General features: G+C 38.3%; 47 protein-coding genes and 4 tRNA genes. 17 read left to right on the top strand and 34 right to left on the bottom strand.

The features are described from left to right. Window positions 1–205 precede the first annotated feature (205 nt). From topA to D0T85_RS18030, 4 genes are all read right to left on the bottom strand, one after another. On the bottom strand, window positions 206–2,551 hold the full coding sequence (gene topA / locus D0T85_RS18015) for a type I DNA topoisomerase (protein WP_163214921.1): 2,346 nt from the start codon (window positions 2,549–2,551) through the stop codon (window positions 206–208). Between the two features lie 381 nt (window positions 2,552–2,932). After that, window positions 2,933–4,585: a TonB-dependent receptor gene (locus tag D0T85_RS18020; protein WP_239060761.1), complete on the bottom strand. Its 1,653-nt coding sequence runs from the start codon at window positions 4,583–4,585 to the stop codon at window positions 2,933–2,935. A gap of 140 nt (window positions 4,586–4,725) precedes the next feature. Next, window positions 4,726–7,731: a tetratricopeptide repeat protein gene (locus tag D0T85_RS18025; protein WP_163214922.1), complete on the bottom strand. Its 3,006-nt coding sequence runs from the start codon at window positions 7,729–7,731 to the stop codon at window positions 4,726–4,728. A gap of 505 nt (window positions 7,732–8,236) precedes the next feature. Continuing rightward, a complete protein-coding gene (locus tag D0T85_RS18030; RefSeq protein ID WP_163214923.1) occupies window positions 8,237–8,761 on the bottom strand; it encodes an NUDIX domain-containing protein in 525 nt (174 codons plus the stop codon). 123 nt (window positions 8,762–8,884) lie between these two features. Between D0T85_RS18030 and D0T85_RS18035 the strand changes: the two genes are divergently transcribed. Continuing rightward, the gene (locus tag D0T85_RS18035; RefSeq protein ID WP_163214924.1) at window positions 8,885–9,787 is read left to right on the top strand and encodes a hypothetical protein; all 903 of its coding nucleotides are present in this window, start codon (window positions 8,885–8,887) and stop codon (window positions 9,785–9,787) included. A 43-nt stretch (window positions 9,788–9,830) separates the two neighbouring features. On the opposite strand, the gene D0T85_RS18040 is transcribed toward D0T85_RS18035, so the two are convergent. The 5 genes from D0T85_RS18040 to D0T85_RS18060 all read right to left on the bottom strand — a co-directional run bounded on the left by D0T85_RS18040 (window position 9,831) and on the right by D0T85_RS18060 (window position 12,414). Continuing rightward, window positions 9,831–9,904, bottom strand: a tRNA-Ile gene (locus tag D0T85_RS18040). 69 nt (window positions 9,905–9,973) lie between these two features. Beyond that, window positions 9,974–10,285, bottom strand: a complete 312-nt coding sequence (locus tag D0T85_RS18045) for a DUF4491 family protein (RefSeq protein WP_163214925.1) — start codon at window positions 10,283–10,285, stop codon at window positions 9,974–9,976. 3 nt (window positions 10,286–10,288) lie between these two features. Beyond that, complete coding sequence (locus D0T85_RS18050) at window positions 10,289–10,753, bottom strand: Lrp/AsnC family transcriptional regulator (RefSeq protein ID WP_163214926.1); 465 nt, start codon at window positions 10,751–10,753, stop codon at window positions 10,289–10,291. 178 nt (window positions 10,754–10,931) lie between these two features. Continuing rightward, complete coding sequence (locus D0T85_RS18055; RefSeq protein WP_163214927.1) at window positions 10,932–11,804, bottom strand: FKBP-type peptidyl-prolyl cis-trans isomerase; 873 nt, start codon at window positions 11,802–11,804, stop codon at window positions 10,932–10,934. 25 nt (window positions 11,805–11,829) lie between these two features. Next, the gene (locus D0T85_RS18060) at window positions 11,830–12,414 is read right to left on the bottom strand and encodes an FKBP-type peptidyl-prolyl cis-trans isomerase (protein ID WP_163214928.1); all 585 of its coding nucleotides are present in this window, start codon (window positions 12,412–12,414) and stop codon (window positions 11,830–11,832) included. A 412-nt stretch (window positions 12,415–12,826) separates the two neighbouring features. On the opposite strand from D0T85_RS18060, the gene D0T85_RS18065 reads away from it, so the two are divergent. After that, window positions 12,827–13,525, top strand: a complete 699-nt coding sequence (locus tag D0T85_RS18065) for an NAD-dependent deacylase (RefSeq protein WP_163214929.1) — start codon at window positions 12,827–12,829, stop codon at window positions 13,523–13,525. On the opposite strand, the gene D0T85_RS18070 is transcribed toward D0T85_RS18065, so the two are convergent. The 12 genes from D0T85_RS18070 to rpsO form a co-directional block, all read right to left on the bottom strand. Beyond that, window positions 13,502–14,254, bottom strand: a complete 753-nt coding sequence (locus tag D0T85_RS18070) for a glycosyltransferase family 2 protein (RefSeq protein ID WP_163214930.1) — start codon at window positions 14,252–14,254, stop codon at window positions 13,502–13,504. The genes D0T85_RS18065 and D0T85_RS18070 overlap by 24 nt on opposite strands. Continuing rightward, the gene (locus tag D0T85_RS18075) at window positions 14,247–15,509 is read right to left on the bottom strand and encodes a glycosyltransferase family 4 protein (protein ID WP_163214931.1); all 1,263 of its coding nucleotides are present in this window, start codon (window positions 15,507–15,509) and stop codon (window positions 14,247–14,249) included. The genes D0T85_RS18070 and D0T85_RS18075 overlap by 8 nt, the downstream gene beginning before the upstream one ends. 12 nt (window positions 15,510–15,521) lie before the next feature. Further along, the gene (locus tag D0T85_RS18080) at window positions 15,522–16,538 is read right to left on the bottom strand and encodes a hemolysin activation protein (protein WP_163214932.1); all 1,017 of its coding nucleotides are present in this window, start codon (window positions 16,536–16,538) and stop codon (window positions 15,522–15,524) included. Between the two features lie 12 nt (window positions 16,539–16,550). Next, window positions 16,551–17,345 (bottom strand): phosphorylcholine transferase LicD, encoded by a 795-nt coding sequence (locus D0T85_RS18085; protein ID WP_203558522.1) that lies wholly within the window; start codon window positions 17,343–17,345, stop codon window positions 16,551–16,553. Beyond that, window positions 17,333–18,469 carry an NAD/NADP octopine/nopaline dehydrogenase family protein gene (locus D0T85_RS18090; RefSeq protein WP_163214933.1) on the bottom strand — a complete coding sequence of 379 codons (1,137 nt, stop codon included), beginning with the start codon at window positions 18,467–18,469 and terminating at the stop codon, window positions 17,333–17,335. The genes D0T85_RS18085 and D0T85_RS18090 overlap by 13 nt, the downstream gene beginning before the upstream one ends. Window position 18,470: 1 nt before the next feature. Further along, window positions 18,471–20,282 carry an aminotransferase class I/II-fold pyridoxal phosphate-dependent enzyme gene (locus D0T85_RS18095; RefSeq protein WP_163214934.1) on the bottom strand — a complete coding sequence of 604 codons (1,812 nt, stop codon included), beginning with the start codon at window positions 20,280–20,282 and terminating at the stop codon, window positions 18,471–18,473. 50 nt (window positions 20,283–20,332) lie between these two features. Further along, window positions 20,333–21,166, bottom strand: coding sequence for a glycosyl transferase (locus D0T85_RS18100; protein ID WP_163214935.1), 834 nt, complete (start codon window positions 21,164–21,166; stop codon window positions 20,333–20,335). Beyond that, window positions 21,163–22,602 (bottom strand): lipopolysaccharide biosynthesis protein, encoded by a 1,440-nt coding sequence (locus tag D0T85_RS18105; RefSeq protein WP_163214936.1) that lies wholly within the window; start codon window positions 22,600–22,602, stop codon window positions 21,163–21,165. The genes D0T85_RS18100 and D0T85_RS18105 overlap by 4 nt, the downstream gene beginning before the upstream one ends. Beyond that, window positions 22,602–23,237, bottom strand: coding sequence for a hypothetical protein (locus tag D0T85_RS18110; RefSeq protein ID WP_163214937.1), 636 nt, complete (start codon window positions 23,235–23,237; stop codon window positions 22,602–22,604). The genes D0T85_RS18105 and D0T85_RS18110 overlap by 1 nt, the downstream gene beginning before the upstream one ends. A 43-nt stretch (window positions 23,238–23,280) precedes the next feature. Next, the gene (locus D0T85_RS23245; protein WP_163214967.1) at window positions 23,281–23,601 is read right to left on the bottom strand and encodes an RloB domain-containing protein; all 321 of its coding nucleotides are present in this window, start codon (window positions 23,599–23,601) and stop codon (window positions 23,281–23,283) included. After that, on the bottom strand, window positions 23,592–23,807 hold the full coding sequence (locus tag D0T85_RS18120; RefSeq protein WP_163214938.1) for a hypothetical protein: 216 nt from the start codon (window positions 23,805–23,807) through the stop codon (window positions 23,592–23,594). Before D0T85_RS18120 ends, D0T85_RS23245 begins: the two co-directional genes overlap by 10 nt. Window positions 23,808–24,109: 302 nt before the next feature. Then, the gene (gene rpsO, locus D0T85_RS18125) at window positions 24,110–24,379 is read right to left on the bottom strand and encodes a 30S ribosomal protein S15 (RefSeq protein ID WP_163214939.1); all 270 of its coding nucleotides are present in this window, start codon (window positions 24,377–24,379) and stop codon (window positions 24,110–24,112) included. A 139-nt stretch (window positions 24,380–24,518) separates the two neighbouring features. Here rpsO and D0T85_RS18130 point away from each other — a divergent pair, with 139 nt between their 5' ends. Further along, window positions 24,519–25,007 (top strand): hypothetical protein, encoded by a 489-nt coding sequence (locus tag D0T85_RS18130; RefSeq protein ID WP_163214940.1) that lies wholly within the window; start codon window positions 24,519–24,521, stop codon window positions 25,005–25,007. A gap of 5 nt (window positions 25,008–25,012) precedes the next feature. Here D0T85_RS18130 and D0T85_RS18135 read toward each other — a convergent pair whose 3' ends face one another. Together D0T85_RS18135 and D0T85_RS18140 are read right to left on the bottom strand one after the other, a co-directional pair. Then, window positions 25,013–25,822: a Fic family protein gene (locus D0T85_RS18135; RefSeq protein WP_163214941.1), complete on the bottom strand. Its 810-nt coding sequence runs from the start codon at window positions 25,820–25,822 to the stop codon at window positions 25,013–25,015. A gap of 69 nt (window positions 25,823–25,891) precedes the next feature. Continuing rightward, a tRNA-Leu gene (locus D0T85_RS18140) sits at window positions 25,892–25,975 on the bottom strand. A 146-nt stretch (window positions 25,976–26,121) separates the two neighbouring features. Between D0T85_RS18140 and D0T85_RS18145 the strand changes: the two genes are divergently transcribed. After that, a complete protein-coding gene (locus tag D0T85_RS18145) occupies window positions 26,122–27,204 on the top strand; it encodes a mannose-1-phosphate guanylyltransferase (protein WP_163214942.1) in 1,083 nt (360 codons plus the stop codon). 95 nt (window positions 27,205–27,299) lie between these two features. Here D0T85_RS18145 and D0T85_RS18150 read toward each other — a convergent pair whose 3' ends face one another. The 5 genes from D0T85_RS18150 to rpoN all read right to left on the bottom strand — a co-directional run bounded on the left by D0T85_RS18150 (window position 27,300) and on the right by rpoN (window position 32,288). Further along, window positions 27,300–29,150: a 4-hydroxy-3-methylbut-2-en-1-yl diphosphate synthase gene (locus D0T85_RS18150; RefSeq protein WP_163214943.1), complete on the bottom strand. Its 1,851-nt coding sequence runs from the start codon at window positions 29,148–29,150 to the stop codon at window positions 27,300–27,302. Beyond that, entirely contained in the window at window positions 29,150–29,656 is a 507-nt protein-coding gene (gene purE / locus D0T85_RS18155; protein WP_163214944.1) for a 5-(carboxyamino)imidazole ribonucleotide mutase, read from the bottom strand. Before purE ends, D0T85_RS18150 begins: the two co-directional genes overlap by 1 nt. A 101-nt stretch (window positions 29,657–29,757) precedes the next feature. Next, window positions 29,758–30,132: a glycine cleavage system protein GcvH gene (gene gcvH / locus D0T85_RS18160; protein ID WP_163214945.1), complete on the bottom strand. Its 375-nt coding sequence runs from the start codon at window positions 30,130–30,132 to the stop codon at window positions 29,758–29,760. Between the two features lie 36 nt (window positions 30,133–30,168). Beyond that, entirely contained in the window at window positions 30,169–30,834 is a 666-nt protein-coding gene (locus tag D0T85_RS18165) for a phosphatase PAP2 family protein (RefSeq protein ID WP_370460004.1), read from the bottom strand. Further along, complete coding sequence (gene rpoN, locus D0T85_RS18170; RefSeq protein WP_163214947.1) at window positions 30,834–32,288, bottom strand: RNA polymerase factor sigma-54; 1,455 nt, start codon at window positions 32,286–32,288, stop codon at window positions 30,834–30,836. Before rpoN ends, D0T85_RS18165 begins: the two co-directional genes overlap by 1 nt. Before the next feature lie 113 nt (window positions 32,289–32,401). Between rpoN and D0T85_RS18175 the strand changes: the two genes are divergently transcribed. After that, window positions 32,402–33,640, top strand: a complete 1,239-nt coding sequence (locus D0T85_RS18175; RefSeq protein WP_163214948.1) for a glycoside hydrolase family 88 protein — start codon at window positions 32,402–32,404, stop codon at window positions 33,638–33,640. A 72-nt stretch (window positions 33,641–33,712) separates the two neighbouring features. Here the strand turns inward: D0T85_RS18175 and D0T85_RS18180 are convergent, their stop codons facing one another. Further along, window positions 33,713–35,950, bottom strand: a complete 2,238-nt coding sequence (locus D0T85_RS18180; protein ID WP_163214949.1) for a hypothetical protein — start codon at window positions 35,948–35,950, stop codon at window positions 33,713–33,715. Between the two features lie 97 nt (window positions 35,951–36,047). Next, window positions 36,048–36,164: transfer RNA gene (locus tag D0T85_RS18185), tRNA-OTHER, on the bottom strand. A 484-nt stretch (window positions 36,165–36,648) separates the two neighbouring features. Here D0T85_RS18185 and D0T85_RS18190 point away from each other — a divergent pair. The 7 genes from D0T85_RS18190 to D0T85_RS18220 all read left to right on the top strand — a co-directional run bounded on the left by D0T85_RS18190 (window position 36,649) and on the right by D0T85_RS18220 (window position 44,900). Then, the gene (locus D0T85_RS18190; protein WP_163214950.1) at window positions 36,649–36,891 is read left to right on the top strand and encodes a hypothetical protein; all 243 of its coding nucleotides are present in this window, start codon (window positions 36,649–36,651) and stop codon (window positions 36,889–36,891) included. Then, entirely contained in the window at window positions 36,846–38,138 is a 1,293-nt protein-coding gene (locus D0T85_RS18195; RefSeq protein ID WP_163214951.1) for a hypothetical protein, read from the top strand. Before D0T85_RS18190 ends, D0T85_RS18195 begins: the two co-directional genes overlap by 46 nt. Window positions 38,139–38,143: 5 nt before the next feature. Then, on the top strand, window positions 38,144–38,974 hold the full coding sequence (locus D0T85_RS18200; RefSeq protein WP_163214952.1) for a hypothetical protein: 831 nt from the start codon (window positions 38,144–38,146) through the stop codon (window positions 38,972–38,974). A gap of 84 nt (window positions 38,975–39,058) precedes the next feature. After that, window positions 39,059–40,297, top strand: coding sequence for an energy transducer TonB (locus D0T85_RS18205; protein WP_163214953.1), 1,239 nt, complete (start codon window positions 39,059–39,061; stop codon window positions 40,295–40,297). After that, window positions 40,294–42,192: a hypothetical protein gene (locus D0T85_RS18210; protein WP_163214954.1), complete on the top strand. Its 1,899-nt coding sequence runs from the start codon at window positions 40,294–40,296 to the stop codon at window positions 42,190–42,192. Before D0T85_RS18205 ends, D0T85_RS18210 begins: the two co-directional genes overlap by 4 nt. Beyond that, window positions 42,170–43,270 carry a clostripain-related cysteine peptidase gene (locus D0T85_RS18215; protein WP_163214955.1) on the top strand — a complete coding sequence of 367 codons (1,101 nt, stop codon included), beginning with the start codon at window positions 42,170–42,172 and terminating at the stop codon, window positions 43,268–43,270. The genes D0T85_RS18210 and D0T85_RS18215 overlap by 23 nt, the downstream gene beginning before the upstream one ends. Then, entirely contained in the window at window positions 43,248–44,900 is a 1,653-nt protein-coding gene (locus D0T85_RS18220; protein WP_163214956.1) for an O-antigen ligase family protein, read from the top strand. The genes D0T85_RS18215 and D0T85_RS18220 overlap by 23 nt, the downstream gene beginning before the upstream one ends. A gap of 280 nt (window positions 44,901–45,180) precedes the next feature. Here the strand turns inward: D0T85_RS18220 and D0T85_RS18225 are convergent. Further along, window positions 45,181–45,297, bottom strand: a tRNA-OTHER gene (locus D0T85_RS18225). 433 nt (window positions 45,298–45,730) lie between these two features. Here D0T85_RS18225 and D0T85_RS18230 point away from each other — a divergent pair. The 3 genes from D0T85_RS18230 to D0T85_RS18240 are packed head-to-tail and all read left to right on the top strand — an operon-like array spanning window position 45,731 to window position 48,742. Continuing rightward, entirely contained in the window at window positions 45,731–48,058 is a 2,328-nt protein-coding gene (locus D0T85_RS18230; protein WP_163214957.1) for a family 20 glycosylhydrolase, read from the top strand. A gap of 50 nt (window positions 48,059–48,108) precedes the next feature. Then, on the top strand, window positions 48,109–48,444 hold the full coding sequence (locus D0T85_RS18235) for a type II toxin-antitoxin system RelE/ParE family toxin (protein ID WP_163214958.1): 336 nt from the start codon (window positions 48,109–48,111) through the stop codon (window positions 48,442–48,444). Then, the gene (locus D0T85_RS18240) at window positions 48,428–48,742 is read left to right on the top strand and encodes a helix-turn-helix domain-containing protein (protein ID WP_163214959.1); all 315 of its coding nucleotides are present in this window, start codon (window positions 48,428–48,430) and stop codon (window positions 48,740–48,742) included. Before D0T85_RS18235 ends, D0T85_RS18240 begins: the two co-directional genes overlap by 17 nt. Window positions 48,743–48,757: 15 nt before the next feature. Here the strand turns inward: D0T85_RS18240 and D0T85_RS18245 are convergent, their stop codons facing one another. Genes D0T85_RS18245 through D0T85_RS18255 form a run of 3 tightly spaced genes read right to left on the bottom strand, consistent with a single transcriptional unit; the run spans window position 48,758 to window position 52,485 of the window. Beyond that, window positions 48,758–50,248: an MBOAT family protein gene (locus tag D0T85_RS18245; protein ID WP_163214960.1), complete on the bottom strand. Its 1,491-nt coding sequence runs from the start codon at window positions 50,246–50,248 to the stop codon at window positions 48,758–48,760. Then, entirely contained in the window at window positions 50,235–51,131 is an 897-nt protein-coding gene (locus D0T85_RS18250) for an SGNH/GDSL hydrolase family protein (protein WP_203558523.1), read from the bottom strand. The genes D0T85_RS18245 and D0T85_RS18250 overlap by 14 nt, the downstream gene beginning before the upstream one ends. Then, window positions 51,118–52,485, bottom strand: coding sequence for an SGNH/GDSL hydrolase family protein (locus D0T85_RS18255; RefSeq protein ID WP_163214962.1), 1,368 nt, complete (start codon window positions 52,483–52,485; stop codon window positions 51,118–51,120). Before D0T85_RS18255 ends, D0T85_RS18250 begins: the two co-directional genes overlap by 14 nt. A 286-nt stretch (window positions 52,486–52,771) precedes the next feature. Here D0T85_RS18255 and D0T85_RS18260 point away from each other — a divergent pair, with 286 nt between their 5' ends. Both D0T85_RS18260 and D0T85_RS18265 read left to right on the top strand, forming a co-directional pair. After that, entirely contained in the window at window positions 52,772–54,763 is a 1,992-nt protein-coding gene (locus tag D0T85_RS18260) for a urocanate hydratase (protein WP_163214963.1), read from the top strand. Window positions 54,764–54,851: 88 nt separating this feature from the next. Further along, window positions 54,852–55,250, top strand: a complete 399-nt coding sequence (locus D0T85_RS18265) for an endonuclease domain-containing protein (protein ID WP_163214964.1) — start codon at window positions 54,852–54,854, stop codon at window positions 55,248–55,250. Window positions 55,251–55,352 lie beyond the last annotated feature (102 nt).

The following is a 55,352-nucleotide window of genomic DNA, read 5'->3' on the forward strand; positions in this document are numbered from 1 at the left end:
CAAGAAAATAAAAATCTGTAGGACACAGCCGCCACCAGAATGACCCTCAGATGTCAGTGATGCAGGAAATATGATGGTGATGAGTGAAAGTTGGGTTAAGATAAAAACGTTGTAACCCTTGGGGTAGACGATAAACATTAAACTAAAAAGAGGATGTATTTGGAAAAACCATGATACATCCTCTTTTTTTTGTTTGGGTTACAGCTTATTTCTTCTTCGAAGTAAACTTCCTCTTTTTAGTAGTTCCTTTATCTTCCTGAAGCTTTATAATATCCATACAGGTTTGCAGATTCAGATCCTTAGGTTCTACATTCTTAGGAATTTTATAGTTGCTTCCTTTGTATGCAATATAAGGGCCATATCTACCATTAAGGATTTCCAGTTCGGGCTCTTCGTCGAATTTCTTTATTATCTTTTCAGCATCGGCTTTGCGTTTTGCCAGAATTAGTTCTACAGCCTGATCGTAAGTCACCTCCATAGGATCGAACTCTTTGGGTAAAGAGATATATTTAGAGTTGTGATATATGTAAGGACCAAATCGGCCAACTCCAATGGAAACAACTTTTCCTTCGTACTCTTCGAGCTTACGGGGCAGTTTGAATAATTCCAAGGCTTCTTCCAAAGTTACGGTTTCCAATGAAAACCCTTTTCTTAGTTGAGCAAACTTTGGTTTTTCTTCATCATCGCTGGTACCTATCTGAACTACAGGACCAAAACGACCGATTTTAACCGATACCGGTTTACCGCTCTTTGGATCGGTGCCCAGAACACGTTCGCCTGCTTTGTGTTCGCTTTTGGCTGCCAATGTTGCTTCAACAGAGGGGTGGAACTTTTTATAGAAATCGTCCATAATAGTTGTCCACTCTTTATCGCCATCGGCTACATCATCAAACTCTTTCTCTACCGAAGCGGTAAAGTTGTAATCGAGTATTTTGGGGAAGTATTCGGTAAGGAAATCGTTTACTACAATACCTATATCGGTAGGGAATAATTTAGATTTCTCAGCTCCTGTTATTTCTGTACGTGTTACATCTTCAATCTTACTGTTTTTAAGCGTAAGTACATCATACGAACGTTCTACACCTTCCTTGTCGGTTTTCTCTACATATTCACGTTGTTGAATGGTCGAGATGGTAGGTGCGTAAGTTGATGGACGACCAATGCCCAGTTCTTCTAATTTGCGAACCAAACTGGCTTCGGTATATCTTGCCGGACGCTGATTGAAGCGCTCCATTGCAACAATATCTTTAGCTTCGAGTACCTGACCTTTTTTCAAAGGAGGAAGCAAACGGCCTTCGTCTTCCTGATTTTCGGTTTCATCGTCGTAAGATTCTTTGTACACCCGAAGAAAACCGTCGAACTTAATAACTTCGCCGTTGGCAACAAAATTATCGCTTACGTTGCTTATAGATATGTTGGCTGTTGTTTTTTCCAGTTCGGCATCGGTCATCTGCGAAGCAATGGTACGTTTCCAAATGAGGTCGTACAGTTTCTTTTCCTGTGCTGTTCCTTCAATAACCTGATCGGACATAGCAGTAGGGCGGATGGCTTCGTGAGCTTCTTGTGCACCTTTTGTTTTGGTTGCATACTGACGGGTTTTGATGTATTTATCGCCCATCATGTTCGAAATAGCTTCTTTGCTGCCTGCAATAGCGTATTCCGAAAGATTAACCGAGTCGGTACGCATATAGGTGATCTTTCCCGATTCGTAAAGTTTCTGGGCAATCATCATGGTTTGTGCCACGGTAAATCCCAGTTTACGGGCTGCTTCTTGCTGAAGTGTAGAAGTGGTAAACGGTGCAGCCGGACTTTTCTTTGTTGGGCGGGTAGTAATATCCTCGATGGTGAAAGATGCTGCTTTGCATGCTTCAAGGAATTGCTGTGCTTCTTTTTTTGTTTTGATCCGGCGGGCAAGTTCAGCCTTCATCTCAACCATTTTGCCATCGGCTTCGGGTACAAGGAAGGTTGCCGTTACACGGTATGAGGCTTCGCTTTGGAAGTTTTGTATTTCTCTTTCTCTTTCAACAATCAACCTCACTGCCACAGATTGTACACGGCCTGCTGATAATGCCGGCTTAACCTTTCTCCATAGAACCGGAGATAGCTCGAAACCTACAATACGGTCGAGTACACGACGGGCTTGTTGAGCGTTAACGAGGTTAATATCAATATCGCGTGGGTTTTCAATGGCTTTAAGAATAGCAGGTTTTGTGATTTCATGAAATACAATACGCTTAGTCTTCTCTGGGCTTAATCCCAGAACTTCGTACAAATGCCATGATATGGCTTCTCCCTCGCGGTCTTCATCGGAAGCCAGCCAAACCATATCGGCGTCTTTTGCTGCGGTCTTCAACTCGGCTACAACTTTCTTCTTTTCTGCGGGTATTTCGTAATTGGGCTTGAAGTTGTCTTCAACATCAATACTGAAGTCTTTCTTCTTCAAGTCGCGGATGTGTCCGTAGCTCGAAAGTACTTTATATTCTTTCCCGAGGAATTTCTCAATCGTTTTTGCTTTTGCAGGAGACTCTACAATAACAAGGTTTTTTTGCATATTATTGTTATACCTTTAAATAGAATTCGCCGCAAAAGTAGGAAAAAACATTTTTCTTTGCTTTATAATAAGGTGATAATCTGCTCTTTTTTATAAAAAAAAGGGTTTTTAACAAGAAATATTGTATTAAAACGAAAATGAAGATCAAATAAGAGGCCAACGGCCTCTGCACAATAGCGTAGGGCAAAGCCCTACGTAAACGAATATGTAGATATAATGACCCCAACGGGGTCAACGCAGCTAATGATTCCTACGTTGACCCCGTTGGGGTCACTGTTTTGTCATTTCGTTTACGTAGGGCTTTGCCCTACGCTATTGTATTGAGGCCGTTGGCCTCATAGTGAACTGTTTCTTTTGTCTGAAATATCAAAACCTGAAACATCAAAACCTGAAACTCATTCCTCCCAGGAAACTCATTCCCTGATCTATGTAATTCAGGTAATAAGCATGTTTGGTATTAAACACGTTGGTTGCACGTGCATATATACCTATGTTTTCAAAAATCTCGTAGGTTGCACCAATGTTAAGGTTGTTTACGGCTTTCAATCTTTCCATGTCGGTAGCTTTTGCCCGTTGGGTATAGCTATAATCGAGGCCGATATTGAGTGCTTTGAATGGTTTAAAGTCTAACTGAATACCAAAATCGAATGCAGGTTTAAGCAGATAAGCTAACTCATTATCGGCATCCCAGTTATAATATTTGGCATTTAAACCCAGGATAAACATGTCTTTATAATTGTAGCTCAGATCGCCCCCTACAAAAACATTGCTGGTATTTGTGTAATTGTAGAACATTGCAGGATCTGTTCTGGTTGGCTCAACAAATTCGAGCTCGCAGAATAAATCGTTCTTTATTTTCTGGTATCCGGCATAAAAGTTAAACCATACTCCCGCAAAAGGACTGGCCTTGAATCCTGCCGAAGCATTTATCTGCTCATAACTGTCTTTTAACTGAGTGGTATGAAGCTCGCCGTGGGGGTTGTACATTTCCAGTCTGCGGAAATCGTTCATCATTCTGCCACCAGTAGCTTTGGCATACACAATGTAGCTGTCGGAGAATATGTAGTTGATTACCACATCGGGCGAAAAGCTAAACTTGTCTCCAAAGCCGAAAGCAAAATCGGCATTGGCTCCTACATGCAGTTTCCAGTTATTATTTTTTAATTCGTAATACGGATTAAGCAATATGGAAGTACTGTTTTTATAATCCTGATTCAGGAAACGATTGTTCATTTCCACTCCCAAGCTGATGGTTTGCTCGTCGGTGATTAATCCGGTAACATCGGCTTTTGTGCGGATAAGGCTTTCTTTCAAAGCATCGCCATTGTTTATAAAATTGTACGCGCGCGAGTAAAGCATTAAATTGGTTTCTGCATTGAACAGAACCGGCAGATTATCGTCGGTCGACTTAAAACCAAGGTGTCCGGCACCAGAAGTAAACTTCTTTTGGCGGGTGGGCGAATTGGGGTGATTGTTGAAGTTGCTCAATCCAAAATCTCCGGCAATATCCATATCAACCGTTTTGAACTGATGGGTATATGCTACTTGTGCTTTGGTACGGTAATAGTGGCTTTTCCATTTATTATCGCTATCGTACATTCTTAGCTTACCGCTTCTGCCGTCCATGTCGAAAAGGATATTCAGTTTGTCGTTGCCCGAAGGGGTGAAGAGGTAATTGGCATGTGCATCCAGATTACCATAAGCACCATATCCCAGGCGTACATATCCTCTCATGGGATTTTCTTGTTCCTCTTTGGCTGCATATACACCCATCGTTTCGGCGGGGAATGAAGTAGCAAGCGACAATTTATTATCGTATACCACCGTCCGGGGCGAAACTTTGATTTCTTCTACTTTAGGAACAACATTTACTTTCTGGGCATCCATTATATCCGGATTGTATTGCTGCTCTACTACCACTGTACGATTCAGTAATGTATCGGCAGGAGTTTGAGCATTTGCTTGAGAAACAATACCTGTTAACAGGATGCCTATATAGAGTAATGAGTAATGAGTTATGAGTTTTGAGTTCATATTTTTATAAGTTTTGAGTAATGAGTAATGAGTGGTGAGTAATGAGTGGTGAGTGATGAGTTTTGAGTAATGAGTTTTGAGTGGTGAGTTATGAATTGAGTTAACTCACTACTCATAACTCACTACTCATTACTCACTACTCATAACTTCTCTAATCTGGTTTCAATCATACTCTTAATACCATCATCTTCCTGATAGTTTTGTTGCAAACTAAGTAAGTACTGGCGGGCATCCAGTTGGCGGCCCATGGCTACATATACATCAGATAGCAGTATAAAGCCTCTGGCTAACCAATAGGTATGCGGGGTGCTTTGCTGAATAAAGTTGAGTAACTCTTTCTCGGCCACATCATAGTTTTTCTGATTGTACAACAGTTCGGCAACCAGGTATTTTGCTTCGGCCCCAAACAGGTTGCGGGTATCTTTAGCAAGTGCTTTCAAATCGGTTGTTGCAGCTTGAGTTGCATTTTGTCTTAAATACGCCTTGGCCCTGTAGTAGGTAGCCTCGGTTACTAACTCGGGCGACAGCTTAGACTCGCCAAGCAAATCGGTTGCTGCATGTATAATTTCCGTATCATCCCGCAAGAAGAAAGCACTTCGCAAGATACCGGTTTCGGCCAGTACCCGCCGGTCGGCATTCGATGCTTTCTCTTTCAGCATTCTGTAGGTTGCCAGTGCCTCCTTGTAGCTCTGTTGGTTAAACTGTACTTCGGCACGCATGGCAAGCCCCTCTTCCGAGAATGGGTTATCCGGATATTCGAGCAATTTGGCCGAATGTAACAATACCAGTTCCGGGTTTTTCTGCTCTTTGGCTATTACGGTTAAATAGTAATGGGCATTGAGGGTAAAGGCACCCTGCGGATAACTCTGAATATACCTGTTAAAGCTTTCTTTAGCTTGATTTATCTGGCCACGTGCATATACCTTTTCGGCAGCTACATACGTAAGCGAGTCTTGTTCGTTTACATCGAAATGTACATTGCCTGGAAGGCTTTGCGCCAGTGATGCAAACTCGTCTACCCGGTTGAGGTCGATATAAATCGATTTCAAATCATGAAAAGCTAAACGAGCCTCTTCGCTGCCGGGATATTTCTGTATCACGTATTTGTAGGCATTGATGGCCTGATCGTATTGCTCGTTTTGGTAATGCAACAATCCAATCTCGGTTGCGGCTTTACGGGTAACAGGGCTTTCGGGATATTTGGTTAGTAACTCATTGAAAGCGTTAATGGCCTGTGTGTTGTTATTCATCAACACATAAGAACGTCCTTTTTCGTACAGAGCATTTACGGCGTAAGGCGATGCCGGATACTTGCCGGCCAGCCTGTTTAACAGCGTAATTTTACCTGCATAATCTTTTTCTAACCCGGCAACAAGTGCCAGTTGGTAGAACGAGTAATCGCCGGTCGACGTATTCAAACCCTCTGCCTGCGAATAGTATTGCTTGGCATCGCTAAAGTTACGTGTTTGCAGGTAACAGTCGGCAATGCGGTTGTAAGCATCGGCAAGTATGGTCTTGTCCTCACTTTTGTATGCTCTTACAAATTGTTGCAGATAGTTACGTGCGTTGCTATAATCTTTGCGATGGAAAGCTATGTAGCCAAGGTTGTATTGCGCCAGTGCATACATCTCGGTATTGGGCTGCCGGTTGAGGTGCAGATACTCGGTAAAATCGCGCGTTGCCTCGGGTAAACTATTCAGGCGGTAATAAGCTTCGCCCCGCCAGTAATGGGCTTCGGCATTGGTTTGCTGGTTGTATCGTCCAATTTCAGTGGAGCGGGTAAAGTAGCCGGCCGCCTTCAGGAAGTTGGCATTTGCAAAACTTTGGGTTCCTAGTTGGAAAAGAATTTTCTGCTTGGCTTCCATTATCTGGTTGTTGGGGCGAGAAATTCTTTCGATAGATGTTAATGCAGCCTCGTAGCTACGGGTGTTGAGATATACATCGACCAGGTAACTGCTTATCTGTTCGGTATGGGTCGAGTTAGGGAACTGATTGAGGAAACGCTCGAAAACCGTTACCGACTCGCCAAAAGCCGAGAAAGATGTTTCGTGAATAGCCAATGCATAATTGTAAAGGGCTTGTTCTTTGATGTTTATATCATCATCGGATGCGGCAGCCTGTTCAAAAGCCATGCGTGCTTTATTTTTATCGGCCAGTTGAAGATAAGAAAGCCCAAGATGAAGATTGGCATTTTGGGTAAGGTTATCGTTTACTTTGGTTACTTCGCCAAGTGCAGCAGCTGCTTTGCTGAACACCTTGGTTTGATATTGTGAAAGCCCCATCATGTACAAAGCCCCCCGTTGAGGTGTATTAATTCGGCTGGTATAGCTTTCAAATTCTTTCACAGCAGCAGGGTAATCTTTTGAGTGATAGTAAACTTCGCCCAGAATGCGGTGCATCTCGGCTGTTTTCTCACTGTCCACTACCATTGTTGCTAAATGCTTTTGAGCAACAGCTTTGGCCTTATCGTATTGTTTTTGTTGCAGATAGATGTCGGCCACATAATACGGTGCAAGTGTTTTGTATTTCGGGTTGTTTTCCAGTTGTACAAATCCGGTTAATGCTTCATCGTACCTTTTCTGGGTGTACCGGATGTACGAAATATAATATGCACAGTCGTCCTGATATTTGCTACCTACCCTGCGAAGCGTATCGAACCAGATTACTGCCTGCGTGGGGTTGTCGGTTGCCAGATACGAGATCGCCATGCGGTATGTCATATCATTGAGCTCTTCATCAGAAAGCAACTCCAATGATGTTAGTTGGAAAACCTCCAGTGCCTTTTTGTAGTTCTCATTGAAAAAGTACACCGATGCCATTAATGCTTTGATACGGTTGGTGTAAGGGGTATCAGGATGCTTGGCAAGATAACGTTTTAATATCTCAAGCCTGTTGGCATCCTCTAGTTCGTAAGCTGCACATGCCAGTATGTAATCGGCCTCGTACAGATAGTTGGATTGCGGTTCCTGTTTTATGTATTCTTTGGCTAGTGGTACCGCTGCCAGATAGTTTTCTAGCCGAAATAATTCCTGCGCTTCTTTTAATAGTTTTTGTGGTGCAGTAAACTCTCTGGTGGTTTGAGCCAACAGTGTAAATGGCAACCAGCAGACAGAGAGAAAAATGAGTCGAAGAATATAAGTTCTCATAGGAATATATAGTTTTTACAAAAGTAAAGGTTTTAATGGATTAATTGTTTGCAAACCGATGCAAATATAAGGCATAAAATATAAAACAGGCCTTGATTTAACATTTGTCTACAAAGATACGACTCCAATTGCTATATAGCTTGAGGAGTGAATGCTATATAGCTCTGAGGGTCAATGCTATATAGCTTCATGGGGCGATGCTATATAGACCAAGACTGCTTGTCTATATAGCGCGAAGGCACGAAAGGATGAAAGCGCGAAAGGACGAAGGTGTTTTTTTCATGCCTTCGTGCTTTCATCCTTTCGTGCCTTCGCGCCTTTATATCATCATCAACAGCAGCAGTTTCTTTTTCTTCTGCTTTTTCTTATGTTATGGTATATTATATTATTTTCTATTATATTGTTGCAACGAAATCCAACGGACGTTGAATTTTAGCTTTCTGTGTTTGTACAAAATTTTATCAGCAACAGCTTTTTATGATGTTCTGTTCTTTTTACTATGGTATTACAATTTTCTTTGCAAGAACCTATTCAATCCCTCCCTGATGGAAGTCAAGCCAAATTCGGCTGGGTTAATTTGATTTAAAGGAATGAAGAAGCATTCGGCTACATCATCCATTGCTTTGATATGGCTTGTATCGTCTATCTTGCACAAGAAAAACATATCCAGTGTATGTACCTCGAAACCGGAATATACATATAGGTTAGGCAAAGAGAACTGATAGATTGCTTCTTTTACAACAAGTCCGGTTTCTTCCTTTACCTCTCTGATAATGCTTTCTTCGCCGGTTTCGAACATATCAACAAAACCACCGGGTAAATCAAGTGTTCCTTTGGCTGGGTCTTTGGCTCTGCGACAAACCAATAATTCGTTTTTGGCATTCAGTATAAAAGCCACCGTTGCTGCCGATGGATTGAAGTAATAAACAAACCCGCAATCGTTACATTGCTTTGCCTTTTCGTTACGTATTACAAATGCCGATGATCCGCATTTGGGACAATAATTGAATTGTTCAAAAGGATGATTCATGTGAGTTATGAGTTGAGAGTTATTATTCAATGTGGGGCAAAAGTAGTAAAATTCGCCCTTATCATGGTTCCGGAATAAGAACTTTGTTTTTTTGTGATATATTTGTGAACTAGAATATTCTGCATGGAAAAAGAAATTATAAAAGATATTATCACCGACAAGGGTGAATCTGTTTTTGATGTTCGTATCATTCGTAATGAAGGTGCCGGATTACTAACTACCAATAGTGGCGACAGCTATCTGATTCTTGACAGCCTCGATTATTGGTACGATCTGATACAAGATGGATATCCTGCTAAGCAAAAGTGTAAATGTAAAAATGATCACTTCAGTGTGAAGTTTGCTTATACTTACAGGGAACATTATAACGATATCCGACACATTAACGTATTTACAACCTGTACACAATGTGGCAAAAAGAAGGAAGTGTGTAGCATTGATATTGATTATTCGCCTACTAGCCAGCTTATGGATACCCCACTCACATTTTGTCCAAAGCCGAAAATCAAGTATAAACTTACACAAATAACAGGCTACTGGAATAATAATGAGGTGGATAATCTACTTCGTTTTGCATCTGATGAACTTCATCTTAATATATATGCCTGGTTTTTCAATTACAACAGACAGTTACGCTATTTTGAGAAATTGACACCAGAACGTGCCATGCAGCAGGTAAAACAGCATTTTTTAAATTTGTTCATTACACCCATGGAGTTGGATATGGATCGTTGTATATTAACAACGAACAACAAAGGTGTTTTCTTGAAAAATGATCTCTGGCGCAAAGATGAAATCATTGAGATATCACACCTAAACATGTATGACATCGGAACATTGTATTACATGGAATTTGCTAATGAATACTTGGATAAAGGAGAGGTAAAAGGCAAATCGGAAGAGTTCCAGAATATTACTTCACGCCTCATGGAATGGCTGAAAGAGAATTATATAACTCAAAGGGGAAAAAACTGCTTTGATGGTGAAGAAGGTTATGCGAAATACATTAAAAAACAATCTGTATAAAAGCGAAAAAGACGATAAACCATTGATTTATCGTCTTTTTCAGTGGGCCATCTAGGGCTTGAACCTAGGACCTCCAGATTATGAGTCTGTTGCTCTAACCAACTGAGCTAAAAGCCCGTGTATCCTTTATTTCTTGGATGCGGATACAAAAGTATAGGTTTTCCTCGAAATATGCAAGTGAATAATTTAAAATTTATATCTTCTTTTTGGATTCTTTGGAAACCAGCCTTTCTTAACCCGCTCTTCTTGTTCAAAAACTTCTTTAATAGTCCAGAATGAGGAGAAAGCAAAAACCCCACATAATGAGGATATTAGTATGTTTTCTACCCATAAAGAAGCAGCAACTCCAATTATTCCAAGGATAAGGAATATCCACCAGCATTTAGTTCCCCAATAATATTCGGCCTTCACAACCACAGGGTGGAAAAAGCCAATAATGAGAAATGTGGAAACTCCTATAACTAATCCGGACAAATGATATTGATTCAAAAAATCCATTTACTACATTTCTAAGCGGATTGGAATTTCTTTTTTAATGCTTTGCTCTAACGAAATAAGTGTTTCTGTTGCAGTAACACCTGGTATTTCTTGCATTTTATTGTTCAGCAAATCCATCAGATGTTCATTGTCGCGGGCATACACTTTGGTTAACATGGTGTATGGACCGGTAGTAAAATGACATTCTACAACTTCGGGTATATTTTGCAATTTGGCAACTACTTCTTTATACATTGAGCCTTTCTCTAAAGTTATGCCAATGTAAGTACATGTTCTGAAACCCAAGGTTTTAGGGTTTACATTATAGCCCGATCCAACAATCACCCCCATATCGATTAGCCGTTGCACACGTTGATGAATGGCTGCACGCGAAACTCCACATTCGGCAGCTACATCTTTAAAAGGGATACGAGCATTCTGGGTTATGATCTCCAGAATCTGTCTGTCAAGATTGTCTATCTTTTCCATATTTAATGATTTCTAGTTTAACTTATCAAATAGTAAGCAAATATAGGACTTTATTTTAATTTATCTATATATCATCCTTGAATTTTGGAATAATATTAAAAAAGAGGCATCGAATAGTTTCGTCGATGCCTCTTTCATATTATTCTAAACTTTTAGTTTTCAGTAAAGAGTAAAAAGTTTATTTCTTTGTTTCTATTTCCAGAAGTTCCATTTCAAATATCAAAGTAGAGAAAGGTTTGATTTGTCCTTTGTCTTGTGTGCCATAGGCAAGGTCGTAAGGAATATAGATTTCCCATTTTGATCCTACAGGCATAAGCGAAAGAGCTTCGGTCCATCCTTGAATAATACCACGTCCAACTAATGTTTTGAATGGTTCGTTACGGCTGTACGAGCTATCAAACTCTGTTCCGTCAACCAAAGTACCACGGTAGTTAACCACTACGCGGTCGGTTTTTTCAGGAATAGAACCAGTACCTTCGGTAATTACTTTATATTGCAAACCGCTTTCGGTAGTAATTACACCTTCTTTATCTTTGTTTGCAGCAAGGAAATCTTCACCGGCTTTTTTGTTTTCGCCGTATTTTTCTTCAATAGCTTTTTCTGCTATTTTCTGCATGTTTGTTTCCATGTAGCTTTGGGCTTCCATCAATTGCATTTTCATGTCTTTGCCGGTAACACCTGCTACAAAACCTGCAATCATATCGTCTCTTGTGAGTGTTTTTGTTGAGTCACCACTAAAAAGTTGTTGGTTAAACCCTTCAACCCAGTTTTTGCTAACATTTTGTCCTAACGACAATCCTGTTGCATAAGCAATGTCCTTATCGGTAATACCTTGGCTACCTGCAATGAAACCTCTCATGAAATCGTCCATATAAGTGGTATCCATTTTTACCTGACCTACCAACCAGTTCATTAAACCGTCGGTACGAGCCATACCAATAGAATAAGACAATGAGTCAACGTCAGTTTTAAGCTGAGCTTTAGGAGCTTGTGCGCATGATACAAAACTCATGGCAGCGGCAATGATCATTAAAATACTTACTTTCTTCATTTTGCTTTAATTACATTAATTAAATTTATAATACTTCTAATAATTCTACATCAAAAATCAGTGTGCTGTGTGGTGGGATCATTTCGCCTGCTCCCTGTGCACCGTATCCAAGTTCGGAAGGAATATACAATCTCCATTTTGCTCCTTCGCCCATAAGTTGAAGTGCTTCAACCCATCCTGGTATTACCTGGTTTACACCAAACACAGCTGGTTCGCCACGTTTAATCGAGCTATCGAATAATGTTCCGTCAATCAGTGTGCCTTCGTAATGGCACCTTACTCTGTCGGTAGCTTTGGGTTGCTTGCCATTGCCTTCGGCTAAAACTTCATATTGCAGTCCGCTTGGCAAAGTTTTAACTTCGGGTTTCTCTTTGTTCTTATCAAAGAATTCTTTTTCTCTTTGAATGTTTTCTTCCGACATTTTTTTCTCTAATTCGGCAAAAAACTGGTTAACAATATCCCGGGCTTCTGTATGACTAATTGCAGTTGGGCTGCCATTTAAAACGTCGCTTATTGCCTGTGAAAAATCGTCGACGGAGATGCTTTTTGCTCCCATTCCCAATAAATTCTGACCAATTCCCAAGCCAATAGCGTAACTAAATTTATCCATTATATTTAAGTTTGGTAATATACCTGTAATCACTTACAGCTTTGCGTTTTACATTTAATTGGCAAAAGTAAACCTTTTCTTTGAAAGCTAGCCTCTTTCGTTGATTAAAATTTCTTATAATACCGGATTATGATTCTGTTTTTAGTATTTCACCGCAGAGTTCACGGGGTTACACCGAGTTTTAAACTTCATCAGATTGGGAATGAATTAAAAACACAGAGACACAGAAACACGGAGCTTTTCCTTGTGCTGAACACGGAGGCTTCGCTTTTGTCATACAAGAACTCTGTGTTCAGCACAAGGAAAAGCTCCGTGTTTCTGTGACTCTGTGTTTTAATTTTAGTTCATTTCAGCCTCTAACTGAACATATTTTTATTAAATTTGTAGGTGAGGTATAAAAGTTGCAAAAAAAATGAAGAAGCTTATTATTTTATCAGGTGCGGGGATGAGTGCGGAAAGCGGCATAAGTACATTCCGTGATGCCGGTGGTTTGTGGGACAAATATCCGGTTGAGCAAGTTGCCACCCCCGAGGGTTTCAAGGCAAATCCTGCCCTGGTGCTCGATTTCTACAATCAACGCCGCAAGCAATTATTAAAAGTTAAGCCAAACCGTGGGCATGAACTAGTTGCCGAATTAGAACATAAATTTGATGTAACAGTAATTACTCAGAATGTTGATAATTTGCACGAACGTGCAGGCAGTTCAAAGGTTATTCATTTACATGGTGAACTTACCAAAGTGTGCTCAAGCAATAATCCTGATGATCCCAGATACATAAAAGAGCTGAAACCGGAAGAGTATATTGTAAAAATGGGCGATCTTGCCGACGATGGTTCTCAGCTCCGCCCCTATATTGTATGGTTTGGCGAAGCTGTTCCTAAAATAGAAGTAGCAGCAGATTATGTAATGCAAGCCGATATCTTCCTTATTATAGGCACATCTATGAATGTGTATCCTGCTGCGGGTTTGCTTAATTATGTTCCCCAATCGGCCAAGGTGTATTTAATAGATCCCAATGATGTGAATGTAGCAACCGGCCGTTCTATCGAAGTGATAAAAAAAGGAGCTTCTGCCGGCATGGAAGAGTTACTGACCCGGCTTGAAGAGTAACCGGAGTACAAACCAGCTATGATGCATAATGGTGGAAAACCATCCATAATGTTTCACCATTATGCGGAATCGTTCTTTCAGCGAGGCCTTGCGGTTTTGGGTTGTTGTTCCCTCTTCCAGATAGTCGATAATAGTTAGATGAGTATTGTGAAGTACCTTCGCTTTCTTCATCATACGGATACACCAATCAAAGTCGGACGAGAACCGGTATTGCAAGTCATAAGGTTCGGCAAGCGTTCGTTTGGCAAAAAAGGCTTGGTGACAAACAAGCATGCCTTGCTTAAAGCTTTTCCAATTAAGTGCCTCGGGTGCTTCAAGTCTTCTCATTCGTAGGAAGCGGCGGTTCGCATCAACTAACGCTGTTTGTCCGTATAACACATCGGGCAAGTCCTTACTTTTTATAGTGTGAACCATTTTAAATAAGGTATCGTCTTCTTTCAAGCTATCTCCTGCATTTAAGAAACAAATATAATCACCGGTTGCACATTTCAATCCTTTATTCATAGCATCATATATCCCTTTGTCTGGTTCGGTAATAAGGGTACTAATGTACGATTGGTATTTGTTAAGTATTGCCAGAGTACCATCGGTAGATGCACCATCAACAACAATATATTCGATATGATGATAAGTTTGGGTGATGACACTTTGGATGGTGTCTTCCAATGCTTTCCCGGCATTGTAGGTAACCGTAACGATTGAGAATGTAGGTGTGAGGTGCTTATGCATGGGTACCGATTACTTTGTTGTATATTTCGATGTATTTTTTGGCGATGGTTCTCTCAGAATAGTTATTTATAACTTTTCTAACGGCCTCTTCGGATAATTGTTTGTAATCGCTTTCCTCCAATACCCAATGAATACCGTTAGCCAGATCGTCGGCCGATTTGTATTCAGCAATATATCCGTTGTGCAGATGATCTATCATTTCGGGTATTCCACCAACCTGAAATCCCACACAAGGTATGCCACAAGCCATAGCTTCCATAATGGTGTTAGGCAGATTGTCTTCTAGCGAAGGGGTTACATATAGATCTACAGAATTATATATACTAATTAGTTCGTGCTCGCTTTTTACATATTCCATAGGATAAATTTTGAATGGTATCCTTTCTTGTAAATCGCTAGAGTGATGTCCAAATACAACAATACCTAACGATTGACATAACTCGGGGTATTTGCTTGCAAGTATTTTGCATGAGTCAACAAAGTAATCAACTCCTTTCCGCTTGTCTCGTATCTTAACGGAGCCAAAAAGTATTAGCTTAGCATGCTGAGGTAGGTTGCACAACTTACGCGCTTCAAGCTTATTGCTAGGTTTAAATAGATTTGTGTTAATAGGATTAGGTATACTAAGAACCTGCTGATTTATGGTTAATGAGCTTTCCGAAGCTTTGGCTGCTATCCACTTGCTGCATCCGATGAAGGTGATGGAGTTGTGGGCTAGTATTTTCTTTTTCTTATTGAAGACTTTTGTGGATAGATCTTTCTTTCTTGTTCCATTTAAATAAAAACAATCTCGACATTCTGTTTTATAATTGTCACATTCTCTAGCATGATGACAAATGCCAGTAAATGGCCACATATCATGCATTGTCCAAACAACAGGTTTGCCAGATTTAAGTATTTTTTTTATGCTTTTGAGTGATAGCATTCCCTGATTTATCCAATGTAGATGAATAATATCTGCTTGCTTAAATTCAGGTAAGGAAGTGATATCCATACCAACATTTGCTATATCAACAGCAAAAAGGTTTTTCTTGCTGAATCTGTTTGCAATCCATATTACTATGCGTTCCCAAACAAAATTCCATACAGCAATCCAGTTATGTTCTGTTTTTACTACACTTATTTTTGTAGTCTGTTTATCTCTAACCAGCAATTTGGCTTTTATTCCATGGCTGATCAGGGCATCCATTAAACGACTGGCTGCAATGGCGGCCCCGCCTGTTCGTTCGGAGGTGTTTATTAGGAGTACTCTCATAACTTGAAATTACTATAGACGTTTATCTTTCTTACAAATTTTATTAATGCGATGTCTTATTGCTTCGCTTATTCTTGAGAAGTTTCCATGTTTTAAATTCAATATAAGTTCCTCTATAGAACGGGATATTTTAATGAAAGGATGGCCCCATGCCATTATGCGATAAACTGTTTTTTTGTATTCTATATTTTCAATTATATAATGAGGATGTTGTAAAGGAAATGCTATATCATAGCGCTTCATTGTAAAAATGCGTCGAAATCCTTTAGGAAGTACATTAGCAGAACTGGAGAAATGCGTTGAGTCCATAGTAGCTCCTAAGTTATTTATCATATTGCGTGTAGGTACAATGGCCAATCCGGAGTTTAATAACATTGAAGCATAAAATATCGTTTCATAATAAGCTTTTCTGCTTTCTCTGTGACGCTGACAAGTGTAAATAAAATCTTGTTTATATTTTCGTTCTTTGATTAAGGATTCTAACTGTTTTCTATTAAAATCATCATCTAAGAAAGAATAATATTCATCCCATTGTTCAATCACTCTTCGCCAACTAGCCCAACCCCAAATAGATAGGTTGGATGTGAAAAAATAATCATATGGAATATTTGGTGTTATCTCTTCATGGTTAAAACCAGAAATCACAAATATTCGTGGGTCATTTTCATATTTATCAAGTAATTCCTTGCAAAAATGAAAGAAAGACACAGACGGCACATCATCATCCTCTAAAACAATGCATTTATCAGTGATAGAAAAAGCCCATTTCTGTGATATGTATTCCGAAGGATCACATCCGTAATTTTTTTCCTGATATTTATGATGTACTTCGCATTCCCAATCAATCTGTTTTACAATTTCTCGACATGCATTAATCTTGAGAAGATCATAATCACCACGGGGACCGTCCTGATATAAGAACAATCGAGTAGGACGAGCTTCTTTTACAACCTCAAAAACTTCATATAACTGTTTGGGTCGATTAAAAAAGAGGATTAGTACAGATACATCAACAAGCGCTGGTTTCATAGCTGTTTCATTTTATTGTGTAAATCGAATGTCATTGAAATGAGGAGTTATCTTGTTTAAATCAGGTAATGTCATATAATCACCATAAATGCGTTTTAAATAATTATGAGTGCTATGAGGAGCAGGAAATAATTTCCCTTCAAATTCAATTTCTGATAGTGGAAATATGTCTTCCTTATACCGTGGGGCAAAATAGGCCGTTCCAAAAGAGTGCCTTATTTGTTTAACTGGCCATAGTTTTGAGATAAATCGAAGTAATGGAAAGCTAAAACGATTATTAAAACAATAAATTCTATTAGTACGTTGCACTAATATATTATCTGGGATATGACTTTTCTTTAATTGCTTGTATATTTGTCCATGCATGTGGCCCCCAATCCATGCCAAACTCTTTGGGATGTATTCCATTGGAAAAATGTCAATGTATATGCCCTGGTATTTAAATATCCGGTCATACTTATTAGTCTCAGATAAGAATGAGTTTTTATCCCTCAACTTACCATAAATAAATATATAATTTTCATCTGTATCATGTGTTTGTAGTATATATTGTTCGGGAAGTTCATTTGGAAGTACTTTTACTAACCGAAGATAATCTTTTCTCATCATTTCTATGTCAAGGTCATCATCCCATGGAATGAATCCTTTGTGTCGTACAGCCCCTAATAGTGTGCCCGAACTTAACCAGTATGGAATGTCATACTTTTTACATACGTTATCAACAACAACTAATAGATCCAACATTCGTAGTTGTTGCTTTCTTAATATAGATCCATCCGGATTAAATCGTTTTCTTAGTTCTTGCATGATTGATCTTGAGAATTTACTAATTGCATCATTTCTCTAAAAACATCTGAAGATATATAACCTGTCCCCATAAGTTCTTTCTTCAAAAGATCCCCATTATCATTTAGGTAGATCTTATCCATAACTTGTTGCCCCCAAAGTAGAATCTGATTTATGTATGGCGTTTTGATACCTAATATTTCGGCTACTGATTTTAGTATTAGTATACCAAAGGGAAAATCTTCAGTAAAATACCGGTTGTTTATATCTAAAATAAATCCTTCTGAAGCATGTTTCATAGGGGCCTTAATATTACTGAAAGCAGGTATAGACCTTATCTTTTGCGTGAGTGTACTAGCATTGGTACTATTATAATGCTCTAATATTGTTGGAATTTTATCTTTATTGATGGGAAGTTTCTCTAGAATCGAATTGAATTCTTTATCACATGCAATGAGTAATTCAGAGGACTTATCATTCCAGTCTGAATAGAATCCAGGAATGCTGTTGTAGATAGTATTTTTACTATTAAGGCCAAATAGAGCATATAATCTTGCTGGATGCAATAAAGGGTTACTGTTTGTAAAACTAACTTCAAGGAAAGTTTCTGCCAATACAGTAGGTGTATCAAACATTTTTTCGACTTCTGTAATCAGTGTCTCAGGATGATCAATATTTAAAGTTGCTAAACATAACTGTTTTTTATAGCCTAAAAGATTGGCAGAGGCACCATACTGGTCAATTCTACAGATAAAAGGGGTACGTTGAAAACCAAATAGGGAAGTTTCTTTCTTCAAAACTTTATGGGCAATAAAAAAAAATCCGGTACTGGCAACAACGCTTCCAATGATCATTGAAGAGTTTAACCAAGGTTTTATTTTAATTAAAGTAGTTTCAATTGCATATCCAGGCAAACAAAATAAAATGACATCACTGTTTTCTACTACATCTTGCGGGTTAGAGGATATGCAATGAATTTGTCCCAGAAATTGCTTTTCAAAGCAATCATTTATTGATATTAAATTCGACCATTTTTCTGGTTTGCTTGTTAACAAATTAACTTTGTAATTAACTTTACTACCAAGATATCCTGCAATAACATGACCTAAAGCACCACCACCACATATACATATTTGTTTGCTCATATTATTCCCCTATTTCTTTTAGTGCCTTAACTATTAAATCATTATCAGCTTGATTTCGAATAGCTATTCGTATATAACTCCTGTTATTAAAGCCTGCTTTTTTGCTACAATCCTTAATCAAAATATTATATTTCTTTAATAGGATAAGAGATAACTCACTAGAAGAAAAACGGGCTATTATTTCACATAAAAAGAAATTTGCTTGTGAAGGTATTACTCTCAGATAGCTGATCTCTTTTAAATTAGTAAAAAAACGCTCTCGTTCATTGATGAATGTTTTACAAGCATTTTTGTAGTCGGTATCATATTTATTATATATTTGCATGTAAAATTCGGCGAAAGAGTTTATGTTCCAAATAGATAATGATTTCCGGATCATAGTAATCAGTGGAATACATGCACTTGCCATCAGGCCTAACCTTAGGCCAGGTACTCCATAAGACTTTGAAATACTTTTAATTACGACCAAGTTCTGATATTTTTCTAAAATGTCATTAGTTATCAATGTGTTCTGGTAGCTTTCGGCGGAAAAATCAACAAACGATTCATCAATGATTAAAAGAATGTTTTGCTTCTGAGCCCAATTTGCAAGAATGAATAGGTCTGGTTTTTCTATAAAATTTCCTGAAGGATTATCTGGATTAATGAGTAACATGACAGAAAGCTTCTTGTTGTCAAAATAGTTTATAAGATCTTGTGCCGAATAAGTGAAACCATTATTCGATGGCAAGTATTCTATGATTCTTTCGGGGCTTATACGATTGGGGTACTCTTCGAATGTTGGGTATGTAATCCCAATGTTACCTTCAACTGTTGCCATTAAATCTTTAATCAATTCTGCCGCACCATTTCCTATGGTTATGTATTCGGGTTTGATACCCAAATTTCTTGCCATTAACAAACTGTTCACAGATATCCCTGATGGATATTCACTTAAAAGGATATCAAAATTTGATTTGATTTCCTCTTTCATCCGCTTAGGTGGGAAATAGGGATTTACCAAATAACAAAAGTCTTTCAAAAAAGGAAATCGCCAATATCCACCAAATCTTTTATGATATAATTCCAGACTGTTATTTTCTGCAAAAATAGTCTCTGCAATGTCAAGATCTAATATGTCATCAATTTCATACCAAGATTCTTTGTCTAATATAAGAGCTTTCAGCTCACAGTTATCCAAAAGAGTAATTACTCGCAGAACCTGTTCGTAATATTCATTATTACCTAAAGCTTTACTGTATGCTTCCAAAAAAGGCACATAACTATTATTGCTAAATGCTTTACTGAATTTGTAGATATTTACAGTTTTATAATAGGTATCTGCATCTTTGTAGCTGAATGCTTTATCCGGAATGAAATTTACAATATCATTCGTTTCATTTATCTGAACCATTGTTCCATTCATCCATGGTTTATACTTTGCTACCACAACTAAATTTGGAAATGTATCAGCTAACACTCTGTGAAAGATAGATGCATCAAAAATAAGGTCTGATTCAATCAATAATGTATCATCTTCTTGCAATTGTTTTTTCGCCAAATAAAGAGAGTATATATTATTTGTCTTATCATATATTGGATTTTCTATATATTGAATGGGTGTATCATGAATGGTAAACCCTACATGTTCTTTTAATTTTTCGCCTTTATATCCTATAACAATAATAATCCGGCGAAGTTTTAATTCTGATAATTGCTGTAGCAAGCGATCAATCAAATAAACATCATTGACTTTGATCATACATTTTGTATTCTCTTTGGTCAATTCGCCAAGGCGTTTCCCCATTCCTGCTGCTAAAATAATTGCTTGCATATTTTATATATTATACAATGTAATAAACAAAGATATGATTTTTTATGCAACTACCTTTGCTGCTTTTGAATCATCTCACATTTTATATTTCCAATATAGGCTGCTGCTTCAGAATATGAACTTTGGAAAGAACCCAAAATATGACTTGTTCTTGAAAGCAGATATAATTCAACAACCGCATGTTGTATGCCCAATGGATTATTGCGTTCAACTTTCTTGGTAGAAGTTATAACTCTTTCACCAAATATTTGCTGCAATAGGGATTTATCTTCTTGGGAATCAGTGGCCAGATAGAAAGTTGTTTCAGGGTTCTTTTCTATTTCCTCATTCATGCGTTGAATAAATTGTTCTGTTGGGCTTTGGTCGATGCTTATAGCATTGTCTGTACGACGTATATGTATACCTATAGTTGCAGGGGTGAATTTTTCTGCTATTTCTTCTATTTGCAACAACAATTCGGGTTGAGGTACGAATAATTTGTATGATTCTGTGTTGGGTGTTGAATGAAAATGCACCCAACTGGCTATATAACAGTTCTTCTTACCCACTGTCCATTGTTTAAAGTCAAATCCTTCTCGTTTTAATCGAGTTGAATCTTTTTCATAAATGCGGGCATCATACTTTAGGGTCTGAAAGATTTTTGGTAGATGAAAGTTTCTTCTACGTGGGCGGTCGCGTAAAATTAAATCAACAATGGTTGCTTCTTTTAATGTAACTCCTGGTAGATTAAGAGGCTGAAACAACTGATCGAAGCGGCATTTTAATGCCCAATCGCGATACCAAATAATGTGTAACCTGGACTGAGTATCCTGTGCTAAAGCAATAGCCGCAAGTACTGCTCTCATTCTATTTGCCAGTCCGCCCACAGGTACAAAAGTTATCATATTGTTCTTTGCTTTAAAAATGTTAGACTTTCCCTAAATACTTTTGCACGGGTTATCCATAAAATAATAACATACAGAATTGCAGTAAGAAGTATTTTTCCAACAAAACGTATATACAAATTATTAATCTCTTTTAATAAGAAATATGAAATTAAAATAGAGGTTATTGTAATTACCAAAAATGGGAGAATATCTTTTAAAGCATTCAACAGAGATATTTTTATTTCCTTCCATAAAAAATAATGCCATACAAGCACCCAGCAAATATTTATGATAACATAGCCTATAAACATTGCCCGCATCCCGAATGAATGAGTTATCAACATTGAAACCAGTAAGGAAAGACATAATGTAATGTTACACCACATATATACATTGGATTTTCCCCGGCTTATAAGTAAATTAGAATAAAGACGGATAATTGGAATAAATGCCCCACTTATACAAAGCAGTTGAAGTATTTCCACAGCAGGTAGCCATTTTTCTGTAATGGTTATAACAATCAATTCATAGGAAACAAATGATATTCCAAGCATAACTGGGAAAGCTATAAATGAAGTGAACCGTAACAATTTACGAAACACATTTTGCTGTCGTAATACGTCATCGTTTATTTTAGCAAGAACAGGTTGCGATACATTATGTAGAGTATCGCTCACCAAAGAATACCCCATATAATTCCATTTGTTGGCTTGTGTATAATTACCAACATCTGCTTTTGTGTAAAATTTGCCCAATAAGATAGAGAACAAATTATTGTTTAGATGAATAAATAAATTTGTTATCAGAAGTTTACTACTGAAACCAATCATTTGTTTCAGTGGAGTAAAATCCAATTTAAAGGTGGGCCGCCATGGCGAAAAATACCAATAGCAAGAAACGACACAAGTTATATATACAATATTTTGAGTTGCAATGCCCCAATATGAGAATCCATTATATGCTAACACAATACCAATAATCCCTGAAATGGCAAGACTTACCATTAACGATATTGATTTCTGCTTTATCATCAAATTACGAAAAAAATAAGAGTTTTGTACAACTCCAAAACTTGATATTAAGAATCCAAGAAAACTATAACGAGCCAAAGAGGTCAGTTCCGGAATCTTATAAAAAACGGCTATAAGCGGCGAAATAAGGAAAAGAACAATATATAAAAGGCTACCTATTATAATATTAAACCAGAAAACAGCATTATAATCATTGTGACTTACTTCTTTTTTATTTGCTATAGCTGCCGTTAAACCGCTTTCTTGAATAGTACTGCTCAACAGTGAAAAAATAGCTAACATACCTACCATGCCATAATCGTTGGCATTCAAGATACGTGCCAGAAAAACTCCAAAGACCAGATTAAGCAACTGTAACACACCATTACTAATCCCTCCCCAAAACAGGCCTTTAGCTGTTTTTTCTTTTAATGTACCTGACATTAGTTATTTAATAATTCAATTATTATTATGTTATTTCTTACGTTAAAAGTGTAATTTCGTCGCGAGTTGTCAAAATAAGTTTTAAGTTCATCAACAGTAGGATAGTCATTCTCACCCACAAAACAGTGTGCATCATCTATTAACATTACATGTTTTTGTGGGGAAGAAACAACAGCATCTATTTCTGCAAAGATTGGACATTCAAGTTCCCCTTTAGCTGTTAGGCCTCCTGAGTAATGTCCATCCAGCCAGAAAATTGCAGCAGTATCTAATTTAGAAACAACTTCCTTCAACATCAGGGCCGAATCACCATGATATAAATGAATTTGCGAATAACGTTTAAATCGTTTAACTGCCTTTTTATAATAATAATTGGATAACTCAATACTATAAATCTCAGAAAAATAAGGCATTTGCACAAACACCATTTCTCCTGTATATGTGCCCGTCTCTACCAGTATTTTAGAATTGTTTTTTTGCTGGTACTCCCTTATCATCATTCTTTTTGCAGCATGAACTGGTGGAATAGGCTTACCTGCTTTCACCCATTTATTAAAATCCCTTTTAGTTTCAATCTCTTTTAATGATGTTAAAAGAAAATCAGGAATAAATTTTCTTAATCGTATTTTATTCATTTCATATCAAGTTATTTGTTTCCATATTTTACAATTCGGTCATTTACTCCAACCTCAAAACAGCCTTATACACTTTTGTATACGACTGCCCTTCTTTATATCTTTCAGCCCTAACAAGAGCTTTTTCTAGGTTTTCACTCATATTTAAGCGTTCCACCCAAGATGAATTTTTAAGATACTTCTCAGATTTGTCATAATCAGAAATATGTTTCTTCAAATGCTTAACAGTGTCATTACTATTTGTGTGTGCTGGACAAGTGTCTTCGTAATGAAGAATAAACCAATACTCAATACATTGCAAACTATCGCATATAAGTACTCTATTATCGTTGAGATATTTCTCCTTTAGTTTCTTTAAACGCAGGTTCTCAGCCTCATTCCTTTTTGATACACATTACTCTTACCCGAAGCATTTGCTCCATAAAGAATCCCTAGCTTTAGAAGTTTTACATCAGGTTCAATTTTTACAACATGAAATTCTTCTAAAGCTGAATCATTGTCTGCCTCAAAACGTAATGTGGTTTCTTTCTTAAATGAGAAAAAATTCTTAAATGTGATTTCGGCTATCATAATGTTGTAATATGTACCGCAAATATACAAATAAACTTTTGCTTTTCGTTCAGGTAAGTGTTGAAGGATTTAAAAACAACAACACTGGTTACCACTACCGCCTCACTGGTTACCACGGATATCTGTAGTGGTAACCACCAGCAGTACCAATGGTAACCACTGGCACCTGTAGTGGTAACCACTTTTTGAGTTCATCAGTATGTGTTCTTGCTATTAATGTAGACTGTCAGATACAACAAAGGCTGTCCAAAACTAATTGGACAGCCTTTCGTCTTAATTTTTTTCTTTAAGGAAGCAATTTCTTACTTTCTCAAGCCAAGTTCCTTAACAATTGCACGATATCTTTCGATATCATTGTTTTTAAGATAGTTAAGCAATCCACGACGCTTACCTACCAACATTGTTAAAGCTCTTTCAGTGCTATAATCTTTTCTGTTGAGCTTCATGTGCTCAGTCAGGTGAGAAATACGGTATGAAAACAAAGCTATCTGCGCCTCAGGTGAGCCAGTATCAGAGTTAGACTTTCCGTACTTTTCAAAGATTTCTTTTTTCTTAGCTGCATCTAAATACATAATTCTTAGATCTTTAAATATATAAAATGTTCTTAGAGGCGGCAAAGATAGATAATAATTATGAATTATGAATTATGAATCGTGAATTTATTTGGTTAATTGTTATATTTGCATAACTTGAGTTATTTATGATTCAGCTATGCAATTTGAACCTACATATAATTATAGTCAAACTGACCTGCGTAAAGAAGAAAATCTACTCTTATGGAAATTTGGCGAGTTAATAAAAAGTCTTATTACCATAGCTAGTAATGCCGATAAGCAAAAATACATCATTGGAATGGGTGCTGCGGCAGATGAAATGGCTTTAGACTTCGATTTTTATTTTACACACTCCTACAAACAATACTTAGATAATGAATTGTTAAATGAAGATGTTCTCAATGAACTAATGTTGCTTGATGATCTTTTTGAACAGTATAGTGGGGATAAAAATCCCGACTTCTGGGACGACTCATTATTAGACACCAATAATGATTGGAATATTGTAAGAAAGAAAGCCCGGAAAATATTAGAAATGATGGGTTGGGACAATTTAGATATTGAATGCGAACACACTAATATTTATAAAGGTAAACGCATTGTTGGACAACAAACAAGGACTCAATTGGTTAAAAAGAAAGTTTGACGGATTTAAAACATAAAGCTAAATCCTCTCTTCTGTGAAGTATTGAAATGTTCAATCTCCAATGCGAGAGATTTCTTTAATTGACCAGCCATAAACGACAAGAAAGGGAGGTTGTTATCCTCATCCTGCGACTGGCGCAAGGCAATGATATATTCATCCCTATCTTCCTTAAATATCTTGGTTGGAAAAAGATGGTAGCAGAATTGGATATAATTCATCAGCAAGCGGGCAGTTCTTCCGTTGCCATCTACCCACGGATGAATAGTTACTAGATTTAAATGGGCATTGAAGCTAAGTTCATATTGATCCCGGATGATAGATGCTATGCTGATACGCTCTTGCAGTTGACCGCATAGTTCAGTAACCTTAGCAGGTACTTTTTGATAATTCATATAAGAATGTCCGCCAACGCCTGCTGTAACGCCACATAAACGGTATTCGCCTTTAGAAGAATCGAAAGAACCACCCATTACGCTGTGTGCACTGCCGGTAGTACGCATCAGTGTAGCATTCAGCTTTTGCAAGAATGCAGGAGTGATCGAAACAGAATGCGAAGCTTCTTCCTTAGCAAGGTCATACGCTTGCTTCAGGTCCTCATTCATCAAGTGGTGAACAAGTGGTTTGCCACCAGCTACCACTCCTTCATCAAACAAGAGTTGGGTTTCTATCTCTGTCAGTGTAGAGCCTTCAATGGCTGTGGAATGGGTAATAAGAGAATAGAGGTAGTACTTTTCGTAATCCACCGCTTCGCTGATTCCAAGTTCTTGAAACTTTTGGTGTAGTGCTTCTATTTCTTGCCAAACATTCTGTTCCATTGATTGCTGTTTAATAGGTTGGGTTATAAACAAAAAAAGAGCACTGATTATCAGCGCTCTTTTTTGTTGTACCCAGACCCGGGGTCGAACCGGGATGGAAGTGAATCCACTGGTGTTTGAGACCAGCGCGTCTACCGATTCCGCCATCTGGGCTTAATTGCGGTGCAAAGATATGTGTTTTTTTTAAAACCACAATACTTTAACCGAAAAAAAGTAAAAAAAGATAATAAGATAGAAAGGTGTTTCCTTATTCTTTAAATTAGTACTATTTTAGCGAAAACTTTAAAACAATCACTGATATGATGAATAAAGATAATTACTGTGTTATTATGGGAGGGGGAATAGGAAGCCGGTTTTGGCCGTTCAGCCGAAAATCGCTTCCGAAACAATTCCTTGACTTTTTTGGTACCGGACGCTCCCTGTTGCAGCAAACATTCGATCGCTTCAATAAAATAATACCCACAGAAAATATTCTGGTAGTAACCAACGAAATGTATGCCGACCTGGTAAAATACCAATTACCCGAACTTGAACCTGAACAAATATTGTTAGAACCAACCAGAAGAAATACCGCACCTTGTATAGCATGGGCATCATATCACATAAGAGCACTCAACCCGAATGCTAATATTGTAGTAGCGCCTTCCGATCATTTAATCTTAAAAGAAGATGAATTTCTGAATGCAATAAGTAATGGGCTTGAGTTTGTTGCTCAATACGACAGACTACTGACGCTTGGTATCAAGCCAAACCGTCCTGAAACAGGATACGGATATATCCAGATAGCAGAACAAACAGGAGAAAACTTCTATAAGGTAAAAACATTCACTGAAAAACCAGAGCTGGAATTGGCTAAGGTATTTATGGAAAGTGGAGAATTCTATTGGAATTCGGGTCTTTTTATCTGGAATGTACAAAGCATTATCCGGGCAGGAGAGAAATTACTTCCCGAACTTAGTGAGAAACTAAATGCCGGAAGCGATATTTATGGCACACCTGCCGAAAAAGAATTTATTAATGAACGATTCCCTGCATGCCCTAACGTATCCATTGATATAGGTGTTATGGAAAAGGCCGACAATGTATATGTTTCGCTGGGGGATTTTGGCTGGTCCGACTTAGGTACTTGGGGTTCTCTCTATGATTTATCTCCCAAAGACGAAAATAATAATGTTGTGCTTAAAGGAGAATCAATCATTTATAACAGCAAAAACAATATTGTGGCTTTGCCTAAAGGTAAACTTGCTGTAATAGAGGGGCTTGATGGCTATCTTGTAGCCGAATCGGAAAACGTACTGCTTATATGTAAAAAAGATGAGGAACAAACAATCCGAAAATACGTAAACGATGCCCAGATAATGTTTGGCGATGATTATGTATAATACATCCTCTTATTAGCTGATTCGCCACAGAATTCACAGAGTTTTAAATACGATGCCGCATACCTCTGTGAACTCTGTGGTGAAATCTGTAGTTATTATTGATTTGCCGGAAAATAATCGCCATTAGCTTTAATCAAAGCTATCAACTTATCAACAGCTTCTTCCTCTGGTATATTCTTTTCAATACACTCTTTTCCTTTGTAAAGGCTGACTTTTCCTCTGCCGGCACCTACATATCCGTAATCGGCATCGGCCATTTCGCCGGGACCATTTACAATACATCCCATTATACCAATCTTCAAACCTTTAAGATGCGAAGTTGCTGCCTTAACACGGGCTATAGTGCTTTGTAAGTTAAAAAGTGTACGACCGCATCCGGGACAAGATATATATTCGGTTTTACTGGTTCGTATACGTCCTGCCTGTAATATGCCAAATGCAACAGAATCAACGATTTCTGGTTGTATGTTGCCTTGATTAAGCAGGAAAATACCATCGTAAAAGCCGTCCATAATCAGTGCCCCCATATCGGCAGCCGATTTTATCTGCAAATTCTCAGCCTCATTCTCAGAGTAATGTTGGAAAAACACTATGGGGTTTTCTAGTCCTTCAGTCATCAGGTTATGAACCAAAGCACGATGCTCTCCCACACGATTGGGAAGGATGGTTTGTGATATAACCACTATTTCCGGGTGATTGCGGAGAATGCTTGTGATTTTTTCGGATAAAAGAGGGTAGGGGGTAAACAGGAATTTTATGGTTGCCTGCGAACTTTCTATCAATTCTAAATGCTCCAAATTAAATGCCGGCCAGGTATTGGGTTCACCTTTCCACTCGTCACCATCAAAAACATACTGAATTCCTTCTTGCCTTTCGGTGTGTGGTATATGTATGCCGGTATAAATATAATCGGGTTTGAATTGCGGATGTATTTCTTTCTCTTCTCCCATTCGTGCTGATATCACAACCGGAAGATTATCACCACCAATATTGCCAACAGCCTTTGTTCGTCTTCTTTCTGGTGAAAGATAATTAAAGTTATCGGCCTGAATACCTGGGATATAAAGATGGTTTTGTCGTTGTTTGATGTAATTTACCAGCTTTCGGGCAACCGGAATCTCAGCTTCGGGCTCTTCGCTCAATGATACGCGGATTGTATCGCCCAAACCATCGGCAAGTAAAGCACCGATGCCTAGAGCAGACTTTATTCGTCCATCCTCGCCATCACCAGCTTCTGTTACGCCCAGGTGGAGCGGGAAATTCATATTTTCCTTATCCATTGCTGCTGCCAACAAGCGGACAGTGCGCACCATTACAACCGTATTAGATGCTTTTATGGAAATAACTACATTCATGAAGTGCTGCTCAACACATATACGCAAAAACTCCATACACGATTCTACCATACCTTCGGGTGTGTCGCCATAGCGCGACATAATACGGTCGGATAAAGAACCATGATTTACGCCTATCCGTATAGCGGTGTAGTTTTCTTTGCAGATAGCAAGAAAAGGAATAAAGCGTTCTCTGATTTTCAACAATTCTAAGCTATATTCCTCATCTGTGTACTCCAGCTTTTTAAAAGTACGGGCAGGGTCTACATAATTTCCCGGATTAATGCGTACCTTTTCGGCATATTGTGCTGCAACATCGGCTACTTTAGGGTTAAAATGTACATCGGCAACCAAGGGAACCATATAACCATCTCTACGTAAATTGATGTTTATATCCTTTAGGTTTTCGGCCTCTTTTATGCCCTGTGTTGTAAGACGAACATACTCACCTCCGGCATCCACAATGCGTTTAGCTTGTTCTACAGACGCTTCTGTATCCATTGTTGAAGTATTGGTCATAGACTGGATCCGAATAGGGTGATTTCCGCCCATTGGAACACCACCTATTTGCACCACAGATGTTTCGCGACGAGAGTAATTAAATAAATCCATCAATTTGTTTTAAACGTATATTCAACTTTCTTTAGATCTTCATTAGCACTAACGATCTTCTTTTTAAGATTTTGTTTATAAGCAATGAATTTGGCTTCTAATTCTTTGTTTTCCAGAGAGAGCATTTGTACTGCAAGAATAGCAGCATTCAGGGCACCATTTATACCTACTGTTGCTACAGGAATTCCCGGAGGCATTTGAACAATGGCTAATAACGCATCCATTCCTTCGAGCGATGCTTTGATGGGTACACCAATAACTGGTAATGGAGTAGAGGCCGCAATAACACCGGGCAAATGAGCAGCCATACCAGCTGCGGCAATAATTACTTTAATTCCACGCGAATGCGCATTCTTCGAGAAGTGTTCAACTTCTTCGGGGGTACGGTGTGCCGATAGGGCATTCATTTCGAAAGGAACTTCAAGTTCATTCAGAAGTTGTGCAGCCTTTTCCATAACAGGAAGATCGGAGGTGCTGCCCATAATAATACTTACAATTGGAGACATAATTATTGAGTTGAGAGTTGAGAGTTGAGAGTTGAGAGTCAGATGATTCACCTTAATTATACGGAGGTAACTTTCAACTCTCAACTTTCAACTCTCAACTATTATAATATTGCTTTATAGCCATCCGCATCTAAAAGATCGCCCAGATCGGCTACATCATTTGGTTTGAGTTTTATTAACCATCCTTTTCCATAAGGATCATTGTTTACTAATTCGGGGTTCGACTCAAGTTCTTCGTTCTGTTCCAGTACTTCGCCGGCAATAGGAAGAAATAAATCGGATACAGTTTTAACAACCTCAATGGTTCCAAAAACTTCGCCTGCGTTTAATGTTTCGCCAACGCTGGGTATATCCACAAATACAATATCGCCCAATTGCTCTTGTGCATAATCTGTTATACCTACATAAGCAATGTCACCGTCAATGCGTACCCATTCATGTTCGCTTGTGTACTTAAGTCCTTCTGGGATGTTCATGATAATTAAATTTAGAGAGTTAATACTATTTTTTGGTTAGAATAAATATCTGAAGAATATGTTACTTGTTGTTGGGTATAAAACAACAATGGTACAAATCAGCCCGATTGTAAAGCCGGCTAACACCTCGTTTAAGGAGTGCTTGCCTAGTATCATTTGAGATGTGCCAACTAAACCGGCAAGTATAATAAATATACAAAGTAACCAAACCGGATTGTAACCAAATACATTTGCCAAAGTAACCAGGCCACCAATAATGGCTCCCATGCCACCGGCATGTGCACTGATTTTCCATCTCAGGTTTGCAATGAGGAATACAATCATAATTAAGATGGAAGATAATATAATACCATTCATATACCAGGGTATATTTAAACGGCGCATCATCAATGAACAGAAAATAAAGGAGATAATTGTTAATAAATAAGGCACATAACGCCTGCCTCTGCGACCTAAGTTGCTAGTAGGTGCACCACTTATTTTCAGGAATAAGAAAATCAGTAAAATCGGCAGTAGTATAGTAAAGCTAACAACCATACCCAGTACAACCAATTTATACCCAATTGGCATTATTCTTAAGTACGTAAACAAGAACAATGCAATAAATGCAATGACTGGAATAAAGAAAGGTACAGATACAACAGATATTACTTTCGAACTAACTGTTAGTATCCGTTCTGTTATTGATTTATTTTCGCTCATCATTTTCTTAACCGGGCTACTGGTATATTTAATTGCTGACGATATTTGGCTACTGTGCGCCGGGCTATAGGATAGCCTTTTACTTTAAGCATCTCGGCCAGTTCATCATCGGTATATGGTTTTTTCTTATCTTCTCCTTCAATACATTCCTTGAGAATGTTCTTAATTTCGCGTACAGACATCTCTTCACCATCCTCGGTTACATATCCATCGCTAAAAAAGAACTTCAGCGAATATACGCCATAGTTAGTTTGTACATATTTACTGTTGCTCACGCGAGAAATTGTAGATATATCCAAACCATTACGCTCGGCCACATCTTTTAGTATCATAGGGCGGAGCAACGATTCGTCTCCCTCAAGGAAAAAGGGGCGTTGAATATCCACAATGGCTTCCATGGTGGTCATCAATGTATTTTGGCGTTGTTTAACTGCATCAATAAAACCTTGAGCTGCATCCATTTTCTGTTTCAGAAACATCATTGCATCTCGCGACTCTTTACTCTGATTGCTTTTATTGCGGGTATGTTCTTCCAACATGGTTGTAAAATCACGATTCATGCGGAGTTCAGGAACATTTTTGTTATTAAGACTGATGGTAATTGTATCGTCTAATGTTTCTACAATAAAGTCCGGAATAATCTGCTGCATGTTTTTGCCAATGGCTTCACCCAGTGAACTTCCGGGACGTGGATTCAGTTTTGTTATTTCGGCTAAAACTTCTTCAAATACTTCATCGGTCAAACCCAGCTTCTGCTTTATTTTGTCCCAATGTTTCCGGGTAAACTCCTCGTAACATTTTTCAAGAACATCTATTCCTATCTGCTTTAGCGGGGTATCTTCTTTTCTGTTTAGCTGAATTAATAAACACTCCTGCAAACTACGCGCACCCAATCCGGGTGGGTCGAACTCTTGTATTGTTTTAAGAGCACTTTCCAGTTCTTCTTCGGTAGCCGATATGCCAGCATAAATAGCCAGTTCGTCGCTGATGCTTTCGAGCGATTTACGTAAAAGTCCATCATCATCAAGAGAGCCAATCAGGTACTCGGTTAACTCACGTTGATGGTCGGTGAGGTCTTGCTCGCCTAACTGATTCTTTAATATTTCGTAGAAAGAGGTACTATCGGAAAAAGGAATCTCTTCCGTTTTTTCATCTTTAGACCGATTGTTATCTTGTAGTTTATAATCGGGTATATCATCTTCTGTCAGATAATCATTCAGTGCATCGTAATCGGTATCGCCGGTTGTTTCTTCCAGTTCTGTTGATTCTATGGTATCTGCACTTTCCTCTTTGCCTTCCTCCAATGCCGGGTTCTCCAATAGTTCGGCATGTATACGGTCTTCGAGTTCTAACGCGGGTAATTCCAGTAATTTTACTACCAGTATTTGCTGCGGTGACAAGGTTTGAACCTGCTGCTGTGCCTGAGTTTGTATTTGACGAGAGCCTTGAGCCATATCTAATATTTACGACATCTATAAAATTTGTTGGTACAAAAGTAACGATTAAATTGAAATTAGTGAATTAGATTGGATATATTTGCACTGCAATATCTTTATTAAAATATATTATGAAAAAGATTATCAGAGTTAATCTACAAATCTTATGTCTCTTTATTAGTATTATATCATTTAGTGCCTGTGTTGAAAGTAAGAGTAAATTCATTCGCGAAAATATAGAGTATGCAACTGCGCAAACACATTTAATGCTGAAAAATGTGGGTGAGCCAACCGGAAAGAATTACCCACGTTCTATGGATGATAGTGGTAAACTGACTACCACAGATATGTACGATTGGACTCCCGGTTTCTTTCCTGGTTCTTTGTGGTACCTTTATGAGTTAACCGAAGACTCTGTTTGGCTTGCCGAAGCAGAGAAATGGACTGCCTCGCTTGAACCTCTTAAAACTTTTACAGGTAACCACGATTTGGGTTTCATGATATATTGCAGCTATGGCAACGCACTACGCCTGGCACCTAAAGCCGGATACCGGGATATTATTATTCAAAGCGCCGAATCGCTTTCAACCCGTTTTGACGAACGTACACAAACAATAAAATCGTGGAATTCTTTTCAGTCGTGGGATGGAGAAACAAGCGGGCAATTTCCGGTTATTGTTGATAATATGATGAACTTGGAGATGTTGTTTGCCGCTTCACGCCTTTCGGGAAACAAAAAATATTATAATATTGCTGTTGCTCATGCCAATACCACTATTATGAACCATTTCAGAGACAATTATAGTACGTATCATGTGGTGGATTTCGATTCTATTTCGGGCAAAGCTTTGTTTAGGGGCACAGCACAGGGATACGCTGATAACTCTACATGGGCCCGGGGGCAGGCATGGATTATTTATGGCTTTACAATGATGTATCGCGAAACAAAAGATCCGGATTATTTGCGCATAGCCATCAATGCAGCTAATTACTACCTGCGCCATTTGCCCGAAGATTTGATTCCGTTGTGGGATTTTAATGTATGCGAAGTGGGTTATACTCCGGATAAAAAGTCTTATGCTTCTAAATATGAGAAAAGAATAAAGGATGCCTCTGCTGCATGTATCACCAGTTCGGCCTTATTCGAACTGGGAATACTTGCCCAAGAATCAAAATATACCGATTATGCAGTAAGTATGTTGTACCGATTATCTAATATGCAGTACAAAGCTCCAATCGGATCAAATGCAAATTTCCTTATTATGCACTGTGTGGGTAGTATCCCTCATCAATCGGAGATAGATAAACCCCTTGTGTATGCAGATTATTATTTTCTGGAAGCTTTAGCGAGATATAAGAGAAGTAAGTAGTAAGAAGTAAGTAGTAAGTAGTAAGAATCTATGCAGCATTGCTACTTACTACTTACTTCTTAATTCTTAATTCTACTCAATAAGCAACTTAGTTACAGCTGCCGTATCCATTGCCCATTGCAGGGTATAAACTTCGTCGGCTTCTTTGTTTTCGACAATGGTAAGGTTCTGGGCTTCTGCTTTAATAGAAAGCAGGTTACCGATTGTTGTTTTACTTTTCAGCTTGGCCAGTAATGCTTCTACGTTTTCGAACTTCATATTTCCTACTACCTGACCACCGAAAGGCATTTCTAACCAGATTATTTCGCGGGCTGTAACATCTAATACACCAAACACAAGTCCTTTGGCTGCACTTTGTGTTACCCGTACCTGGTGCTGCACACACGATGGATCGTAAGCAACCCCGGTTTTCTCGGAAATTCTCATCGGGTTGGCCGAGTTCATCCAACCAACAACCAGGTTGGGTGATATTGCCCCATTGCTATATGCGTTACACGTAAATACCACGTAACGGGCATTCTCTTTGGTCAACGCCTGTATATCCAGTTCAATATATTCGGCAGTACCTACTTTGTTAGGTATGCTTCGGATGTCTCCGCTATGTTTGGCACCAAGCGTAACCAGATTACAGAAAGCACAAATCTCCGTTTTTGACTGATAAACTATCATACAACTCAAATCCATATCGAGATGTTGAGCCGGCAAATCTTTTCCCCACTGCATAAACAAACGAACAGCATTTCCTTCTAAATGGAAACGGGTACCCATCAATGCACTCGAGGTGTCTTGCACTGTATCACTTCTATCGCCTATAGACAAAGGAATATTGAACAGCATAGGATCTATGTACATTGTTTTACTATCTGTTTCAATTTTACCGAAACGGTTAGAAACAGCTGTCACACATAGGTCTTCTACCTTCGAAACCATCTCTTTCAGCTGATCTGTTGTGTATATGTTAACCAGATTATTGGGACCGATGCTTTTGGCATTTCCACCAAGCGGCTTAACTATACGAACTGCTTTGGGATCGAAATAAGTCTCCGCATACATATTCAGTGTAAACAGTAAACGGGCAGGAACCTGATCCATTACCTCCTCGAAAGCAGCAAGTGTTTGATCTGTACCAAACCAAAGCATATTGGCAAACAACGATCGGGCAAATAAACCTGGTCTTTGTTTCAGCAGGTTAAATGTTTTCACTACATCCGATTTCAATCGTGCAACTTCTACCTCTCCCTGATATACGGTATAAACTTTATTATAGAATACATCAAGCAATTCTTTCAGATATTCAAATCCCGGCTTCTGAGCATATTCGGCTAAACGAAGCGCTCTGATAAAGCGTACCCACATTCCGCGTTTGGGATGCATGGCTTCGCAAGCCTTTTCCATATCCATATCTAAATTGTTCAGCCATGTAGCAACCATTCTGCACTGTGTACGGTTGTATTTCAGTTTAAGAACCGTTTTTCTATCTATCCCGGCTTTCTTTGAATTATCCAGATGGGCTATGATATGTACATCGTTATTCTGAGCCCTTTTAATAAGCGTTTTAGGTTCTATAATTTGCAGAAATCCGGTTTTCTTATACCACAGGTAACGCAATACATCTGTAGGAGTGGTTATAAACTGTTGAGCTTTAACAAACTCCTTCTTTTCAACAAAAGTATCCAGAATCAAGACCTGGGTTTCTTTCATTGTTATCTCCACATTGGGGAAAGGGAGTTCCTGCGCCAGAATTTTCAAGCTGTCGGCTTGTGTAGCATCTAAAGCAGTTCGCGATTCTAACAGGTTTTGATAATAGGTTGCCAAATCATCTTCAGTCCAAAGCGTTAAGAGTTTCAACTTACTTCCTTGTCCGTAATTCTCTATCTCCGACAATTGGAAAGGTGTACCACAAAACGGGCATCCGTTGTACCTTTCTAACGGGAATGTATTTTCCGGAATTATATGTCCACAAGCCAAACGGGATCCACTTTTACTATTAAAGATATTCGCTATCAGTGTTACTAAATGATCCCACTGGGTTTCTCCGGTTGGTGTGTCCCAACCTTTAACCAACGGTGCCCAGTTAAGGTTAAGTCCCAACACTTCTTTCATTAGATTAAAAATAGCAATCATTTGGTTGGGTGCAAGTGTATTTAATGCCTGTAACAGGTCTTCGGATACAGTGTAACCTATTTTTTTTAAATTAGCAACCAGTATAAGGGTTGTTTGTTTCAGATTATCTTTTGTTACTACCATTTTATCTTTCGATATAAAAATAGCATTCTGCCGGATCGACACTTTCAACAAATCGTTTTTCATACAATCATACTTTTAAAATGAATAAATATGGTAATTAAGAGACTATTAACATTTCCAGAGTTTAGAAGTAAGCCTCTTTTGACCATTATTTACAAAGTGAGGCAGGCCGGAATCGAACCGGCGACCCAGAACCCTAGAAGTAAATCCCGGTTGACCTAAATAAAAAGATAATTGCGGAATTACACACTTGCTCTACCAACTGAGCTACTGCCTCATAAAAAACAGGTAAAACCTGTTTTCGTTATATCAAATATCGCTTTGTCTTATTGACTCTGCAAAGATAGTAGGGTGGGTATGCAGTTTATTTGCGTAGCAAAAAAATATTATTAAACCTGTCAACCTGTTCTAGGGATAAGAAGAAAGAGTCTACGGAAGAAACTAGACTTTCTTATCGAAAAATATTCATATCAATAGAGCATAGAGCATTTGGTTATAATTCCGTTCCAATTCGGCAAATCCAATTCGAACCAAAATAACGGTCATTGCGACTAACAACTACCAACAGTACTCAATGTGAGTGTTTTAAAATATTTTATTAAAAATATTTGTTTTTATTCATAAATAATGCTTTATTTGCATTTGCATAATTTTAACAGACGCTGATTCTATTCGTTTATTATTAATGAATTACAGCCTCTTCCGTCTTCTATTATTAATGCCAAATCTGAGAGGCTATAGGCATAGTTATATCTAATTCTATGAAGCACAGCACTTTTTGGACTCTATCATTATTTGCATTGCTATTGCTTTATGCATGTGAAAGAGATGATTATGATGACAACGAAATTCCCGATTCGCATCTAATATTGGAGGCCCGGAATTATTTCGAAGATTACGCCTCTATGGAAATGGAAGAGGAACCTACTGGATTACATCCTGGCAATATTGCTCCCGAATGGGGAAGAGCCAGAGCCTTTACTCAACTGGTACCTTTGCAGTGAATGTTCCTTTAATTACCGAAGCCACTTATGAAGGCTCATTTTACACGACAACCGATACAACTTCTTCGGAGCATCACGAAACCTATTCTACTGTAATGTTGCAAAAGTTAATTGTAGTAAAAGACTTGGAAGCAAACGTCTATAGCTGCTATATCGCAACAATTATTCCTGCAGAGGAAAATGCAACAAAAAACAGTACTAAAATAGATAAAATGTTTTATGGTGGTGATCCAAATAGTGATTTTAGTGGAACAATTGTATATTCAACTGTTACTACTAATTACACTATTGGAGTAGAAAAATATACCAAAGGACAATTATGTGGTTATAAATCTATGTTTTATGCAAGTGAAAACCACTTGGCTGATCTGGATGATATGACTGATTTGCTAGGATCGGCACGGTTGAAAAGGAATGTTAGAACCTTGACAAAAAATAGTGAATTTGGTGGCGGTGGGTCATATTGGTTACCCGATGTTATTATAACGGCTCCAAAAACAACACCAACACCGCCTCCACCTCCACCATCGTTACCACCTCCTTATGTTCCGCCAACAAATTCAATTCCGGATTATTATTATCCACCTGCTTATATTCCACCTGCACAACCGCCAAGAACAGGGAGTGGAACAGGTTCTAGTCAACAATATCCAGTACCTAGAGTCACTAGCCCTGGTGCCAGTGCCCCTGATATTGCCGCTGCTTTGAACGCTGTAGTTGAAGCAATCAACGATGTACTTCCTGAAATTTATGAAAAGTTGAAAGCAATGGGTGTTGACTTGAATAAATATAAAATCAAATTTGCAACAAATTGCTACACCAATGCTATAAAAGAGAAAGATGGAACCATAGGGATATGCCAAAAATTCGTTTATAATGGTTATACAATTAATGATCAGGTAGCTATCATTTGGCATGAAATATATCATGTTGATAATGATAAGATTGTAGGAGATGGACAAATACTGCCTTCCGCTATCATGATAGAAAATGTTCCATCGCATATTGAGCATCATATTAAGACCGTGGAACTTAATTTTCCAGGCTCTTCACTAGAAGATTATAAAGGAGAGATTAGTATTAAAATGCTTCAATCTCCTCAGTATTATAGAAATGAAATAGCAGCCTATAAGGCAGAAATAGCTACTCATAAAAATGTTTCTTCAAAGTATAATCAGGAAAGAGCATATGTGTTATGGAAACATGAACAGACTTTAATTATATCAGAAAAATATTATAAAAAATAGAAAATATGAGAAAAGGAAATATTTTAATCATAATGCTGTTGTGCTCTGTGTGGATTACAGCACAACAACCGGAAATTGTTGTAAATTCATCCTACGACGCTTATAATAAAATTATAACGATTATTCTTACAAATACCACAGACAAAACAATGCGTATTCGTAATATTAGTGATCCAATGAGTTCTGGAAGCAATGTGCTATTTAAATTTTTTGATAAAAATGGTCGAGTATTTAGTGACTACACGGCGGTTTTTCTAGAGGCATTGGCTTACCAAAAGGTTGTCTATATAGAACCACGTTCCAATAAGTTTTTTAAATTTTATTTAGACAATATGCGACCCTCTACTATTTCAACAGAAATTTATTCGGTTAAAGCAGACTGTCATGTGTACTATACTATTCCTGATAAAAAAATATCTAACAAATACTTAAATAAAACCTTAACTATCAAGACCAAGCAAGACCTTATGATATACTCCAATTATGATAGTTATAATCAAATAATAATGATAACTCTTTCCAATACATCAGATAAGATAATGAATATTCGTAATTCTGGTTCACCTGTTTGTTTTGGATTTTTAAATCAAAAAAATGAAAAGTTAGGTTCTGGTTCTTTTCTTCTTATTCAAGAAGGGAAATCTCCAGCGACTATAAAAATCAATCCACGTTCTGCCATCACACTGAAGTATCCTTTAAAAGAGATTCGGAAAGGAGTAAACAAACAAACTGAAATTGTTACAGTAGAAACGACATGTTCAATACGTTATGATATTCCAGATATAAAGATTACGAATGGACATTCTGGTAGAACGTTAACAACCAAAATTAAATAAAGTAAGTATAATGAGGCAATTCATATCTAGGATATGGATTGCTTTCGTTAGATTATGGCGACAATGATATTCCAGGCATTAAGTATGAAAATTGAGAACTTTTTAATAGTTACATTCCTATTCTTGTCATTATCTGTTTCTGCCCAACAGGAAGAACCGGTTGTAAGTTCATCATATAATAGTAATGAAGATATACTAATGATTATTCTAACAAATCCAACGGATAAAAAAATGATCATTCATAATAGTATTGAAGGCCCCGGAAGTATTATTCAATTCCAATTTCTCAATGATAAGGGAGAGAGATTTGGCTTTTATGATGAGGTGTTTTCACCCAATTGGAATTTTCCTAAATCAATAAGTATTAATCCACGATCAAACATCGTTTGCAAATATAAAATGGATGATATTCGTCGAGGAACGAAAAGAATAACAGAGATAAGGAATGTGATTATGGATTGTATTATAGCTTATAGTATTCCTGATAAAAAAATATATGGCGTTTATTTAAATAAGAGTCTCACTCTTAAAACGAGACAAGGGCTTAGTATTGGTTTCTCTTATGATAGTCCCGTAATTAACCTGTCATATATTAAAAATGATGATCTAATAAGAATTACGATAAGCAACCCAACCGATAAACGAATGTTTATTCACAACAGTAGAGATTTACATGATACTTCACAAAGTTTCATCCAATTCCGATTTATAAATGAAAGTGGAGAGATATTTGATTTATATACTGAAGTATTCTCACTTGAGTGGGATTTTCCCAAACTAATTGAAATAAAACCACATTCAAACATTGTTTGTAAATATCGACTTTCAGACATTAAAAAAGGAACAACAAGAAAGTCGGAAGTAAGGAAGGTTGAAGCAGAATGCTATGTTAGATATAGTATCCCTGAAAAAGACATAATGGCTGTTCCTTTTAAAGAAATTTTAACCGTTAAAACAACAGGGCATTTCCAAATAGGTTTTTCTATAGATAGTCCAGAAGTGCTGGAACCTGATTCTGTTGATATTTGTCCGCAATTTCCTGGTGGCTATGATGAACTCCAAAAATTCCTGAAAAACAATACTATATATGAACCCGAAGGGGAAAGAAATCCAATAATTGTAGGATTCATTGTAGAAAAAGATGGTATTACTAATCCTTTATTGATGCGTTCAATAGACCCTTATTTGGATAGGGAAGCCCTAAGATTGGTATCTATTATGCCTAAGTGGGAGCCTGGTTGTTTGAACGGCACTCCTGTACGGGTGCAGTATCGAGTTCTTGTCTATTTTGGGGAAATGAATACATTAAAAAAAGAACGATGAAATCAGTATGTATTATACTCATTTGCTTTTTGGGAGTTTCTTGTACCAAACATTATCGTTACTCTCCCAATGTCGAAGAAGCATTATCTCAAGCCGGTAACAACCGAATCCAACTGGAAACTGTATTAATACACTACAGTAAGAGTCCCGCTGACAGTTTAAAGCTACGGGCAGCCGAATTCCTTATAGCCAATATGCCTGGAAAATATGCCGAATATTATGATACCTCTTGGGAAAACATAGCAGCGGCCTTATACCGATGGAGTAATACACAAGACAAAGAACTATTGCTGAAAGAATATAATTGGGGAAAAAGAATAATAAAAGAAGACATAAAAAACATAACCTCCAACTATTTAATAAGCAATATAGAATTAGCATTTAAGGTATGGCAGGAACAACCTTGGGGGAAATATATTTCTTTCGATCTTTTTTGTGAAGAGATATTACCATACAGAGTTGGAAAAGAACCACTGGAAAACTGGCGCGAAAAAGTTTTGGCTAGTTTCGATGACTTAAACCTGTATTTCAAGGAACACAACGATATAACCGCAGTTGAAGCTTGTGCAATGGTAAATAAACAACTGCCACCTTTTATATGGGTTAATTACCCCATGCCAACAATGACATACTCTATGCTTATGACCACCCCACGCGGAACGTGTGACGAAATGGGTGCACTTGCCATTTTTGTTATGCGGGCATTAGGGATACCTGTTACCAGAGATTTTACTATACAGTGGCCAAATAGAAACCTTGGACATTCATGGAATGCCGTTTGCGATAGTAATGGGGTACATATTGCTTTTATGGGTGTAGAAACCATTCCCGGTGAAGATCATTTAGGCATACGACTCAGAAAAAGTAAAGTATACAGGAATACTTATGCCAAACAGCACAATATTACCCTACCCGATAATTTTATTCCTTCGGAATTACAGAACCAATATATGAAAGATGTATCTTTGGAATATGTAGGATGCAACTTCGATGTAGAATTACCCATTTTTTTTCCTACTGCAAATGTAAATGGATATGCATATTTACTTTCTATGGGGAAACAAGCATCAAGTATTGTTGGATGGGGAAATGTTGAGAATAATAATATACATTTTTCGGGTGTTGGAAAGAATATCCTTTATTTACCTGTTTTTTATATAAACGAAGAACATGTACCTGCCGGATTTCCATTTCGACTGGATGACAATGGCGATTTACAAGTGTTTGAACCTGATATGGCGAATATTGAACCGCTCTTAGTATCCGATGCGGGTTTAAATCACCCATGGCTTTACCGTATGCAACAAGGGACATTTGAAGCAGCCAACCGTAATGATTTCTTTGATAAAAAAGTGCTATTTACTATCAAAGATATGCCAGGAACAGATTTTGAGAAAGTTGGTATAAGCGACCTCACACCATACCGGTATTTACGATACGTTTCTCCTAAAGGAGGGCATTGTAATGTATCCGAAATACAGTTCTATGGGAGAAACGGGGAGAAACTCACAGGAAAGAATATAGGTACTTCAGGATCATGGTACAATTCACCAATGGCATGTGATAAAGTATTTGATGACGATATATATACTTATTTTGATGCAACTGAAGCAGACTTTGCTTGGACAGGACTTGATTTGGGGACACCACAAGTCCTTTCCGAAATTCATTATCTTCCACGTATTGAAGATAACAGGATAACCAAAGGCAATGTATACGAATTATATTATTGGAATGGAGACGACTGGAAAGTTTACGAAAAGAAAACAGCAACAGGAAATACCATTCTGTTTCAGGCTCCATCTAATGGAATATTTTACGTAAGAAATGCAATAAATGACACTGAAAGTAACAAATATTTTATAGTAAAAGATGGAAAACAAATGTGGTTATAACATAAAGCAATTAGTGATTATACTAACAGCATTACTTTCACTAATGGGATGTGGTAAAACTGAAGAAAATTTCAAACGCACGGTGATAGTTTATATGTCGGCTGATAATGATTTGTCTGACAACGCATTGCGAAATATAGAGCAAATGAAGTCCTCATTTCCTGTTAATGAAGAAAATAATCTCATTGTATTTGTTAATTTGCCAGACGAAATACCTTACATATTGAAAATAGAAGCAGATAAGGAAATTAAAATAAAGGAATACACAGAATTCAATTCTCTGGAAGTTGCAAATATGAATAAGGTATTAACCGAAATAATAGGTAAGTATCCTGCTGATAAATATGGACTTGTTTTATGGTCGCATGCAAGTTCATGGCTTCCTGTAGGTTTCAATGCTAGGTCATTTGGTGAGGAAAAAGGTTTGCAAATGGATATTCTAGACATGAATAAAGCACTGCCTATTAAATTTGATTATATTCTTTTTGATGCCTGTTTAATGGGAGCTGTAGAAGTTGCTTATGAATTGAAAGACAAAACTGATTATATAATTGCATCTTCAACCGAAACCATATATACCGGTTTTCCTTATGAAATGATAATTTCGGAATTAATGACCGAAACACCGGATCTTTGCAAAATAGCTGGAAAATATATGGATTACTATCAACAATTATCTGGAATATACCAGTCGGCTACTATATCAGTGATTCATACAACAGAATTAAGCAAATTGGCTGGAATTACCCGGAAACTAATAGAAGAAAACTTATTCAATCTGGACTTACTAAATCGTTCTGCCGTACAACAGTTGGATAATTATGAAAACCAATACATTTTTGACTTTTCCGATTTTATTTATAATGCATTTCCGAATGCTTCAAAAGAACAATTTGATAACCAACTCCAGAAAGCAGTTCTTTATAAAGCAAATACCAATGAGTTTATGAAAGAATATGTAATAAAAACCTATTGCGGTCTTAGTACTTATATTCCTTTAAAATCAAACAACGAATTGAATAACTATTATCGAAAATTAAAATGGTGTAACGATAGTGGATACCAAAGCTTTTTATAATATATTCGCTAATGAATTACTAAGTTGCCTGTTGATTTTATTGATAGTATCTGTTGCATTTGCATACCAGATAAAGTTTCTGCTTCAACAAAAAACTAGGTGTATTTCTATAAATATTATAGATGTAGTTGTAGGCGTAACCTTACTTTATTGTATCACTTCAATGTTTATAAATAAAGAATGGGAGGCAGACAGATATCAATATTATCAATGGGTAACGGTAATAGTCTGTTATGTTGCTTTTCGTAATTATATCTTTTCAAAAATATATATATTATATGTATGTTGCTTTCTTGGCATCTTTCAATCTGCAATAGCCATCTGCCAGAAAAACGGACTATTATCCAGTAATCATATGACATTTGATGTTACTGGTTCTTTTGATAATCCTGGTCCTTTGGGAGGGTATATAGCTATTTGTTGTGTGCTTTCTATTGGATTACTTTATGATACAATAAAGAAAAAACAGAATAAAATAAGTTTTGTTTTAATAATAGGAATACTAATACAATTAATAGGACTTTATATTGCCGACTCACGTGCGGCGCTTCTTACTTTGCTAACCGGAAGTATAACTCTTTTTATTTTAGTGGCAGCACCAAAATGGGGAAGGAAACATAAAACAACACTTTTTCTTGTAATAGCTGTATTAATTGGAGGAATATTGCTATATCAATATAGACCGACATCAGCAAATAGCAGATTGCTAATATGGCGTGTTTCGGCAGATATGATTATAGACGCTCCATTAACAGGACATGGAATTGGTGCTTTTCCTAAAAAATATATGATTTATCAAGCTAAATATTTTAAAGAAAGGCCAAAATCCCCATTTCTATCAGTTGCTGATAATACGATATATACTTTCAATGAATTTGTCAGTATTATTATTCAAAAAGGGATTATTGTTTTTTTATTAGTTTTATTACTGTTGTATGTTACCTTTAAATCTCCATCAAAATCGTGGGAAGACAAAACAATGAAGGCAGGATTAATGGCTTTGTTAACTTTTTCTTTTTTTTCTTATCCTTTTTCTGTTTTACCTTTAGTTTTATTCTACTCCATTTTTATTGGTTCTATAGATAATAGAATAGTGTATTCATTCAAAACAACACATACTCATAATGTTATTCTGATTCTATACAGTATTCTAATTATTCAGACTTCTAAAGACTATCTTTTTCTTGATAATATGATTCAATCGTTATCTACTTTTTATGATCGTCAGAGTGATATCAGTCTCACCCAATACCGTAAATTAAAATTCAACACTAGCTTTAATGATTATTATACAACTTGGCTTATTCAACAGCCTGAATGTATAGATAGTGAACGACTAAGAGATATTTATCCTTCCTGTGAAAGTTATTGCATGATTGGAAATTATTATTTAAAACATAATGATTATGAATTGGCTGAGTTCTATTTGCGACAAGCATCTTATATGATACCTACACGTTTTCGACCTCAATATTATTTATGGGAGTTATACATTTTTACAGAACAAACAGAAAAAGCTTTTCAAGTAGCAGAGCATATATTATCTATGCCTTTAAAAATAGAAAGCACATACACACTTAGAATGAAAAGAAGAATTAGAGAGTATTATGACTCGAAAGCCTCAGTATAGAAAATCCACTTTTCCAATGAAATAAAATCCGTTAGTGAATCCGTAAAGTGTATTATATAATCGTTCTACAAGCGAAGTAAAAGACAATTATGCTTACGATGATTCTTAGCTTCGCGGGTAGTCATATTGGTTGCAACAAATTGTGTGCTTCCTGATTCTCTCCCAGATCAGAAATGAAGAGTGATTATCATACTTTTAAAATGAATAAATATGGTAATTAAGAGACTATTAACATTTACAGAGTTTAGAAGTAAGCCTCTTTTGACCATTATTTACAAAGTGAGGCAGGCCGGAATCGAACCGACGACCCAGAACCCTAGAAGTAAATCCCGGTTGACCTAAATAAGAAGATAATTGCGGAATTACACACTTGCTCTACCAACTGAGCTACTGCCTCATAAAAAACAGGTAAAACCTGTTTTCGTTATATCAAATATCGCTTTGTCTTATTGACTCTGCAAAGATAGTAGGGTGGGTGTGCAATTTATTTGCGTAGCAAAAAAATGTTTCGCTATATAGTTTCGAGGTCAATGCTATCCCTACAGGGTTCATACGATAGAACCAACAAGAATGATACACTACTGACAATCAACAAATTGCAGTACCACCATTTTTAAAACCCTGAGAAAAAAGTTTCATCAATTATTTTAAGCGTGAAACAAAAGTACCACCGAGGGTGGTACAAAAGTATCACCACTAAGGCACTTTTGTACCACAAGCGTGATACTTTTGTACCACAAGCGTGATACGAAAACGAAAAATTTGTTTGTGTATGGCACACAGAGGTGTTATCTTTGCCTTAACCAATAACCAATATTAAAATTCAATTTATGCTAAAACTTAAACACACGCTGCCTTTATGGCTTTTATTTGTTTTCGTAGCATGCGAAACAAAAACAGTGAAGAACAACTATCAGGTAATTCCCCTCCCCCAGGAAATTACATACACCAACGGAGGTTCTTTCTTTATCAGAAACAGTACACAAATATCATTTCCAACAGGAAACAGTGAATTACAAAGCAATGCCGAGTTTCTGGCCCGGTACATCCGCGAAATAACCGGTAAGCAATTAAAGGTTATACCTTTATCCGATTCGCAGATTGATAACGCCATCATCTTAACTGTAGAAGATGATATTGAAAACCCCGAAGGTTACCGGCTTACAGTAAACAGTAAGGAAGTGAAAATATCTGGTAAAACTCCAACTGGTGTTTTCTACGGAATTCAAACGTTACGAAAATCGCTCCCCATAGAAAAGGATACCGATATTGAACTGCTGCCGGTAGAGATCAATGACTACCCCCGATTCAAACACCGGGGTATGCACCTGGATGTGGGGCGACACTTCTTTTCTACCGAGTTTATAAAAACTTATCTCGACATGCTGGCTCTTCATAACATGAATAATTTTCATTGGCATCTTACCGAAGATCAGGGATGGAGAATAGAGATTAAGAAATATCCACGGCTTACGGAAATAGGAGCAACAAGGAAAGAAACAGTTATTGGAAGAAATTCGGGCGAATATGACGGCAAACCGTATGCTGGTTTTTATACTCAGGAAGAGATTAAGGATATTGTTGCCTATGCTGCCGAGCGATACATCAATGTAATTCCGGAAATAGACTTCCCCGGACATACATTGGCTGCATTAACAGCTTATCCTGAGTTTGGTTGTACCGGAGGCCCGTATGAGGTAGCCACAAGTTGGGGCGTTTTTAAAGATGTAATTTGCATTGGAAACGAAAACGCAATGACGTTTCTGGAGGATGTATTAGATGAGGTTCTTGAACTATTCCCTTCTAAAATAATCCACATTGGTGGCGATGAAGCTCCGCGCGACCGTTGGAAAGAATGCCCCCAATGCAAAGCACGAATAAAAGCAGAGGGTTTGATGGCCGATGCCGAGCATACTGCCGAAGACCGGTTACAGAGTTATTGCATGGCACGGATGGAGAAGTTCCTGAACAACAGAGGACGCAGCATTATTGGTTGGGACGAAATTCTGGAAGGCGATGTTGCCCCCAATGCCACTGTTATGTCGTGGAGAGGAATGGAAGGTGGTATTAAGGCATCACAACTGGGCCACGATGTTATTATGACGCCTGCCAATTATGTGTACTTTGATTATCAGCAAACGGCAGACCTCACCAATGAGCCCACAGGTATTGGTGGTTTTGTTGATGTTGAAAAAGTTTATAGTCTTGAGCCAATGCCCAGCGACTTAACTAACGAAGAAAAGAACCGGATTATTGGCGTGCAGGCTAACTTATGGACAGAGTATGTATCTACCCCTGAACATGCCGAGTATATGGTACTGCCACGTATGGCCGCTCTTTGCGAAGTTCAATGGTTAGTACCCGAAAAGAAGGATTACAGAGACTTCGCCCAAAGGTTGCTCCATTTATTGGATATTTATGATCTGAAAGGATATAATTATGCCAAACACATTCTTAACCTGAAAGCGCGTTACTTACCCAACCCAACAGATAAGAGTATACAGGTAGAACTTTATTCAATAAATAACTCACCAATATATTATACGCTTGATGGTAGTGAACCGGATAATGACCTTACCCCATACCAGGAACCCATTGTTGTAAAAAGCAATGCCTGCCTTCAAGCAATAACTGTTGTTAATCCTGATATGCAGAAAGTATTGCGAGAGAATATTTGTTTCAACAAAGCCACATTGAAGCCTATTACTTTAACATACGAACCGGCTGAGGCACAACGATATGCCGGAGCCATTACATTGGTTGATGGATTAAGTGGCAGTGATAATTCTTCAACCGGCCGATGGTTAGGTTTTTACGGTACGGGTATGGAGGCCATTATTGATTTAGAGGAACCGACCGAAATATCCAACCTATCAACCCGGGTTAACATTGATGTGTATGCCTGGAGCATGGGTCCCACCGAAATAAGTATATCGGTATCCGATGATAACAATAATTTCAAAAAGATTGCTTCCGAAGCATATCCGGAGATTACCGATATTGCTTTCAAAAAGATTGAAGCATACAATATACAGTTCGATCCGGTTACTACCCGGTATATTAAGGTAATCATGAAGCCCAGCAAAGGGATGCCGAAAGGGCATAGGGGCGAGGGACGGACACCTTATTTATATGTGGATGAGATTGGGGTGGATTAAAAATCACACTAAAAGTTGTCTGATCTGTAAACTTTGGCTATATTTGTACTATGAAAAAGCAACGAACTATATCCGCATATAAAAACTATTTCAGGGATTTTATAGATTCCATAAAGGAAGAAGAAGCCAGGAAAGTGTTTTATGTGATTGAAATGCTTAAAACTCAAGAACGGGTAAGTACCAAATTCGTAAAATACCTGTGCGATGAAATATATGAGATCAGAGTCATGTACAACGGAAATATATTTCGGGTGTTTTTCATATTTGACAATGATAATATTGTTATTCTATTCAATGGGTTTCAAAAGAAAACACAAAAAACCCCAACTTCGGAAATAGAAAAAGCATTAAAGTTAAAGGAGGAATATTATGAAAGTAAAGAATGAGAACTTAGTTAGTGTAGATGCAATGCTTGATGAAAAGTTCGGCAAGGTGGGAACTCCCGAACGGGAAGAATTTCGCAAAGAAGCATATGCTTACTGTATGGGGCAAATCATTCATGATGCACGAAAGAAAGAAAAGGTCACCCAATCCGAACTAGCCGAAATGGTTGGTACCAACAAATCTTATATCTCAAGGGTAGAAAAAGGCTTAATAGAACCTAGTATTGGTACTTTCTGCCGTATCATCAACGCCCTTGGCCTGATTATTGAGATTGTTAAACCTGCAACTCAAGGAAAGTAATAATTTTCTCGTGGATTAAAAATCAAAATAAATAAAAGGCCGTATCTCACTACTCTTCACCTGAATAACCAGATATATCACCATAACCATAAGAAGCACTTTACCTACAAAGGGCATTCCGATAACTCCTTTCTGGAACTTCATCTCCAATGACTTTGGGGTAAAGTGCAACACAAAACCAATGGCCATCAGTGCAAAAACCTGCCAATAACCCTCTATTAGCTGCACAAACAACTGTGGTTGGAAGTTGGTAAATATCTGCTTAAGCATACTCATTGAATCGGAGAACTCCCTGTTCCTGAAAAAGATCCAGCAGAAACATACAAAGTTGAATGTTACAAACACACCTCCTACCCTACGCCAGCCGCGACTGACTTCGCCTTTTGCACGTCGGGTAACAGTCATCCAGGCTTTGTGTATGGCCAGAGATACACCATGAAGCATTCCCCAAACAATAAAGTTCCAGGAATTTCCGTGCCATAGTCCACCCAGGAACATGGTGATAATAAGATTAAGGTATTGTTTGAATTTGCCTTTCCGGTTTCCACCCAGCGAGATGTACAGATAATCGCGCAACCAACTTGATAAAGAGATATGCCAACGGCGCCAGAACTCTGTGATAGAAGCCGACTGATATGGAGAGTCAAAGTTAATGTTTACATGGAACCCAAGCAATAGGGCAATACCGATGGCCATATCACTGTAACCGGAAAAATCGCAATAGATTTGCAAAGCATACCCGTAAACGCCCATCAGGTTTTCTACTCCGGAATACAGATTGGGATTGGCAAATATGCGGTCGACAAAGTTTATACTGATATAATCGCAAATAACAGCTTTCTTAAAAAGTCCGCAGAGGATGAGGAAGATACCACGGCCAAACATTTCGTGCGATACATACAACGGTTTCCGTATCTGGGGAATAAAGTCCTTGGCACGGATAATGGGCCCTGCCACCAGCGGCGGGAAAAAGGACACATAGAAAGCATAATCGAGTATGTTGGTAAGTGGAGTTATTTGCTTGCGGTACACATCAATAGTATAACTCAAGGACTGGAATGTGAAGAAAGAAATACCAACAGGCAATACAAGGTCTAAAGCCGAGAAAGTACCTCCGGTTATCGATGCAAGAATCTCACCAAAGAAGTTAGTGTATTTAAAATAACACAGAATGCCCAGATTTATACAAACACTTAAAGTAACCAGCAGCTTGCGGTATATCTTTTTATGGGTTATCGACATTAAATGGGCAATAAAAAAGTCGCTGGTGGTTACAATTGCCAGCAAATAGAAATAAGTGCCACTACTTTTGTAATAAAAATAATATGAAAAAGCTACTACATATAAAAGCCGTAGCGTGTTCTTCTTATAAAGAAGGGTATAGAAAAGAATAAAAACAGCAAAGAACCAAAGGAAGAAACCAGTGTTAAACAACATGGGAGCATCCTTATCATATTGCAGTAGTTTGAGTAGCTTTTCTATAGTAAGGTTATCAAAGAGTGACATAGGTGTTATAGGCATTAATAATTGCTTCAAATAATAGTTCGCCCTGCAAAGCATAGGCATCGGGCATATAGTGTACATGATCGGGCCGCATCAGTCCGGCTTCTTTCCAGTTTTTGCAGGCGCGCGATTCTCCACCAAGGATAGTATACATGTCCCACACTGCCATTTTATGTTCATGGGCATAGCGACGTATGATATCAACAGCCATAACTGTTCGCGGATTAATGGAGTAAGTTCGTCTGCGGTTACGTCGTCTGAACGATTCGTACGACCCGGGCGGTGTGGTAAATATCACCGGTACTTCCGGTAAATCCTTGCGTATCAGTGTCATCAGCTCGTCCATTTGCCTGTAATGTGCATTGGGATTGTAGCGTTTGTTGTGACTCTCGTTTGTTCCGAAAGATACTACAAGTAAATCCGGCTGGGCCTCAACAATGGCCTGCAAACGCATAGGATGCGTAAAAGTAAGATTGGTAGCCCCATTCACTCCCATTTCGATGTACTTAATGGGGCCAAACACTTCGGTCAGTTTCTCACCTGTTGTATTGGGGAAAATACGTCCACGTACATGACTGTCGCCTATGTGGAGTATCCTCAAAGTATCGGTCGAAGCACCCATTCGTAGGTCTCTCATTTTCTCCAACACCGGAGACAGAACGTTGAATTCATCTTCTATCCGATTGCAGGCAACCTCCTGAAAACAATCGGGCAATAAAACTGTAGCCTCAACCGTATCGCGTGCCGAGCGGTATTCCCTTAGTCCACCCCATATAGTCAACCGTGCATCCGGCCGGGGAGGTACAGCTATGGAATCTTGCGAAAACACTTTTAATGCAAATAGCAAACTCATACATAACAAAAAAATCATCCTATTCCTTTTCATACGCACATCTTTTGTCATATTGTTCTTTTCCGTAAATCAACGATTCGTATAATAATCCGGCAAGTTCTTTACCGCCTCTGAAATTTATATGGGTATAATCCAGGTTGGCTTTCGATGGTTTAGAGCGTACAAACTCTGCAATACTACCATCGCCTCCCATTGCTTCGAACATGTTCCAGAAAGCAATTCTGCTTTCGGCTGCAATGTGTTCCTGATAACTAATAAGGTTCTTTATGCCCGGCATGGTACGCATTTCGCCACCCGATGCCCGGTAATCACGGTCGCCCACACTTAACAACAGGATTCCCGCCTGTGGGAAACACTCTTTTAAGTGATCGATAGTGGCCAGAATTCCCTTCTGGTAGTAATCGTAATTCTTGCCCGATTGTGTGGCGATATTTAAACCATATTGCAAAATAATAAGGTCGTATGGGCGTACCCTATTAAACTCTTTCAACGTTTGTGCGGGTATATTTTTCAACGATGTACCATTGCTTGAACGGAGCGAGAAGTTATCTACTGCTATTCCGGAAGCCCCATCGAGTGTTGCTCCATAAAACATTGCCGATTCGGTTTTATTTACCCTCCATCTTACCGAGCCAATTTTACCCTGAAGCTGCATTTCCTGCAACCCTTCGGCTGCGGCAAATACGCGTGTGCTATCAGGCTCTTTGTTTATTCTTGCCGATAGTCTCAGGTTACCTTTGTTGTGGAAATAAACAGTGGCAATATCGAAGGTATCTAACAGCGAGGCGTATTTAGACTGCCCTTTGTATTCTACGTATGCTCCGTCCGACGGTTCGGAATAGCGGCAAGAAATACCTTGTTTGGAACGCTCAAAGTACATACTGTCGGTTGCAGCATGGCCTCTCCATCCTTTAAAAGAGTGAATTACCGTAGGGCGAAATCCGTAAACGGACGATGTTACATCTACATATCCTACTCCGCAACCTCCAAACTGTTGTTGCAACATCTCGCGCAAGTCGGCAGTCAATATATCGGCTTCTATGAACGAATCACCAAATACGGCTACTTTTACTAACCGGGCAGAGTCTTCTATCTGGTTCAATGCTTCATAGAAAGGTTTCATACCGCGCCAGGTAGAGTCACTGTAATCAACAATACAGGTTATGCCGGCACGGCAGGTATCCACAAAAGCAGGTTTTGCAATAGGTGGTAACACTACAACGCTATCGGCCTCTTCGGCATTGGTTGTTTCTTTGATATCGCTTAATAAATCGACCTTGCGGAAAGTGTATCCACCAATAGTTAAGGCCGGAAGCTCATGCAAAAGCAGTAGAATAATTAATACTGACCAGGTAAAATACAGGGAATATTTTAAGTAATTCTTCATTGTTCAATCACCACACAAGTAAATGGGCAACAAATATATGTTTTTTATGGGGATTAAAGAAATGGCCAATGATTTTTGAAACGCAGATTTACGCAAATTTACGCAGATTTTTTATTAAAAGATTAATCTGCGTAAATCCGCGTTAATCTGCGTTTCAAAAAGATTTCAAAAATCTTTTTGCTCCCAAAAACCCCAATTTTCTTGTAAATATCCACCATAATTCCTATCTTGCAATCGCAATCAAGCTGTGTTGTTGACAGTTTGCGCATTCTTAACCTTTATTATTATGAAGATAACCCTTAGCAATACGCTACCGGATTACCCGGTATTTATTGAAGGCATCCGTAGGGCACCCGATCGTGGATATACCCTTACCCCTTCTCAAACAGCTGTTGCATTGAAAAATGCGTTACGCTATATCCCTACAAACCTGCACGAACAACTGGCTCCTGAGTTTTTGGAAGAGTTGCGTACCCGTGGCCGTATTTATGGCTACCGCTTTCGCCCGCCCGGTGATCTGAAAGCAAAACCAATTGATGAATACAAAGGAAACTGTATTGAGGGGAAAGCCTTTCAGGTGATGATTGATAATAACCTCTGTTTTGATATTGCTCTTTATCCCTACGAACTTGTTACCTATGGCGAAACCGGACAGGTTTGCCAGAACTGGATGCAGTACCTCCTTATTAAACAATACCTGGAAGTGATGACCAATGAGCAAACATTGGTTATTGAATCCGGTCATCCGCTGGGACTGTTCCGCAGTAAACCGGATGCACCCCGGGTTATCATCACCAATTCTATGATGATCGGACAGTTCGACAATCAGCACGATTGGCACATTGCTGCACAAATGGGAGTGGCCAATTACGGGCAGATGACGGCTGGCGGCTGGATGTACATCGGCCCGCAGGGCATTGTTCATGGAACCTTTAATACATTACTGAATGCAGGACGCCTGAAGCTTGGCATACCACAGGATAAAGATTTGCGCGGACATCTGTTTGTGTCTTCGGGTTTGGGAGGCATGAGTGGCGCCCAGCCTAAAGCGGCCGAGATTGCCGGAGCAGTAGCCATTATTGCTGAGGTCGACCGTTCGCGCATTGAAACAAGATACAGTCAGGGATGGGTTAGCCATATTGTAAGTGATATAAAACAGGCATTTTCCATAGCGCAGGAAATGATAAACAAGAAAGAACCCTGTTCTATTGCCTATCACGGAAATATAGTTGATTTGCTGGAATATGCCGATAAGAAGAACATTCCTATTGAATTGTTATCCGACCAAACCTCTTGTCATGCTGTTTATGAGGGTGGATATTGCCCCGCAGGTATCAGCTTTGAAGAAAGAACCCGCTTGTTGCACAAAGATATAAAGAAGTTTCGCCGACTGGTTGATTTATCACTCCGCCGACATTTTGAAGTTATAAAGAAACTGGTTGCCCGTGGAACGTACTTCTTTGATTATGGCAATTCTTTCATGAAAGCCATTTATGATGCGGGCGTGAAAGAAATCTCCCGGAACGGGATAGACGAAAAAGATGGTTTCATCTGGCCCAGCTATGTAGAGGATATTATGGGGCCCGAATTGTTTGATTATGGCTATGGCCCTTTCCGCTGGGTATGTTTGAGTGGAAAGCACGAAGATCTTATTAAGACAGACCGCGCAGCCATGGAGTGTATCGACCCCAATCGCCGCGGACAGGATATGGATAATTACATCTGGATACGCGATGCGGAAAAGAATAATCTGGTAGTTGGAACGCAGGCGCGTATTCTTTATCAGGATGCGGTAGGGCGCATGAATATTGCACTCCGATTTAACGAAATGGTAAGAAACGGCGAAGTTGGCCCAATAATGTTAGGCAGAGATCATCATGATGTGAGTGGAACAGACTCTCCGTTCCGTGAAACGGCAAACATAAAAGATGGCAGTAATGTTATGGCAGATATGGCTACGCAATGTTTTGCTGGTAATTGCGCCAGAGGAATGAGCCTTGTTGCACTTCACAATGGCGGCGGGGTAGGCATAGGAAAAGCTGTAAACGGAGGCTTCGGCATGGTGTGCGATGGTAGCGAGCGGGTGGATGAGATTCTGCGTTCGGCCATGTTATGGGATGTTATGGGTGGTGTTGCACGCCGCTCGTGGGCAAGAAATGAGCATGCCATGGAAACAACGGAGGCGTTTAATAGTTCGCATGAGGATGAGTATCATATTACCATGCCGTTTGTGGCGGATGAAGAGTTGATAGAAAATACTTTAAATAAAGCTAAGTAACCACCCGCAAGGCTGTCCCCCTCTGGAGGGGGTTAGGGGGAGGGGGTCAAAGTAACAACAGGAGAACAACAAGTGCCAACAAAAGATTATGCAAGATCATAATAACTATAATAAAAGATTAAAATATAACGCCAATAAACTTCGCGCCAATATGACTAAAGCCGAAGCATGTCTTTGGAAATATGCTTTGCGTGCAAGCATGATGAATGGCTATAAGTTTCGCCGCCAACGCCCCATTGGCTGGTATATTGCAGACTTTATGTGTTTGGAACTTAAATTGGTTATTGAAGTGGATGGAGTAACGCATCTTTTTGAAGATACTCAGAAAAAAGATGAAGAAAAGGATAATTATCTTACTTATCAGGGATACAAAGTTTTGCGCTTTACTGATGAAGAAGTATTAAAAAATATGGCAGTTGTAATTGAAACAATAAAAGATGTGGTTTTAGAACAGGAAAGCAAGTTTGCTAATACACCCTCCCCCTAACCCCCTCCTTTCTTTGTGCCAACTGACATAAAGAAATTGAAAATAAAAAACGATCTTTGAAATTCTGTTATAAAATCAAGAAGTTATTGATTTCTGGTTATT

The organism is Bacteroides sp. 519 (assembly GCF_010500955.1).
Taxonomy (GTDB): Bacteria; Bacteroidota; Bacteroidia; order Bacteroidales; family Bacteroidaceae; genus Bacteroides.

Coding starts and splice junctions, on each gene's coding strand:
- D0T85_RS18195 (WP_163214951.1), top strand. CDS start 36,846: ATGGGGAAGAGCCAGAGCCTTTACTCAACTGGTACCTTTGCAGTGAAT.
- D0T85_RS18075 (WP_163214931.1), bottom strand. CDS start 15,509: ATGAGAGTACTCCTAATAAACACCTCCGAACGAACAGGCGGGGCCGCC.
- D0T85_RS18145 (WP_163214942.1), top strand. CDS start 26,122: ATGATGAATAAAGATAATTACTGTGTTATTATGGGAGGGGGAATAGGA.
- D0T85_RS18205 (WP_163214953.1), top strand. CDS start 39,059: ATGAAAATTGAGAACTTTTTAATAGTTACATTCCTATTCTTGTCATTA.
- D0T85_RS18200 (WP_163214952.1), top strand. CDS start 38,144: ATGAGAAAAGGAAATATTTTAATCATAATGCTGTTGTGCTCTGTGTGG.
- D0T85_RS18095 (WP_163214934.1), bottom strand. CDS start 20,282: ATGCAAGCAATTATTTTAGCAGCAGGAATGGGGAAACGCCTTGGCGAA.
- D0T85_RS18245 (WP_163214960.1), bottom strand. CDS start 50,248: ATGTCACTCTTTGATAACCTTACTATAGAAAAGCTACTCAAACTACTG.
- D0T85_RS18020 (WP_239060761.1), bottom strand. CDS start 4,585: ATGAACTCAAAACTCATAACTCATTACTCATTACTCTATATAGGCATC.
- topA (WP_163214921.1), bottom strand. CDS start 2,551: ATGCAAAAAAACCTTGTTATTGTAGAGTCTCCTGCAAAAGCAAAAACG.
- D0T85_RS18260 (WP_163214963.1), top strand. CDS start 52,772: ATGAAGATAACCCTTAGCAATACGCTACCGGATTACCCGGTATTTATT.
- rpoN (WP_163214947.1), bottom strand. CDS start 32,288: ATGGCTCAAGGCTCTCGTCAAATACAAACTCAGGCACAGCAGCAGGTT.
- D0T85_RS18090 (WP_163214933.1), bottom strand. CDS start 18,469: ATGAGCAAACAAATATGTATATGTGGTGGTGGTGCTTTAGGTCATGTT.
- D0T85_RS18210 (WP_163214954.1), top strand. CDS start 40,294: ATGAAATCAGTATGTATTATACTCATTTGCTTTTTGGGAGTTTCTTGT.
- D0T85_RS18050 (WP_163214926.1), bottom strand. CDS start 10,753: ATGGAAAAGATAGACAATCTTGACAGACAGATTCTGGAGATCATAACC.
- D0T85_RS18135 (WP_163214941.1), bottom strand. CDS start 25,822: ATGGAACAGAATGTTTGGCAAGAAATAGAAGCACTACACCAAAAGTTT.
- D0T85_RS18045 (WP_163214925.1), bottom strand. CDS start 10,285: ATGGATTTTTTGAATCAATATCATTTGTCCGGATTAGTTATAGGAGTT.
- D0T85_RS18080 (WP_163214932.1), bottom strand. CDS start 16,538: ATGAAACCAGCGCTTGTTGATGTATCTGTACTAATCCTCTTTTTTAAT.
- D0T85_RS18030 (WP_163214923.1), bottom strand. CDS start 8,761: ATGAATCATCCTTTTGAACAATTCAATTATTGTCCCAAATGCGGATCA.
- D0T85_RS18105 (WP_163214936.1), bottom strand. CDS start 22,602: ATGTCAGGTACATTAAAAGAAAAAACAGCTAAAGGCCTGTTTTGGGGA.
- D0T85_RS18265 (WP_163214964.1), top strand. CDS start 54,852: ATGCAAGATCATAATAACTATAATAAAAGATTAAAATATAACGCCAAT.
- D0T85_RS18025 (WP_163214922.1), bottom strand. CDS start 7,731: ATGAGAACTTATATTCTTCGACTCATTTTTCTCTCTGTCTGCTGGTTG.
- D0T85_RS18150 (WP_163214943.1), bottom strand. CDS start 29,150: ATGGATTTATTTAATTACTCTCGTCGCGAAACATCTGTGGTGCAAATA.
- D0T85_RS18240 (WP_163214959.1), top strand. CDS start 48,428: ATGAAAGTAAAGAATGAGAACTTAGTTAGTGTAGATGCAATGCTTGAT.
- D0T85_RS18100 (WP_163214935.1), bottom strand. CDS start 21,166: ATGATAACTTTTGTACCTGTGGGCGGACTGGCAAATAGAATGAGAGCA.
- D0T85_RS18055 (WP_163214927.1), bottom strand. CDS start 11,804: ATGAAGAAAGTAAGTATTTTAATGATCATTGCCGCTGCCATGAGTTTT.
- D0T85_RS18065 (WP_163214929.1), top strand. CDS start 12,827: ATGAAGAAGCTTATTATTTTATCAGGTGCGGGGATGAGTGCGGAAAGC.
- D0T85_RS18190 (WP_163214950.1), top strand. CDS start 36,649: ATGAAGCACAGCACTTTTTGGACTCTATCATTATTTGCATTGCTATTG.
- D0T85_RS18250 (WP_203558523.1), bottom strand. CDS start 51,131: ATGAAAAGGAATAGGATGATTTTTTTGTTATGTATGAGTTTGCTATTT.
- D0T85_RS18175 (WP_163214948.1), top strand. CDS start 32,402: ATGAAAAAGATTATCAGAGTTAATCTACAAATCTTATGTCTCTTTATT.
- D0T85_RS18060 (WP_163214928.1), bottom strand. CDS start 12,414: ATGGATAAATTTAGTTACGCTATTGGCTTGGGAATTGGTCAGAATTTA.
- gcvH (WP_163214945.1), bottom strand. CDS start 30,132: ATGAACATCCCAGAAGGACTTAAGTACACAAGCGAACATGAATGGGTA.
- D0T85_RS18120 (WP_163214938.1), bottom strand. CDS start 23,807: ATGATAGCCGAAATCACATTTAAGAATTTTTTCTCATTTAAGAAAGAA.
- D0T85_RS18165 (WP_370460004.1), bottom strand. CDS start 30,834: ATGAGCGAAAATAAATCAATAACAGAACGGATACTAACAGTTAGTTCG.
- D0T85_RS18085 (WP_203558522.1), bottom strand. CDS start 17,345: ATGCAAGAACTAAGAAAACGATTTAATCCGGATGGATCTATATTAAGA.
- D0T85_RS18130 (WP_163214940.1), top strand. CDS start 24,519: ATGCAATTTGAACCTACATATAATTATAGTCAAACTGACCTGCGTAAA.
- D0T85_RS18255 (WP_163214962.1), bottom strand. CDS start 52,485: ATGAAGAATTACTTAAAATATTCCCTGTATTTTACCTGGTCAGTATTA.
- D0T85_RS18110 (WP_163214937.1), bottom strand. CDS start 23,237: ATGAATAAAATACGATTAAGAAAATTTATTCCTGATTTTCTTTTAACA.
- purE (WP_163214944.1), bottom strand. CDS start 29,656: ATGTCTCCAATTGTAAGTATTATTATGGGCAGCACCTCCGATCTTCCT.
- D0T85_RS18180 (WP_163214949.1), bottom strand. CDS start 35,950: ATGAAAAACGATTTGTTGAAAGTGTCGATCCGGCAGAATGCTATTTTT.
- rpsO (WP_163214939.1), bottom strand. CDS start 24,379: ATGTATTTAGATGCAGCTAAGAAAAAAGAAATCTTTGAAAAGTACGGA.
- D0T85_RS18070 (WP_163214930.1), bottom strand. CDS start 14,254: ATGCATAAGCACCTCACACCTACATTCTCAATCGTTACGGTTACCTAC.
- D0T85_RS18235 (WP_163214958.1), top strand. CDS start 48,109: ATGAAAAAGCAACGAACTATATCCGCATATAAAAACTATTTCAGGGAT.
- D0T85_RS18230 (WP_163214957.1), top strand. CDS start 45,731: ATGCTAAAACTTAAACACACGCTGCCTTTATGGCTTTTATTTGTTTTC.
- D0T85_RS18215 (WP_163214955.1), top strand. CDS start 42,170: ATGGAAAACAAATGTGGTTATAACATAAAGCAATTAGTGATTATACTA.
- D0T85_RS18035 (WP_163214924.1), top strand. CDS start 8,885: ATGGAAAAAGAAATTATAAAAGATATTATCACCGACAAGGGTGAATCT.